The sequence below is a fragment of the Chelonobacter oris genome, assembly GCF_000772535.1.
In the GTDB taxonomy this organism is placed as follows: domain Bacteria; phylum Pseudomonadota; class Gammaproteobacteria; order Enterobacterales; family Pasteurellaceae; genus Chelonobacter; species Chelonobacter oris.
In genome coordinates this window covers 114,300-171,008 of the sequence record NZ_JSUM01000010.1, presented here as the reverse complement: position 1 = coordinate 171,008, position 56,709 = coordinate 114,300, and the positions used below count along the sequence as shown (strand labels likewise).

Here is a 56,709-nt window from a genome sequence, read left to right as displayed (position 1 = left end):
AATTTTTAAAGCCACATTTAGTTGATATCGAGCAATTAAGCCCGACTCACGCTAAAGTGACATTAGAACCGTTAGAACGTGGTTTCGGCCACACATTAGGTAATGCGTTACGTCGTATTCTATTATCTTCCATGCCGGGTTGCGGTGTGACTGAAGTGGAAATTGACGGCGTGTTACATGAGTACAGCAGTAAAGAAGGCGTTCAAGAAGATATTCTGGAAGTTCTCCTTAACTTAAAAGGTCTAGCGGTTAAAGTGCAGAATAAGGATGATGTATTCCTGACTCTGAGCAAATCTGGAATCGGACCTGTTGTTGCTGGCGATATTACCCATGACGGGGATGTAGAGATTGTTAATCCTGAGCATGTTATTTGCCATTTGACGGATGCGAACGCATCTATTAATATGCGAATTCGCGTACAGAGAGGTCGTGGCTATGTTCCGGCTTCCGCACGTATGCATGCTCAAGACGAAGATCGCCCGATTGGTCGTTTATTGGTTGATGCGTGTTACAGCCCGGTAGATCGTATTGCTTACAATGTTGAAGCTGCCCGTGTTGAACAACGTACCGATTTAGATAAATTAGTTATCGAAATGGAAACCAATGGTACTATTGATCCTGAAGAAGCGATTCGTCGTGCAGCGACAATTCTAGCAGAGCAACTTGATGCATTCGTTGATTTGCGTGATATTCGTCAACCTGAAATTAAAGAAGAAAAACCGGAATTTGATCCGATTCTTTTGCGTCCGGTGGACGATTTAGAGTTGACAGTTCGTTCTGCTAACTGTTTGAAAGCAGAAACAATTCACTATATCGGTGATTTAGTTCAACGTACTGAAGTCGAGTTATTGAAAACCCCGAATCTTGGTAAGAAATCACTTACTGAAATTAAGGATGTACTGGCTTCGCGTGGACTGTCACTGGGTATGCGCCTTGAAAATTGGCCTCCGGCAAGTATTGCTGAAGACTAATTTCGGTATGGATTAAGATTTTTCTGAGAAGGATAAGCTCATGCGCCATCGTAAGAGTGGTCGTCAACTAAACCGTAATAGCAGTCATCGCCAAGCGATGTTCCGTAATATGGCAGGTTCTTTAGTTCGTCATGAAATCATCAAGACGACTTTGCCTAAAGCGAAAGAATTACGTCGTGTAGTTGAGCCGTTAATTACTTTAGCGAAAGCCGACAGCGTTGCAAACCGCCGTTTAGCTTTTGCACGTACCCGCGACAACGAAATCGTTGCGAAATTGTTTAATGAATTAGGTCCGCGTTTTGCTCAACGTGCAGGTGGTTACACTCGCATTTTGAAATGTGGATTCCGTACCGGTGATAATGCACCTATGGCTTATATTGAGCTGGTTGATCGTCCGGAAGTTTCGGCTGAAGAAGCTGCTGCGGAATAATAATTCTGAACGCAAAATATAAAAAAAGCTCGCCAATTGGTGAGCTTTTTTTATATCTGAATTTTGCTTTATCAGTTAGCGATCATCAATATTCTGTAACAAATATTTGCCGTTGATTGTGGCTAGGCTGCGGAATCCGATATTGAAAATTTCGAGTGCAGAGTGGTTAAGTGCGGTATAGTCAAAATTTTCATGATGATGACCATGAAAAATCTTTTTGACCCCCATTTTTTCAGCCAGCTGATTAATCACCTTAAATCCCGACGGATGCGGTTTGGGCGCCTCATGACAGATGAGAATATCGGCCTGTTGTTGTTCCAATTGTTCAAAATCGGAAAGAAAAATCGAAGTGCGGTGTCGCAACGGCAAACCGCCTTGCCAAATTTTATCCTGAGGGCAATATTGGCAGAAATGAATCGGATCGAAAAAGAGCGGTTTGTTTGGCGGCATCCAGATTTGTCCGCGAAAAACGCCGCCTAAGCCGGCGATTCTTACGCCTTGAATTTCAACAACACGGCCATGTAGATTACGGTGTTTCCATTCGCTTCCCCACAATGCCTGAAAAGCACCTACGGTCTTACTGTCGTGATTGCCGTGAATAAACCATAATTCACAATACTGCGCCAATTTATTCAGAATATCACAGTCCGTTAATTGTAAGTCCCCCAAAATAATCAGGGCGATTTCTTCATTTTGTTGTTGTAGAAGCGGTAAAAGATGGTCAAAACTACCGTGAGGATCGCCGGCGAATAGCAACATGGGTTAAGTCTCCCTGCTGTTATTGTCGGATTGCAGTTCCGGCAGATCTTCATCATTCAACACTTTTTCGACAATCTCTTTTGCCATATTATAACGTTCCAAATAGCTCGGCGATTCAATTTCAATATAGGGAACTTTATATTTTTCCAGTAATCTTTTCAGTAAATCTTGGAATTTCTGTCGGGATTTATGATCGCCTAAACTGCGTAAACCGTCGTCAACCCATTTCGTATTATTGGAGAGCAAGATGGTGATATCAAACGGATATTCCTTAATCATGGAATCTAAAAAAGGGTGTGCTTTACCTTCATATTGGATACAAAACGCTTGGGTAGTAATAAAATCGGTGTCGATAACGGCGACTTTATGTGCGTGGCGTACGGCATAATCCAAGTAGCGTAAGTGACCGATTGCCATCAGCGGATAATCGGAAAACTGCATAGCCTGCTCGTCACCTCCGAGCTGTTCAAATACATATTCCCGCCCGTACTCCCAAGCAGAAGTCGTGTTGAAAACCGTTGCCAGTTTGTTAACCAACACGCTTTTTCCACTGCTTTCTCCACCGAGAATTGCAATCGTTTTGGCAAAGAAAGGCCGTACCTCTTTCGGAATAAATTTCCAGTAATGAAAAGGGTGATTACGAATTTTGGTTGCGGAAACATTGAAAAATTTGCGTTCAGGATCAACCAGATTGACTTGCAGACCCAAATATTTTTCATAAGGTTCTTGGTCTTGCGGCTCACTGCTGAAGACAATGGTCGGGCTGACATTTTTTTCCTCGAATAGCTTCCGCACCCGCGCCGCCCACGCTTCCCAACCGTTAGGATAACTCGGCAATCCGTCTTCAATCAAATGGTGGATAAAAATGTGTTTTTGCTGATACTTGAAAATTTGTTGCATCCAACGTAGCCGATCTTGCGGCGTCGGCATTTTTTTCATTTTGCTGTCGTAAAACAATTTTAAATCCCGCTCGCTTTCCGTACAAACGACCACATGAATTTCATCGACCTTACTGAACGCTTCGTAAATCATATTGATATGCCCGGTGTGTACCGGATAGAACTTGCCGAAAATAACACCGATTTTTTTATTATCGGCTTCGGTGATATGCAAAACCTTATGTAACGCTTGTAATTTGATTGCGCTGGGGTTCTTGATTTTCCCGCTGACCAATTGATTAAAATAAGCGCGTGTGACACCGGCCTGTTCGCAAATTTCCGCCACTTTCAGGTTGAGTTGTTTTCGCTTTTGTTGCAAATAGGCAAATGACATCGGTTTTGCTCCATAGATAAGATTATTCGGCGCGTTCAGCGGTTTCAATCGTACTTGTCGTATTGGTAAGTACTAATTTACTTTCTAGCGCTTCAATGCGTTGTTCAAGTGCGGTCAGTTTTTCGCGGGTACGGAGCAGAACCTGTGTCTGCACCTCAAAATCTTCATGGGTAACAACATCCAATTTTGCCAATTGCGCTTGAATGATTTGTTTTACTTTGGCTTCCATATCTTCACCAAAATTCTTAACTCCTTGGGGTAAAGCATCATGAATTTGTTGGGCGAATTGTTCGAGTTTTTTAGGGTTCAGCATAGCGCATGTTCCAAGATAATGAATGTAGCTGCTATTGTACGAAATGGACTGATTAAAGGAAACTTTTTTGTGCAAACTACTGGGCAGATCAGTTTTTTCAGTTATAATGTGCAGGCAATTCTCAGGGCGGGGCGAAATTCCCCACCGGTGGTAAGGGTGCAAAGCGCACTTAAGCCCACGAGCGCCCGCATTTATGTGCGGGGTCTAGCAGATTCGGTGTAAATCCGAAGCCGACAGTGATAGTCTGGATGGTAGAGAATGAGGGCTTTTCTTGAACGGAAAGTTTACTTTTGCTATGTGAAACCGCACTTTTATGTTTTTTAACAAAGTGTGGTTTGACGGCTCTCCGCTTGCCCTGATTCTGGTATCTATATTTAATGTTGAGGAATTTACCATGAGTCAGTCATTACTCACCCAATTTGGCGATAGCCAACAACGCGTTGTTGCTGCAATCGAAGCGTTTAAACAAGGTAACGGCGTTTTAGTATTGGACGATGAAGATCGTGAAAACGAAGGCGATCTAATTTTTCCGGCAGAAACGATTACCACCGAACAAATGGCAAAATTAATCCGCTACGGTAGCGGCATTGTGTGCCTTTGCATCACGGATGAATTATGCCGACAACTGGATTTACCGCCGATGGTCGGCATTAATACCAGTGTCAACAAGACTGCATTTACCGTTACCATTGAAGCCGCAAAAGGTGTCTCGACCGGCGTTTCCGCCGCAGATCGGGTGACCACCGTGAAAGCCGCCGTTGCCGATAATGCCAAACCGAGTGATTTACACCGACCGGGGCATGTTTTTCCGTTAAGAGCGGCTAATAACGGGGTTTTAGAACGAAACGGGCATACCGAAGCAGCGATAGATTTGGCACGTCTTGCCGGATTCAAATCAGCCGGCGTTATTTGTGAGATTACTAATGAGGACGGCAGCATGTCCAGAACGCCGGAATTGGTGGAATTTGCATTAGCAAATGGTTATGCCGTCGTAACAATTGAGGACATGATTGAATATCGGTTGAAGTTTAACCTTTAAAATAACTCACTTTATCGAGAAAGCGGCAAATTTGCCGCTTTTTTGCATTTAGCCTGCCTGAATTCGCTCAATCTATAAATCGCAATAAAAATTTTGTGACTTACTTCTTATTTTAAGACAGATCTACTATTCCTTAGTTGATCGATTAGCTATAGTATTCTTGAATTTATAATCCATTGTGAATAAATATTCAAGGGAGCTTGATATGACACTGAAATTTTTAACTTCATCACTTTTAGCCGCAACCCTTGCTTTTTCTTCAACAATAGCAAATGCAAATAATGAGTTAATCGCTATTATTACACCATCCCATGATAATCCGTTTTTTAAAGCGGAGGCGGAAGGTGCGAAGCAGAAAGCCGAAGAATTGGGGTATACAACGCTTGTGGCCTCTCATGACGATGATGCCAATAAGCAAGATCAGTTAATTGCAACGGCAGTGGCTCGTAAAGCAAAGGCAATTATTTTGGATAATGCCGGTTCAGATGTAACCGTCGGGGCATTAGAAAAAGCAAAAGCCGCAGGCGTCCCTGCCTTTTTAATTGATCGTGAAATTAATAAAACAGGCATCGCAGTTTCTCAGATTGTTTCCAATAATTATCAAGGTGCTCAGTTGGGCGCTGAGAAATTTGTCGAATTGATGGGGGAGCAAGGTTTATATGTTGAATTACTGGGGCGTGAATCAGATACCAATGCTTCAGTTCGTTCCCAAGGATTTCACGACATTATCGACGATTATCCTGAAATGAAAATGGTTGCACAACAAACTGCAAACTGGAGTCAGACAGAAGGATTTACCCGTATGGAATCTATCTTGCAGGCTCATCCAAATATTAAAGGCGTTATTTCAGGAAATGACACGATGGCGCTAGGGGCGGAGGCCGCATTAAAAGCCGCCGGTAGAACCGATGTTATTGTTGTTGGTTTTGATGGTAGTGATTATGTGCGAGATTCCATTTTGGCCAATGGTAATATTAAAGCGACAGTGTTACAACCAGGTTGGGATCAGGCTCAGGAAGCGGTGATGCAAGCCGACGCCTTTATTAAAACGGGCAGTACAGGCAAAGATGAGAAACAATTAATGGATTGTATTTTGATTGATGCCGATAATGCAAAAAAATTAAATAGCTTTGCGATGAGTAAATAAACTGAAATACCATGGGATATATGTAGCAATATATCCCATATAAGGAGTGTAAAATGCAAAGATATAAAAGTTTAAAAGCAAACTTATTTTTAATATGTATGAGTTTATTCCTTGTTAGTTGTGAAGTTGTCGATTTAGATTCAGCCGGAAAGCCAATTATTCCAATGTCAGCAGAAGAATCCTCTGCATTAAATAATATGGATCCTAAAGATATTGCCGATAAAATTTGGAATGACGTATTACAAGAGGCAAGACAATCTGATATAAGTCTGAAGCAAATATTGTCAAATACAGCGAATGAGAAAAGTTATTTTACTATGCTGAATGGGGTTTTAGAAAATATTGATGAACGGCAAAATTTAATGGTTAGATCCGATGATCAAATAATAACTGTTCAATTCGGAAAAATTATTCGAGGAAACGCGATTCGTGATGCTTCGTCTGTCATCAGTTTTGATCAATTCAAGAACCAGATTCAATTTGCCAAATTATCAAAAGAGTTAAATAAAAAGGCAATGGTGAGTATAACGAAGCTTGACCGCACTTTGCTTGGTAAAGACATCAACCTCTTGATTGCATTGACGATTAAAAATAAACAAATTCAAGATGTGGTGCCGCTTGAAATTTATGCGGAGTAAATTCTATGGTTATGGAAAATCCTGAAATTGTCATGCGGGCAGAAAATATTTCAATGATATTCCCGGGGACAAAAGCTTTGGATAGCGTCAGTTATAATGTTTATCGCGGAGCCGTTAATGTCATCATCGGTGAAAATGGTGCCGGAAAATCCACGTTAATGAAAATTTTGGCCGGTGTACAGCAACCAACAGAAGGTGAACTTTATATTAATGATAAAAAAGTAATGATCAGCAGTACGCGTAGTGCCGCTGAATATGGTATCGGCATGGTTCATCAAGAGTTAAACTTATCTGAAAACCTAAGTGTAATGGAGAATATTTTTCTTGGTCGAGAAATACAATCGGGTCTTTTTCCAATCAATACTAAAGCACAATATGATATTACAGATAAATTATTGAAACGATTAAAACAGAATATTAATCCTGTAGAGATTGTATCGGATTTGAAGGTGGGACAAAAACAATTAATTGAAATTGCCAAGGCGTTAGTCGGTGAAATAGATATTTTAATATTAGACGAGCCGACGTCGGCATTAAGTAAAACAGAAGTGCAGATCTTATTCGATGTTATTCGAGAATTAACTTCACAAGGGGTGTCAATCATTTATATTTCTCATCGACTTGAAGAACTTATGGAAATAGGCACGTATATTACTATTTTACGTGATGGTAAATTTCAGTCGGAAGCTGCTGTAAAAGATATTGATGTGCCTTGGATTATCAGAGAAATGTTGGGCAGTGATCCGGTAACAAATTTCTTGCCTGAGAATAGAGAATTTGGTGTGAAAATTCTCGAAGCAGAAAATATTACATTGATTAATGAAGCGGAACAGAAGGTTGTAAATGATGTATCTTTTGATTTACGTGCGGGAGAGATTGTCGGTATTTATGGTCTGATGGGCGCCGGGAGAACGGAACTATTTGAGTGTTTACTGGGTAAGGCTGAATATCAGGGGCGTTTTTCTTTAAACGGTATCATTATTAATCCGAAAACGTCGACGACCAATCGAATTAAGATGGGAATTGGTTTGGTACCGGAAGATCGAAAACGCACCGGTATTTTTCCGATCAGCTCCGTTGCTAATAATTTAACGATTTCCAGTTTATGGAAAAGATTGCAAGGTGGGGGTATTTCCATTTCGACAGCCGATGAAAAAAGAGCGGTTGATTCGACTATCGGAGAACTTTCAATAAAAGTTTCCTCTCCTGATGTTGAAATTCAGGCACTGAGCGGCGGGAACCAGCAAAAAGTGGTTATTGGACGTTCATTATTAACCGAACCGAAAGTACTTTTACTTGATGAACCGACCCGGGGAATTGATATTGGTGCAAAAGCGGATGTGTTTGAAATGATGGTTAAATTATCACAACAGGGAATTGGTATTTTATTTTCTACTTCTGATTTAAAAGAGATTATGGCGGTTTCTGACCGGATACTGGTGATGTCTAATGGCAAATTAACTGAGAATATTGCCAGAAAATATGCAACGGAATCAGGATTGGTGACGGCCAGCGCCAAAGGATTCTAAATTTAAGAGGAATTATATATGTTTAAATCTTCATTGTCCGGCAGCAATATTTTTTTATTGATGTTGAAATTAAGAACATTTATTGCGTTATTTATTATTCTGGGTTTCTTTTCTATTATGATTGATGGTTTTTTAAATCCTTCAAGCCTTATTATTATGATGAAACATATTTCGATTAATGCACTGTTAGCGTTAGGAATAACGTTTGTGATCATTACGGCAGGGATTGATTTATCGATCGGAGCGATTTTAGGTTTTTGTGGAATGATAGCAGGTTATATGATTTCAAAAGGCATTATTTTGCCGATGTTTGGTATTGCTATCTTCCCGAGTATCTGGCTCATTATTCCTGCGGTTTTATTAATCGGGGCTTTAATCGGTGCATTGAACGGCTGGATCATTACCCGTTATAACGTCGCTCCTTTTATTTGTACGCTCGGAACCATGTATATTATTCGAGGTGCAGCGATGTTGACCTCTGGCGGGGAGACCTTTCCGGGGTTGTCCGGCAATCCGCAGCTGGGTAATACCGGTTTTGAGCAGATTGGGGCGGGAAGCTTGTTAGGTATTCCATACGCAATTTGGTTGATGTTTATTGTAGCGGGTATTATCGCCTATATTGCCAAACGGTTACCTTTTGGGCGGCATGTGTATGCGATTGGTGATAATGAAAAAGCCGCCGAGCTGTCGGGTATTAAAGTGACGAATACCAAAATTTGGGTTTATACCATTTCCGGTTTGTGTGCAGCATTAGCCGGCATCGTTGTGACTTCACAATTAGTTGCAAGCCATCCGGCAACCGGGACTGCTTTCGAAATGAATGCTATCGCAGCCGTTGTGCTCGGTGGTACTTCACTTGCCGGCGGACGCGGGACAATCGGGGGCACACTGGTCGGGGCATTTGTTATCGGTATTCTGGCGGACGGGCTGGTTATGATGGGAGTTAGTGAATTTTGGCAAATGGTTATTAAAGGTATCGTTATTATTGTTGCGGTTGTGGTGGATCAAATGCAAAGCCGCTTACAGTACAAAGCCGCAATCAGCTCGCAAAAAGTCGAGACAGATTAATACGCAGTTACCACAAAATTTTTTGAACAGATTGAATATATATTCACAATTGAATAAGGAGTTGAAGATGAATCCGTATAAATTATCCTATAAGGCGTTAGAACAGAAGGCGAGGGCAATTCGTCGCAAAATTGTGGTATTGAACGCCAATAGCCCGGCAGGCGGACATACCGGAGCCGATTTATCTCAAGTGGAAATTGTGGCGTCATTGTATTTTCGGGTATTAAATTGTGCGCCTGATCGTTTGGCTGATCCGGAAAGAGATATCTATATTCAATCTAAAGGTCATGCCGCAGGGGGATATTATTGTTGTTTGGCGGAAGCGGGATATTTTCCGGAAGCGTGGCTGGCAACCTACCAACATGCGGACTCTAAATTACCGGGACATCCGGTTAAGCAAAAAACACCCGGTGTTGAACTTAATACCGGTGCGCTTGGACATGGGCTACCTGTTGCCGTCGGTTTGGCATTAGCGGCAAAAAAGAGCGGTAGCCAACGTAAAATTTATGTTGTGACAGGAGATGGTGAGCTTGGAGAAGGAAGCAATTGGGAAGCGGCTATGGTTGCCGCTCAGTATAAATTAGATAATTTGATTATTATTAATGATAAAAATAAGCTCCAGTTGGCCGGTTATACGAAAGATATATTGAACACCGATCCACTGGATAAAAAGTGGGACGCATTCGGTATGGACGTTTCTGAATGCGAAGGAAATAGTGTGCAGTCAATAGTTGAAACCCTGGAAGGATTGAAACCCAGTGGCAAGCCTCATGTTGTGATCGCGAATACTATCAAAGGCGCCGGTATTTCTTTTATCCAAGGAAAACCGGAATGGCATCACAAAGTGCCAAACGGGGAAGAGCTAAATTTAGCATTAGAGGAGTTGAAAGATGAATAACGCAGAACATTTAGCCAATATTATGGTAGAAAAATTTATTGATGCGGTAAATCACGGAATAGATTTAGTACCGGTTGTTGCCGATTCGACCTCAACTGCCAAAATTGCACCGTTTATCAAAGCATTTCCGAATCGTCTGGTAAATGTCGGTATTGCCGAGCAGACATTGGTCGGCTGTGCGGCGGGATTGGCTTTGGGAGGTAAAGTTGCGGTAACCTGTAACGCCGCGCCTTTTCTTGTTTCTAGAGCTAATGAACAAGTTAAAGTTGATGTTTGCTACAACAATACCAATGTCAAATTATTCGGGTTGAATTCCGGTGCCAGTTATGGGCCGTTAGCCAGTACGCATCACAGCTTGGATGATATTAGTGTGATGCGTGGGTTCGGCAATATTCAAATCTACGCCCCGTCTAGTCCAATGGAATGCAGGCAGATTATTGACTATGCGATTAATACTGTCGGACCGGTCTATATTCGTTTGGACGGAAAAGATCTGCCGGAGTTGCATTCTGAAGACTATAGCTTTATTCCCGGAAAGATTGATGTGCTTCAATCGGGTTCTGATGTTGCCCTGATTGCAATGGGATCAACCGTCCATGAAATTGTTTCCGCCGCTGAAAAGCTCAACGCAAAAGGGATTATGCCGGTCGTTGTGAACGTACCCTCTATCCGCCCTTGTGATACACACTCTCTATTTAACGCCATTAAACATGTGAAATTGGCGGTAACGGTTGAAGAACATAATATTAATGGCGGGTTAGGCAGCTTGGTTGCCGAAGTGTTAGCCGAGCATGGGGCGGGTATTCGCTTAAAACGTCTCGGTATTGCCGACGGAGAATACGCCCTGGCGGCGGATCGCAAAACAATGCGTGCGTACCATGGCATTGATGCCGAGCGTGTTGCTGACTCAGTGTCGGCGCTGCTGAAATAGGAGAATGCTATGGCTCAACCCTTTATTTTATCAATTGATGAAGGTACGACGAATACAAAAGCGGTTGCCATTAACAAAGACGGAAAAGTTGTGGCAAAAGGGAGCAGGCCGGTTGCCTTATATCACCCATATCCGGGATGGGCAGAACAGAGCCCGTTAGAGATCTGGCATGAAACCGAAGATGCGATTGCACAGTGTTTAAGCCGACTGGATATTGCCGATTTAAGTGGAATTTCAATCAGCAATCAACGTGAGTCGGTATTGGCATGGGAACGTAGCGGCGGTAAGCCGCTTTCTCCACTGATTAGTTGGCAATGCCGGCGAACGGAAGATTTCTGTCGACAAATTGCAGTCATGCCAAAGGCGGAAAGCCTCAAATATTTGACCGGTTCCGTGCTTGATCCGCTATTTCCGGCATCGAAAATTCATTGGTTATTGGACAATATCGATAATGGCTTTGCAAGAGCGGTCAATGGTGAAATCTGCGTAGGCACTGTTGATGTGTGGTTGGTTTGGCAGCTAACAAACGGCAAGTCTTTTGTTACCGATTACTCCAATGCCTCACGTTATCAACTTTTCAATTTGCATACGGCACAATGGGATAAAGAATTATTAACGTTATTCGGCATTCCCGTGCAATGTTTGCCGGAAATCATCTCTTCAAGCGGCTACCGTGGAGAAACATTACATTGCAGCGTATTACCCGACGGTATCCCAATTTTCGCTCAGATAGGGGATTCACATGCGGCACTATACGGACAAGGCGGGTTTCATGATGGGATTGTCAAAGCGACTTACGGTACAGGCAGCTCCTTAATGACGAAAAGTAGAGGTTTGTCAGTAAATGATCTCACAGTCAGTACGACGGTTGCTTGGCATGACGCTAAATTAAGTTTTGCTTTGGAAGGTAATATTACGCATACCGGTGCCGCCTTAGGCTTTATAGCCAAACTTTTAAGTGTTCGAAATGTTGAGAGGCTCAGTGAAATGGCTCAATCGGTCGAAAGTAATCAAGGCGTTTATTTTGTTCCGGCACTTGCCGGATTGGGTGCGCCTTACTGGGATAGTAAGGTTCGAGGAATGATTTGTGGGTTAACAGATTCCTCAACACCGGAAGTGATTGCAAGAGCTGCATTTGAATCTATCGCTTATCAAGTCGCCGATCTCTTTTTTAATATGGAGAAATCGCTTGGGGAAAAATTGGGAACACTTTCTGTAGATGGCGGACCGACCAAGAATGAATGGTTAATGCAATTTCAGGCTGATTTATTACAACGAGAAATCATTTGTAGTGATATTGCGGAAGTATCCGCATTAGGCGCTGCTTTTCTGGCGGGCAGGGCGATCGGATGGTGGCAAGGTTATCAGGCGTTATCAAATCTTCCCCGTGCAGTGACAATCATTGCGCCTAACCGCCGATCTGAAATGATGGTCGATAATTATATGTTGTGGCAACAAGCCGTACAGCGGGCAAGATTTTAAGTAAATAATAGGAGTGATTAAAATGAAAAAAGCATTGGAAAAAATGACCGTGGCAGTCCTTATCGCAAATCGAGGTTTTTTCCCCAGTTATTTAGTGGGGGACGCAAGACGTGAAGCCATCGGTATTTTTGACGAACTGAATATTAAGACGGTTATGCTTACAGCGGAGCAAACCAACTATGGCGGCATAGAATCACATCAAGACGCCAAAATTGCCGCAGAGTTATTAAAAAAACATCGAGATGAAATTAATGGTATCGTAGTGCTCTTGCCTAACTTTGGTGATGAAAAAGCCATTTCGGAAACTATTCGTTATTCAGGTCTAAATGTACCGGTTCTCATTCAGGCTGAAGAAGACGAATTAAATAAAATGGGATTGGCAACACGTCGTGATAGTTTTTGTGGAAAAATTTCGTTATGTAATAATTTACGTCAGTACGGAATTCCTTTCACGTTAACCACTCAACATGTTTGTCGCTTAACCGGTGCGATCTTTAAACGAGATTTACAAGAGTTCATTGCGTTATGCCGGATAGTTAAGGCAATGAAAGGTTGTCGGGTAGGGGCTATCGGCGCACGTCCAACGAGTTTTAATACTGTTCGTTATAGTGAAAAATTATTGGAGCGGTTGGGGGTGACGGTTGAGACTATCGATTTATCGGAAATTTTCAGCCGTGTACATAATTTAAGGGATAATGATTTAAGGATTCCGGATAAATTGGCATTGTTAAAGAATAATGCGGATACATCGACTATTCCGGAAGAAAAGTTATTAATTATGGCAAAACTTTTTGTGGTGATCAGCCATTGGATTGTTGAAAATGATATCGATACAACGGCAATTCAGTGTTGGACATCTTTGCAAAATACACTGGGAATAAATGTCTGTTCTATTATGAGTGTGATGTCGGGGCAGCTTATTCCCAGTGCGTGTGAAGTGGATGTCATGGGGGCGCTTTCAATGTATGCCTTATCTGTTGCATCAGTAAAACCGGCCTCTATTGCTGATTGGAACAATAATTTTGGCGATGACAGGGATAAATGCGTCATGTTCCATTGCGGAAATTTTGCAACCGATGAGTTGCATGAGCCGTTCATGAGCACTGCGGACATTATCGGTACAACGGTAGGGGGTGAAAATACCTGTGGAGCAATCAATGGCCGAATGAAGGCGGGGCCGCTAACGTATTTCAGACTTTCAACGGACGATTTCAGCGGAAAAGTGAAAGCTTATGTCGGTGAGGGTAAGTTTGTCGATGATGATTTGGATACCGTCGGTTGTCGAGCCGTAATTCAAGTCAGAGGATTGGAGCAATTATTGGCTTATATTTGTAACAATGGTTTTGAGCATCATGTCGCATTTAACCATTCTTCATCGGCTAAAGTGCTATACGAAGCATTTTCAAAATATTTAGGGTTAGAGTGCTATTACCACCGATAAGGTTTCTAAGGTGTCAGAAAAGGATTATTATTTTTATAATCCTTTTTTATTTTATGAATAAGTTTGAAGATGATAATATGCAGATGTTGAAAATATCGCTATTAGGATGAGGGTGGGTTACTTAGTATGTCTATTCGGGATGAGTTACGGCTTCTTGTTAAAATCGCCAATTTGTATTATATCGATAAAATGAAACAATCGGATATTGCAAGAAAACTCAATCTTTCTCAGTCATTCGTTTCTCGCGCATTGGCTCGCAGTTTAAGCGAAGGAATCGTCAAAATCAATATTGTTCAACCGGCAGAAGTTTTCCTGAATCTTGAAAACCGATTGCAAGAGAAATTTAGTTTGGATCAGGTTGTTATCGTTGATATAGATGAAACGAACGATAGTGCAACAATCAAAAAAGCGATTGGGTCGGCGGCGGCGTATTATTTACAAACAACTATTCGTGATAATGAATTGATAGGATTATCTGCTTGGAGCGATACCATTAAAGCCATGACGGAGCAACTTCCAAAGCAGGCGATAAAAGCCAAAGGCGTGGTACAGCTCTTGGGCGGAGTCGGAATTAATGGCAGTGTTCAGGCTAATTTTATGACACATGAATTGGCTGACAAACTAAACTGTCAGCCTTTTTTATTACCGGCGCAAAGTTTAACCGGAACAATGAATTATAAAAATGAGCTGTTCAGCAGTAATGAAATTGCTTCGGTTGTCAGTCAATTCAAGGATATTGATGTTGCCTTAATTGGAATAGGTATGTTGGAACCTTCTCTATTGCTAAAGAATTCGGGACTTTACTACAAAGAAGAAATGCTGGGTTTTCTGGCGTCGAAAGGTGCGGTCGGCGATATTTGCCTACATTATTATGATCAAAACGGGGTTCCAATCTTGAGTGAAAATGAGGATCCTATCATCGGTATGCCGCTTAATCTTGTGAAAGAATGTCCCCGAGTCGTTGCGTTGGCCGGTGGGAAAGAGAAAGTCGGTGCAATATTGGGTGCATTGAAAGGCGGCTATATTGACGTATTGATTACCGATAAATTTGTCGCGGCCAAATTATTGAATGAAGATTAAGGTTTTCTATACATTTACTGTTATATTTGACTATAATATCTCCCTTTCAAACAGACTATTATAGAAACGTTGAGTAGCAATTAATAAGGAATCAAGCTATGAAAAAACTTTCGGCTCTTTTCACCGCCGCGGCGATGTTGTTTGCTGTCAGCCATTCGGCAAATGCAGATGACGATACGGTTTATCTTTACACTTGGACGGAATATGTGCCGAGCGGATTGCTGGACAATTTTACCAAAGAAACCGGAATTAAAGTGATCGTCTCCAGTTTGGAATCGAATGAAACCATGTATGCCCGATTGAAAACATTGGGCAAAAACGGCGGCTATGATGTGATTGCTCCGTCAAATTATTTCGTGTCCAAAATGCGCAAGGAAGGCATGTTGATGCCGTTGGATCACAGCAAATTGCCGGTGATTAAAGAGCTGGATCCGAACTTACTGAATAAACCGTATGATCCGAATAATACGTATTCACTGCCGCAAATTTTGGGCGCACCGGGTATTGCGTATAACCGTGATGTGGTGGATTCAAGTAAAATCGGCTCTTGGGGCGATTTGTGGAATGCGGAATATCAAGATCGGCTGCAATTATTAGATGATGCGCGTGAGATTTTCAATATCGCATTATTAAAATTGGGACAGGATCCGAACACCACTGATCCGGAGGTGATCAAACAGGCTTATGAAGAGCTGTTGAAACTGCGTCCGAATGTGTTGGCGTTCAGCTCCGACAATCCGGCGAATGCGTTTGTGGCGGGCGAAGTCGATTTGGGAATGTTATGGAACGGTTCGGCTTATATTGCCCGTAAAGACGGTGCGCCTATCGATCTGTTGTGGCCGAAAGAAGGGCCGGTGTTATGGGTTGACACCTTAGCGATTCCGACTACCGCACAAAATCCGGATGGTGCGCACAAGCTGATTAATTACCTGTTAAGTGCCGAAGTGGCGAAACAACTGGCATTAGAAATCGGTTATCCGACGCCGAATCTGGCGGCGCAAAAATTGTTGCCGCCGGAAATGGTCAACGACAGCTCGCTCTATCCACCGGCGGAAATCCTGCAAAAAAGTTACTGGCAAGATGATGTCGGCGATGCGGCGATTATCTATGAAAACTACTATCAGCAGTTAAAAGTTGCGAAGTAATTCGCAGTGGGTATACAAAGTGCGGTCTGTTGTCAAAATAGACCGCACTTTTTGTTTACGAGGCGATTCAAATGCCAAAAAGCGAACGTTTGTTTACGTTACTCCAAATACCCGACAACTTATCGCAGCAATTGGAAAGCAGTGCGCTGTTTATTGACGCCGGCAGCAATCCGCCGCCATTTTTGGACGATGTGTTCATTAAATTACGCCATGCGCTTCGCCAACAACTGAAAGTCAAACTCACTTACCGCAATCAGCAACAACAATGTTCGCAACGGATTATTTATCCGTTTGCCATCGGTTTTTTCGAACAGACACAGCTGGCGGCGGCATGGTGCGAACTACGACAAACATTCCGATATTTCAGACCGGATCAGATTATCGCCATTGAATTGTGTGATGAACATTATCAGCCTGACCGCACTTTGCTGTTTGCAGCGTTGGTGAGCCGAAAACGGGGTTTGTCAGCACCGTTAAACACTGCTGACAGAAATCGTCATGATTTGCGGTTATAGTAAAACCTCAATTAACCAAGGAGGCCACAATGCGACCGCTCACTTTTTATATCCATGCTGCTAAGGTGATTGAGCCGAACCCGACTTTTAGCGCTTATATTCAGCGCCATCAGGCAAGGGAAAGCTATGCCAAGGCAACGAAAATAGATGACGGGCTACTTGCAAAAATGGCGACTAACGGCTAAATTCAAGGGATTACGGTTTGAAAGTGCGGTTAAAACCGCACTTTTATCATTTGAGGAGCAAGTATGATTATCGCACGCTGGACAAACTCGCTGCAGGATCCGGTTTATCTGGACGGATTGCAAATCCGCAAAACGGTTTTTGTTGAAGAGCAAGGGTTTTCAATGGAAATTGAAATAGATGAATTTGAAGACAAATGCGAATATCTTACGCTGTACTCGGCGCAGAATCAGCCGTTGGCAACCGCACGGATTTATCCCTATGCCGGCGGCGTGTATAAATTGCAACGCATTGCGGTGCTGAAATCACAACGCGGTAAAAAACTGGGCGAACGGTTGATGACGGAAATGGAACGGCGTGCCGCCGCATACGGCGCAACGGATCTGATTCTCGGCGCACAGGATTCAGCGATTCCGTTCTATCAAAAGTGCGGTTATCGGGTATATGGCGAGGGTTACGACGAAGAAGGCGTGTCGCACCATAATATGCAGAAAACGCTGGTTTTAACATGAAATAGGGGACATGGCGAGTAGGATATGAATTTGAAGAATAAATGGTTTACGTTATTACTGTGGTTGAAAAAGCCGAGTAATACACTGTGGTTGACACCGGTCGGCGGGGCACTGTTTGCCACGCTTTTCGTCTTTCTGGCGGCATCAACCCATGACTTTTTGCCGGACAAATTTATCGTATCGGTTAGCGCGGAAACGCTTGATGCCTTGTTGAGTATTATTGCTTCCAGTATGTTGGCGGTCAGTACTTTTTCATTGTCAATCATGGTTTCCGCATTCGCTTCCGCCTCGAATAATGCCACGCCGCGTGCGACCGAACTGGTGATGGGGGACGACAACACCCGTGTGGCAATCGCCAGTTTTATATCCGCTTTTGTTTACGCCGTGATTGCCAAGGTTGCATTGGGCGTCGGTTATTATCAAGCGTCGGGGCGTTTCATTCTGTTTCTCGGTACATTGTGTGTTTTGGTCTATTTAATTTATATTTTGATTCGCTGGGTGAAAACGTTATCGCAGTTGGGACGGCTGAATAATACCTTGAGCAAAATTGAACAAGCGACGGCAAAAACATTAATCGCCTACCGCACTTCGCCGTTTATGGGGGCGGGCGCGATTGAAAAAGCGAGATTTGAATATGCGATACGGGCGACAAGCAGCGGTTATTTGACACATATCAATATGCCGCAATTACAAGAGACCGCACTTGCGCAAGCGTGTTATTTAGAAATCGTCGTCAGACCCGGTGATTTAATCTACAGCGGCATGACGCTGGCTTACAGTGATAAAGCGCCGGCATCATCAGACAGTATTGATTGTGCTTTTGTGCTGGAAGACAGCCGCAGTTATGCGCAAGATCCCAAATTCGGCATGGTAGTTTTGAGTGAAGTGGCGCAACGGGCTTTATCGCCGGCCGTCAATGACCCAGGCACGGCGATTAAAGTATTAACTATTTTGATGCGCCTGCTGTTGGACGCCAAAGCCGATAAAAATGCATCGCAGCAGATAAAATATGACCGCCTTTCGATTGTCAATCTAAATGAACGGGATTTGGTTGATCATGCATTTGCACCGATTGCGAGAGACGGTGCCGCCGCCTTGGAAATTCAAATTCATTTGCAGAAAATTTTACACATCATCTCGAAACAAGCACCGGAAGCGGCAATAAAACAGGCGGCTTGCCGGCAGGCGGAGTCGGGCTTGCAGTATGCCGAGCAGGGGCTGGTACTGGAACAGGCGCGAACGCAATTACAAAAGCTTCATCGGAGATTATTTGAGCGCTGATGATTTGCCTTTTTTCACCCAATAACGATACGGGGCTTCATTCGCTTCACTATGTAGCAGGGTGTGATCCATAAATTGGCAAAAACTCGGAATATCGCGCGTGGTGGCGGGGTCATCAGCGAGCACTAACACCACTTCGCCGTCTTGCATACGGCGAATGGCTTTACGCACCAGCATCACAGGCTCGGGGCAGCGCAGCCCCAGTGTGTCCAATGTTTGGGTAACGGTTTGATTAATGTCTGTTTCGATCATAAATAGTTGCTTATTTCTCTTGGTTAAACGCTATAATAGCGCAGATTAGGGTATTTTAGGAGTGTTTGATGTCGAATTCGGAACAGCGGCTTTTTCAACAACATTTAAACGGTTTGCAGCAACTGGTGCAGGATATTTTGCAAACCAACGGTTTGGACGGTATTTGGATTCATGCCGGAGAAGTGCAATACCATTTCCTTGACGATCAGCCGAAATCATTTAAAATCAATCCGTTATTCAACTATTTTGTCCCACATACCCAAGCCTGCGGCAGTTGGCTGTATCTTGACGGTGTGAACAAACCGCACTTGTATTTTTATCAGCCCAATGATTACTGGTATCTGCACGAACCTGTGCCGCAATCCTTCTGGACAGAGGCATTCCAGTGGACGATTTTAAAACACGCCGATGAAATCAAATCGTCGCTTTACAAGCAGAGTGTCGATTTAAACCGCACTTTGTATTTGGGAGATGCGGTACAATTGGCGCAAAGTCTGGGATTTACGCATATTAACCTGCAAAAAGCCTTAAATTATCTGCATTATCAACGCAGTATTAAAACCGAATATGAAGTGCATTGCTTGCAACAAGCGCAATTTGCCGCATTATGCGGACATCGGGCGGCAAAAAATGCTTTTTTTGACGGCAAATCGGAATTTGAGATTAATCTGGCGTATTTGCAAGCCAGTGAACAATCGGATTTAAACGTGCCTTACGGCAATATTGTCGCAATCAATCAACACAGCGCCGTTTTGCACTATGCGCAATTACAGCGCAAATCTCCCGCAAAGCGTAACAGTTTTTTATTGGATGCCGGCGCAAGTTATTTGGGTTATGCCTCCGATATCACTCGCAGCTACAGCTTTGATCCGAATGATGAATTCGCCGAATTGGTTCAGCGCATGGAACGGCAGAAATTGGCGCTGATCGATCAAATGCAGCCGGGTTATCATTACTTGAGTTACCATACCATGATGCAGCAGTCTATTGCCGAGATGCTGCATGAGTTTGATTTGGTGCGTTTATCGGCGGAGCAGATTTTTGAAGAAGGCATCAACCGCACTTTCTTTCCGCACGGGCTGGGGCATTTGCTGGGATTACAAGTGCATGATGTCGCGGGTTTCCAGCAAAATCGTCGCGGCACACATAAAGCACCGCCGGAGGCTTACCCAAGTTTGCGTTGTACCCGAAATCTGGAACCGAATATGGTGTTGACGGTTGAACCGGGATTGTATTTTATTCCGCTATTGCTCAATCCGTGGCGGGATCATCCGCTTGGCGCCCGTTTTAATTGGCAAAAGATTGACTGTTTCACGGCTTATGGCGGCATTCGCAGCGAAGACAATATTGTGATTACCGCCGACGGGGCGGAAAATCTAACGCAGAAGGCGCAGACCGCACTTAACGGATAGTAAAATGCGTTATTTGATACCGGCGGAAGCCACAGAATTCAGCGAAGAGATTAAAAAAAGCCGTTTTATCACTTACTTGCAAGCTACACAAGGCATTGAGCAGGCGAGGGCTTTTTGGCAACAGGTGAAACGGCGGCACCCGACCGCACGCCATCACTGTTGGGCGGCTGTGGCGGGGCGGCCGAACGACTCGCAGCAATTGGGTTTCTCCGATGACGGTGAGCCGCCGGGTACGGCAGGCAAACCAATGCTGAACAGCCTGCTCGGCAGCGGTATCGGCGAGATAAGTGCGGTGGTCGTGCGTTATTACGGCGGCATTCAGCTCGGCACCGGCGGTTTGGTGCGGGCATACGGTAACGGCGTACAACAGGCGCTGAAGCAATTGGCGACAAAAGAAAAAATTGAACGGCAGGACTTCGCTTTGCACTGTAAGTATGAACAACTGAATCTGGTACAACAATTAATCAGACAGTACGATATTGAAATCCGATCGCAGCAGTTTGATCAGACGATCGTACTGCAACTGGGCATCAGTGAAGAGCAGCTGACGGCATTCCGTCGGTTACTGAACGATCGCAGCGGCGGCAGTTTACAATTAACGGAATTACGATAAGAGAAAAACGTGCATATAAAATCGATTATTCGCATTGTCGGCATTCTGGTGATGTGCTTCTCACTCACCATGTTGGCGCCGGCGCTGATTGCATTGCTTTACGGTGACGGCGGCGGGCGCGCCTTCATCGAGACTTTTTTGATGACATTACTGATCGGCGCCGCACTTTGGTGGGCGACCCACACGCACAAAAACGAATTGCGATCGCGTGAAGGATTTTTGATCGTCGTCTTGTTCTGGGTCGTATTGGGCAGTGTCGGGGCATTGCCGTTTTTACTGTTCGAACATCCGCAACTGAATGTTGCCAATGCCTTTTTCGAATCGTTTTCGGGATTGACCACCACCGGCGCAACGGTGATTGTCGGGCTCGACAGCTTGCCGAAAGCAATTTTGTTTTATCGGCAAATGCTGCAATGGCTTGGCGGCATGGGGATCATCGTATTGGCGATAGCGATTATTCCGCTGTTGGGAATCGGCGGTATGCAGCTTTACCGTGCCGAAATGCCCGGCCCGCTGAAGGAGCAGAAAATGCGCCCGCGCATTGCGGAAACAGCCAAAGCGTTATGGGTCATCTATTCTACGCTAACCCTGTTGTGTGCGTTTGCCTACTGGCTGGCGGGAATGGATCTGTTCGATGCGGTAAGCCACAGTTTTTCCACCATTTCTATCGGCGGATTTTCCACCCATGATGCCAGTATGGGCTATTTCGACAGTACCGCAATTAACCTTATTGCCGCCGTATTCCTGTTTATTTCCGGTTGTAACTTTGCCTTGCATTTTTCCGCCTATTTTGAATTGGGCAGAAGTAATATTTTCAAACTCTACTTCACCGATCCGGAATTCAAGGCCTTTTTGTTTATCCAAATTGCGCTAGTGGCGATTTGTACCGTCAGTTTAATCGGTTATAGCCATTTTGCCGACAGCAGCGAAGCGCTGGAACACGCCTTGTTCCAATCGGTATCCATTTCGACCACTGCCGGTTTTACCACGTCCTCATTCGATAGTTGGCCGTCTTTCCTGCCGATGCTGTTATTGATGACATCATTTATCGGCGGTTGTGCCGGATCGACCGGCGGCGGTTTGAAAGTGATTCGGGTGTTGCTGCTGCTGGTGCAGGGGAAACGGGAAATGAACAGACTGGTGCATCCGAATATCGTGCAGCCGATCAAACTGGGCGATCGGGTTTTATCGGAGCGGATTATTCAGGGAATCTGGGCGTTCTTTTCCGCTTATCTGTTGGTTTTTATCCTGTGTTTACTGGCGGTGATCGCTTGTGGTGTCGACAGTTTTGATGCGTTTAATGCCGTGGTTGCCTGTTTGAATAATCTGGGGCCGGGCTTAGGCAGTATCAGCAGTAACTTTGTTGCCATTCCCGACAGTGCCAAATGGATTCTTACCTTTGCAATGGTGTGCGGGCGTTTGGAAGTGTTCACGTTGCTGGTGTTGTTCACTCCGGCATTTTGGAAAAGTTAACATAATGAAAGATAAAGACAACAGAATGAAAACATTGATTATTTATTCAAGCACCGACGGTCAAACCCATAAAATTGCCGAGGCGATAGCGACGGCGATACAAACAAACATGCAAAGTGCGGTTGTGGCGCTGTTGCCGCTGGCTCAGGCAGAATCGCAGGATTTGGCGCAATACGACAAGATTATGATCGGCGCCTCAATCCGTTACGGGCATTTTAATAAAGCGCTTGAGCCGTATATTAACCGCCATGCTGATTTGTTGAACAGCAAAATGACAGCATTTTACGCAGTGAATCTAACGGCACGCAAAGCAGATAAAAATACACCGCAAACCAACGTTTATACCCGTAAGTTTTTGCAGCGGATCCAGTGGCGGCCGACCCAAAGTGCGGTTTTCGCCGGTGCGTTGCGTTATCCGCGTTACGGTTTTTTCGACCGCTTTATGATTCGGCTGATTATGAAAATCACCGATGGTGAAACCAATACTACCAAAGAGATTGAATACACCGATTGGCAAAAAGTTGCGGCATTTGCGCAGGCGTTTGTGGAGTCCTAGGCTATTACCAATAAAGCGGATAACGCTTGCCTTTTCCCCAATTATTATAGAATAAGGCGACTATCACGAGAATGGTCGCACCGATTAAGGTGGGCGTAAACAGGAAAGACCAATTTGCCGCGCCCAACATCACGATTAACGGATTAGAGCCGGCAGGCGGGTGGGGAACGCGCAATAACAGCATTAAGGCAATGGCTGTGCCGACGCCGAGCGCCATACTCCACCAATGTACCCCACACAATGTCATTATCGCTAATCCGGTCAATGAAGCGATAAAGTGCCCGCCGATAACGTTTCTTGGTTGGGAAAACGGGCTGCTTGGGTAAGCAAAAACCAACAGACAGCTTGCGCCGAATGAGCCGAGAACCAACGGCAGGCGGCTGATTTCACTGCCGGCGGCAAACGCAGCGGTAGCCAAGACCCCCCCCAACCATGCAGTAAGAATTATATGCAACGGCAGTCTAGCCGGTCGAGGTTCATTTGCCTGTAACCAATGTGTGAGTATTTTCATTTCATGTTTCCTCATAATTATTCATAAAATATACCGAACGGTATACTTATTGTTAGTGTATACTGTTCGGTATACTTAGGCAAATAAAAATGGTGGCGCGATGAGTAAACGGCAAAAATTAATTGAATCGGCTTGTCGGTTGTTTTATCAACAGGGGTTTCATGCCTGTGGCGTTGAGCAACTTGCACAGCAGGCAGGGATCACCAAACGTACTTTATACAGTTATTTCAGCAGCAAAGAAGATTTAATTGTGACTACACTAACTTATCGTCATCAGCAATTTATGACACAAATGCAAGCAGTATTGGCGGATTACAGCGTGCAAGAAACGATTGAGGGGTATTTATTTTTTCTACGGCAATGGATCTTGTCGGAAAATTTTTACGGCTGTATGTTTATTAACGCCTGTGCGGAATATGCGGCTGCACAGACTCCGGCACATCGGCAAGCGACGGAACATAAGCAAGCCGTGCAGGCGGTTTTATTGGCAAGATTACAGCAAGCCGGTTTTAAACAGGCGGAAAGTATTGCCGAGTTGTTGTTTATCAGTGGCGAGGGCGTAATTGTTTCCGCCCAAACGTTAGGAAAAGAGGCTGTTGAACAATGGCTCGAACGGCTTCAGCAAAATTTAAACTATTTGGCTAAGTGATTAATATTTTTTCTGTACTGATTTTTTCAGGTTTCCTGATGAACTGTCTGAACGGGTGTGACATTATAGTCGTTCATACCCTCAAACGATAAATCACCTGATTACTGGAACCTCGCCAAACCAATTTCGGATCGGCGAGCCGTTGTTCGAATTTGCCGTCGATTAACACGTCGATATAAGCTAAAAACGCTTGCTGTTCGGCATTCAGCTCTTGCAGGCGATAGCCCGTCCATAGCCAAATATCTTTGTCGGGGCATTCCCGTTTTATCCGTTGTACCAGTGGCAAAAGGGCGGTCAGATTTTTCGGGTGCAGCGGGTCGCCGCCGCTCAGGCTCAGGCCTTGTCGCTTGATCCGAGAGTCTTTTAAATCCGCTAAAATCCGCTCTTCCATCGCTTGATCAAACGGCACGCCGGAACAGAACGACCAGCTTTTCTGGTTATAGCAGCCCTTGCATTGGTGCTCGCAACCCGCCACGAATAGGGTGCAGCGCGTGCCTTCACCGTTGACGACATCGACCGGATAATATTGCAAATAATTCATAACCGCACTTTTATAAATGTTTCACCCGACGTTTCACTTCTTCCTGTTTGCCGCTATTGAACGGACGGGCATCGGGGCTGCCCAAATAGCCGCACACCCTGCGCGTTACCGATACCGAGCTGCTGTCGTGATTGCCGCATGACGGACAGGTGAAGCCTTTGCTGGTGCAGTCGAATTCGCCCTTATAGCCGCAGCCGTAACATTCGTCAATCGGCGTGTTGGTGCCGTAATACGGAACCCGTTCATAACTGTAATTCCATACGTCTTCTAATGCTTTTAGATTGTGCTGCAAGTTCGGATATTCACCGTAGCAGATAAAGCCGCCGTTGGCGATCGGCGGATAGGCCATTTCAAAATCCAGTTTGTCGTACGGATTGACTTTCTTTTCCACGTCCAGATGGAAACTGTTGGTGTAGTAACCTTTATCGGTAACACCGTCAATAATGCCGAACGTTTTGCTGTCGAGGCGGCAGAAACGGTCGCACAGGTTTTCGCTGGGGGTGGAATACAGGCTAAAGGCGTAACCGGTTTCCTGTTTCCAAGCTTCAACCGCACTTCGCAAATAATGAACGAGATCCAGCCCTTTTTGGCGCAAGGCTTGCTGATCGTAAATATGCGTGCCGAACAGGGCGTTGATGGTTTCATGAATACCGATATAGCCGAGTGAAATGGAGGCTCTGCCGTTTTTGAAAATATCGGCGACACAATCGTTTTCTTTTAAGCGTACGCCGCAAGCCCCTTCCATATACAGAATCGGTGCAACACGGGCTTTAGTCTGTTGCAGGCGGGCGATACGGGTCATCAGTGCTTTTTTGGCAATCGCCAAGCGCTGATCCAAAATTTGATAAAACCGCACTTCATCGCTTTTGGCTTCTAAAGCAATACGCGGCAGATTTAAACTGACCACCCCCAGATTATTGCGTCCTTCGTGAATTTCCTGTTGATTTTGTTCATATTTGCCCAAGAAGCTACGACAGCCCATCGGCGCTTTGAACGAGCCGGTCACTTTGACCACTTGCTCATAATTCAGAATATCCGGATACATACGCTGGGTTGCGCATTCCAACGCCAGTTGTTTGATGTCGTAATTGGGATCGGTTGCCTCTAGATTCAGCCCTTTTTTCAGGGTGAACACCAGCTTCGGAAAGATCGCCGTTTTATGATTTCTGCCCAAACCGCGAATCCGATTTTGTAGAATCGCTTGTTGAATCAGGCGCGCTTGCCAGTCGGTGCCGAGTCCGAAACCGAAGGTCACAAACGGGGTTTGTCCGTTGGCGGTATGTAGGGTGTTGACTTCGTATTCCAACGATTGAAAAGCATCGAAGCACTCTTTTTCCAACCGCTCTTTGGCGTAGTCCTGTACATCGGCAATCTGCCATTTTTCGGCGATTGCCAAATGTTTTTCGTAACTTTTCTGCACATAAGGCGCCAGGACTTCATCAATCCGGTTAATTGTGGTGCCGCCGTAAATATGGCTGGCAACCTGAGCGATAATTTGTGCGGTCACGGCGGTGGCGGTGGTGATCGATTTCGGCGTTTCGATTTCGGCATTGCCCATTTTAAAGCCTTGTTCCAACATGCCTTGCAGATCGACCAGCATACAGTTGAACATCGGGAAGAACGGGGCATAATCCAGATCGTGATAATGAATCTCGCCCTTTTCATGTGCCGCAACCACATCGACAGGCAATAAATAGCGCTTGGCGTAGTGTTTGGCGACAATGCCGGCGAGCAGATCGCGCTGGGTCGGAATCACTTTGGCGTCTTTGTTGGCGTTTTCATTCAGGATTTCCAGATTGCTCTGCTCAATCAAGCCTTCAATTTCTTGTGTAAGCTGGCTGCGTTTCTCACGCGCCAAATCACGGTCGTGGCGGTATTCGATATAGGCTCTGGCAATTTGTGGATATGGGCTTTTCATCAGCTGCTCTTCGACCATTGTTTGAATATGGGCAATATCGATTTGCTGCTGATGATGGGCGAAAATGTTACCGCAGACATCCGCCGCACACTGCATGAGAAATTGTTCGTTGTTAATCCCTGTTGCCGCCGCCGCTTTGCGAATGGCCTGTAAAATGCGTTCTGCAACAAACGGTACGCTGGCGCCGTCACGCTTGATCACCTGTAATCCTGACATACATATCCCTTATCTTGTGGTGTTTAAATTTGAAAGCACTATATATAGATATTTTTTAATTAAAAAGCACTATATCTTGAAAACTTGATCTGCGTCAAATAAAAATAATTCTCAAGAAATAAGCGCTTGATTTTGCTTGAAGATAAGATTAGCGGGCAAAGTGCGGTTAGGCTGTTTGATTACAGCAGGTTTTTTATCACCTCAGGAATCGTTTTCGGGGCGGGGATAAAGAGCTGTTTATGGCGGCTGAGTTCGCCTTTTTCCAGTACGATGCTGGTTTTAGCGACGTTGAACTGTTTGCCGAGAAATTTTAGTAGATGTGCGTTTGCCTGTCCGTCGATGGGCGGCGCAGTGACGGTAATTTTCAGTTCTTCACCGTGCAGGCCGACAATGCGGTCTTTGCCGGCTTTGGGTTGCAGCAGAATTTTCAGCCGCAACCCGTTTTCCGTCCGTTCAAGTGCGGTCATTATGCCAGCAGCCACAGTGCGCCGAACAGATTAGCAAGCAGGTTGTTGGCGAAGATTAAGATAAACGCCAACAGCATGACCGAAAAATCAATCATGCCGGTATTCGGCAAAATACGGCGAAGCGGCGCTAACAGCGGTTCGGTAATACGGTATAACTGATATTCCAATGGGTGGTTGCCTTGTGAAAACCAGCTCATCACCGCCCGAATCAGAATCGCCCAAAAAATGATTTCACCGAACGCTTTGACCACCGCCAATACGCCGATCAAGGCAAATTGCCCTAAGTTTTGTGTGGCGGAAAGGCTGCCTATCAGTAACGGATATTTCAGCATGTTGATTGCCGCCGCCAGAACCAGAGCGGCAAAGTCAATATTTTTTCGAGTCGGAATGATTTTGCGTAACGGCGCCAACACCGGTTGTGTCAGTTTGACGACCGCTTGTGATAACGGGTTATAAAAATCGACCCGACAATATTGGAACCAAGCGCGCAATACCAAAATAAACGTATAAAGCCCGACAGCGGTCTGTAGCAAAAATTGTAATGTACTCATGATGATCCTTGAAAGATTAAAAGTGCGGTATAAACCGCACTTTAATAAATATGGGCTGATTTGGCAAATTCAATCCGCACGTTAAATCAAGCGCGGTAGTCTGCCGGCGGCAAATCGAATCGGTGTAAAATATCAATCAACCCGTTTGACCAGGTTGAACGAATCGTTTGCAGATATTGGTTGTGTTCGTCCAATCGAATCCCTTTCGGCATCGCTAGTGAGTCCGTTTGGTAAACCAATAGATCAATCGGAAATCCGACGGAAAGATTCGAGCGTATGGTGGAGTCGAAAGAGACCAACGAGGCGCGGATAGCATCGTCGAGACTGCTGTCGTGTTTAATGGCGCGATCCAGAATCGGCTTACCGTATTTACTTTCACCGATTTGCAGGAACGGGGTGTCGGCGGTGGTGTGGATACAGTTGCCTTCATTGTAGATCATATAGACTTCGGGAGGTTGCTGCTGAATTTGCCCGCCGACCAGAAAGGTACTGCCGAATCCCGGCTGGTTCTGCTGCATTGCCGTAATCTGGCTTTGACGGGCGATACTGCTGGCATATTCGCCAAGATAATGGGCAATGTCGTACAGACTGCCGAGATTGTATAGATTTCTCTCCGCATCGTGCTGAATATCATATTCCAGCCGATTGATGACCGCTTGCGATGTCGCCAGATTGCCGGCGGTCATGATGCAGATAAACCGTTCCCCTTCAATGCCGTAGGAAAACATTTTCTTGAAAGTTGAAATATGATCCACACCGGCATTGGTGCGGGTGTCGCTGGTGAAAACGATGCCTTCTTGTAAGCAGATAGCGGCGCAGTATGTCATGGGCTTTTCCCGTTGATCAGCAAGTGCGGTTGTCGGTTTTGGCACGCTGTTGCTGTTGTTCATTCATGATACGAACGGCGTAATTCATTTTTTCCACACCGCCGCCAATGCGTACGCCCCGAATCGGTGCGGTGTCATTATAGTCTAAACCCACCGCAATTTGTACATGTTGTGATGGTGAAAACAGCAGATTGCTGACATCAAAAATATACCATTTTCCGTCTAGGCAGGCTTCTGCCCAAGCGTGGCTGGCGGAGTGTTCCGCACTGTCCGAATGCAGGTAGCCGGAGACATAGCGTGCGGCGATACCGAAATAGCGGGCGCAGGCCAGAAAAAGATGGGTATGATCCTGACAAACGCCGCTACCCAGTGAGAAGGCGTCTTGCGCCGAAGAGGCGACATGGGTGATGCCGGGAATATATTTTACCCGTTCAAGCAGTGCCTGACTGAAGTCAATCAAACGGTTACGCCGATTTAGCCCGTTTGCGCCGTCAAAAAACGGGGCGGCGAACTCAATCATTGGTTCGGAACATTCGGTCAGTGCCGTTTTGCGCAGAAATAAACCAAGCGGAAGTCGATCGTCCGAAATCGCTTTGATGGCGATATTGATCTCAACCTCACCTTCCGCCGTGATTTGTAGTTGTCGGTGCGGCGAATGCAGATTGACCAAGGTGCAGAAATTACCGAAACCGTCATAACTTTCGCTGCCGAAAGCGGGCAGTGTCAGTGTCCAGTTCAAGACTTGCTGGCGCTGCATGCTTAACGGCGTCATACGCAGCATCTGGATACTGCTGCGTGTCATGGCATCATAGTTGTAAACCGTTTTATGGTGAATAATCACTTTCATATTCCGACCTCAAAAATGTGATCCAGCTGTGCTACCCATTGTGGAAAAAGGGATTTGTCCATGGTAAACACCATCGCCTGCGCCGGTTGTTTCAAATTGTCCCATGCGGTACCGAGCGGAAGTGCGGTCGCCAACGAGGCGACATTGCTGAAGTGTCGGGCGCGGCAGTCACCGAAACGAATGTGTTCGTCCAGTTTTTCGACGGCCTCGCCCAGTTTCCAGAAAATTTTTACCCAGCCGTCCTGTGCGTTCATCGCCTGACGGCAGGCGTACAGCTCAAAACAGGCGGCGCGCAGGCTGCCGTTTTGTCGCAGGCGCGTGACGTCGGTAAACAGCTGATAGGCATCTTTATCGATTACGCCGCGGATAGTTTGTACATTGTTATTAATCATTTCAAAATAGTGCGGCAGCAGCAGCTCTAGTACGAATGCCTCCGGTTGATCGGGGTAATCGGTCGGCGGCGTGATTCCCAACAAAGCCAGATATTGGCGCACCTCGATATCTTTGTGAATAAACAGGCGTGCCTGAATTTTCATGGCGCGCTGCATATAACGGCCGAGCCAGAAAAGATCGTTGGCGGTGGATAGCAGTAATATGTTCATAAATCGTCCTAACGTTGTTGAGTAAAACCGGTTGCGTTATTCGGCGGAAACCGCACTTTGCATCACCCAAGTGTCTTTTACCCCGCCGCCTTGTGAGGAGTTGACCACCAGCGAGCCTTTACGCAGGGCAACACGGGTCAAGCCGCCGGCGGACAACCGCACTTTCTTCGGGGAGGAGAGTACGAACGGACGCAGATCGATATGCCGTGGTGCAATGCCTTCTTCAACACAAGTCGGGCAGGTGGAGAGTGCCAATGTCGGTTGGGCGATAAAACCGGTCGGATCGGCAATAATCCGTTTTTTGTATTCGCTGATTTCCGTTCGGCTCGCTTTGGGACCGATAAGCATACCGTAGCCGCCGGAACCCTGAGTTTCCTTGACGACCAACTGATCCAGATGCGACAGGACATAGGACAGATCCTCTTTTTCACGGCACATCCAAGTCGGCACATTGTGCAGAATCGGTTTTTCGCCGAGATAAAACTCAATCATCTTACCGACATAGGGATAAACGGATTTATCATCGCCGACCCCGGTGCCGGGCGCATTGGCAATCATCACATTGCCGCTGCGATAGGCCGACATCAAGCCGGCAACCCCTAAAACGGAGGACGGATTCATCACCAGCGGATCCAGAAAGTCATCATCAAGCCGACGATAAATCACATCAACCGGGCTGGTGCCCAACACCGTGCGCATAAAGACGTTATTGTTTTCGACATACAAATCATAACCGTGCACCAGCGGTACGCCCATTTCGTGCGCCAAAAAGGTGTGTTCGTAGTAAGCACTGTTGTAGCGCCCCGGCGTTAAGACGACAATTGACGGATTCTCTTTGCCGCTGGCTTCGATCAAACTCTGTTTCAACATTTGCGGATAGGTATTTACCGGCAGGATTCGGCTGTGTTCCAATTGCGGTTTCAGCAGCTGCTCGCTGATATGGCGGCTTTCAATCATATAGGAAACACCGGACGGGGTGCGCAAGTTGTCTTCCAGCACATAGTATTGCCCGTCCTGATTGCGCACCAGATCGATACCGCTGATATGGGCATAGATTTGGGTAGGTAAATCAATATTTAGCATCCATGGCTGGTAGCAAGCGTTTTGCAGAATTTGCTCTTCGGCAATAATGCCGGCGCGGAGAATGTCCTGCTGATGATAAATATCGTGTAAAAAAGCATTCAAGGCGCGAATGCGCTGTGAACAACCTTGTTCCAACAGCTGCCATTCTTGCTGTTGAATAATACGCGGAATGATATCAAACGGAATGACCCGTTCGGTATTGCTGGATTCGCTGTAAACCGTAAACGTCACGCCTTTACGGTAGAATATGTTCAGCGCCTGCTCGTTTAGGGCATGTAACTGATGCGGTGTTTGCCGCTCCAGCCATTGTCCGATAGCATGGTAAGTTTCACGGATCTGTTGATCGGCGCAATACATTTCGTCATAGAATGAAGGGATATCGTTCATTATTGTTATCACTCCTTATGGTCGAATTTCTTTCCATAATCGGTATTATGGAAGGAGATTTCAGAGAAACAACAATTAAGAGAGAATAAATTAATAAAACTGGAATTTAATTAAAATTTATTCAATAAATATTGAATTATATTAAATTTTTTCAAAAATTATTGGATTTTGGTTGATCGGCAACCAAACGGTTGCCGAGGGAGGTGCAGAAGAAATTAAACCGGATAGTCCCACCAGATATCGAATAGTTCGCTGGTTTCGATTTGTTGCAGTTTATTGTCGTTCAGCCAGTTTTGGACTAAAGTGCGGTGCGAGTCATCGCAGTTGCCGACTTTTTCCAAGCAAACCAAGCCTTCCCAATGCAGGTAGCCGCTGCCTTCGTAGGCTAATCCGTGCGGTTTGATCACTTCATCGATAAAACGATCCAGGGTTGCGTCGATTTCTTCGACCGAGGTGTTATCGGCGAATTGCCAACGGACAACAAAGCCCAGCTCTTGGAATTCGTTGAGGTGCATTTTTTTGCGCTGTCTGCGATTACGCTGAATAGCCATACTGTTTTCCTTTTTGGTTGTGTCACGATTGATAAATAAAGTATAAATCCCAAACGCCATGCCCGAGCCGCTGCCCGCGTTGTTCGAATTTGGTTGGCGGACGAAAATCCGGACGCGGGATATAATCGTTTGTCGGCGATTGGTTTTGTAAACGTCCGTTGTTTTGCAGGGTTTCCAACATATGTTCGGCGTAATTCTGCCAGTCGGTCGCCATATGGATAAAACCACCGCACTTCAGCTTTTGTTGAATCAGACGAATAAATTCGGGCTGTACGATACGGCGTTTGTGATGCTTGCTTTTTTGCCACGGATCGGGAAAGAACAATTGCAATCCGCCTAAGCTTTGTTTGGCAATGCTGTCGCGTAAAATTTCTATCGCATCATGGCAGATGACCCGTAGGTTGCTCACGTTTTCCTGCACCGCCAGCGCAACACAGGCGCCGACACCGGGCGTATGCACTTCAATCCCCAGATAATTGCGATCGGGATTGTTTTTCGCCATCTCGACCAGCGACGTTCCCATGCCGAAGCCGATTTCCAGAATAACGGGGTTTTCGTTGCCGTAAATCGCTGCAAAATCAAACGGCGTGTTTTGGTATTCCAACCCGTAATCCGCCCAATGGCGGTTCATGGCATTTTTCTGGTATTCGCTCAAACGGCCGGTACGCAGCACAAAGCTGCGGACTTTGCGCAGATAACGCCCGTCTTCGGTAAATTCTGCCGTTTCCACCGTTTTGCGTTTGCGGTCGGCAAAGGTCGCTTTCGGTTGTGTAAATTCTGACATGCTCACTGATGAAAAGTTCTGTTTTTGTTCAATAGGCGCATTATGCAAATATCCGCAGGGATTACAACTGTTTTTCGAATTTGTTTCGTTATGTGTTGTGATAGCGGTTGAATTTCTTACTCAAGGCGGACAAAAATTGACGGAGTGTTTGCTAAAATGCGCCAACTAAACGGCACAGGCGGGATTTACGGTGCCTGTTTAAGAAATTTTAACGTTTAAAACGCATTAAGGATATAACAAAATGAGAAATAACGGCTATACAAAAACCGCACTTGCTGTGTTGCTGTCCGCTTTTTTGGCGGCTTGTGGCGGTGGCAGCGGCGGCGGTTCGTCAAATTCCGATTCAAAACCGATTGCAAATAATCTGGTTGCTGTGCCGAATGGCGAAGTGTCAAATAGTAACAAAGTCGATGAAAGTGCGGTTGCTGCACTTAAGGAAAAAGAAGCGCGCCAAAAAGCGGAAGAAGAGAGAAAAACGAGATTGGCTGAAAAAGAAAAAGCCGATAAAGAAGACGCAAATAAAGAGCAAGCTCCGACTGGGGTACAACAAGATGATGCGGTTGCCGTTCCGCCTAAAGAAGAGAGCGCTGCGTCGGCAGAACCTGAAAATCCGCCGACGGCTGAAGCGGTGCGGGAAACGGTTTATGAAGGCAAATCAATTTCTCTCGACGGCTCAAAAGCAGATTGGAATGGAAAAGCCGTTAACTATACTGTTGTAAAGGAAGGCGATCAATTCAAGGCAATGCCGAATAAAGACAGCATTCGGATCGGCGATACCAAATTGGAATTGATTGATGCCAAACAGGCCGATTTAGGTTATTACGGTTATGTGTCCACATTTACGCCGGATAGCGGCATTGTGGGGGAAGGCAGCGGTCAAAAACGGACAGTTGATTTGCTCTATGCTTATGACGGCAATAAAAAAGAGAACGAAGCGCCGAAGTTGGACGGCTATAGCGGCACGGTGACCTATCAAGGGGATTTCTGGTATGTGACGAATGGTGCCGATAATGCAGATAAAGCGAATATTGAATTAAATTACAATCCGACGGCAAAAACATTGGGCGGCAATATCAGAGAAACCCAAAAAGGGATTGATTTTGATCTGAAACTGGCAGGGGAGTTGGGCGGAGACTTTATAATGGAAGTCAATCCGGCAAAAAGCAGCCATACATCCGATCGCGTGAGTGAGAAAGGCGCATTAAACGGTCAGTTTCTGGACGGCGGCAAATATATTGTCGGTGATGCGCAGTCCGGTGATGCAGGAAGGCAATGGAGCGCCGTTTTTGCCACACAAGAAACCAAGCGTGTGCCTAAGCAAGATTAATCCGTTTAGGCGTATATCGTCATAGCTTTCCGACCGCACTTGCTGTAAAGTGCGGTTTTTTGTTATTTACAATAGGAACAGCGCACGTTATATGTTAGCCCAATCTTCAATCGATGCCCCTTTTGCCCGCACGGTGCTTGAATGGTATCGGCAATACGGCCGCAAGGATTTGCCGTGGCAGCAAAATAAAACCCTGTATCGGGTTTGGCTGTCGGAGGTGATGCTGCAACAAACGCAGGTGGCAACGGTCATTCCCTATTTCAAGCGCTTTGTCGCAACGTTTCCCGATGTGGTCAGCCTGGCTGATGCGCCGATGGATGAAGTGCTGCACTTATGGACGGGCTTGGGGTATTATGCCCGTGCGCGAAATTTGCACAAGGCCGCACAAATCGTGCGGGACGATTATCACGGGGAGTTTCCGACCGATTTCGAACAGGTTTGGCGCTTGCCCGGTATCGGGCGCAGCACGGCAGGTGCGGTGTTGTCGTCCTGTCTGAATGCCCCTTATCCGATTTTGGACGGCAATGTGAAACGGGTGCTGGCGCGTTATTTTGCGCTGGACGGCTGGGCGGGCGACAAAAAAGTCAGCGATCAATTGTGGCAATACAGCGAACAGGTAACCCCGACGGCACAGGTTGCCGATTTTAATCAGGCAATGATGGATTTGGGCGCGATGGTCTGCACCCGTTCAAAACCGAAGTGCGGTTTGTGCCCGTTGCAAGCGGATTGTATTGCCGATCAACAGCAAAACTGGCAGGCTTATCCGGCTAAGAAACCGAAAAAAGCGCTGCCGGAAAAGCAGGCTTATTTTTTGATCTTGCGGCAGGGCAATACCGTTTTATTACAACGGCGTCCGGCACAGGGCTTGTGGGGCGGACTGTATTGTTTTCCGCAATTTGATACGAAAACCGCGCTTTTGGCCTATTTGCATCAGCAGAATATTCAGGCGTATCAGGAAGGGGTGATGTTTCGCCATACATTCAGCCATTTTCATTTGGATATTGTGCCGATTTATGCACAAAAAGCCGAAAATGGGCGGCAAAAGTGCGGTCAGAAGCACGATTTCAGCAGTAAAATCGCAGAAATTCAGCCGGAATATCGGGCGGAGATACCCGAAAGCGAGAATTATTGGTATAATTTTCAATCACCGCCAAAAATCGGTTTGGCGACACCGATGAAAAATTTATTATTACAATTACAGGCAATGCAACCAAAACAGGATTCGCCTGTCGAATAAATAATCTTATGTAAAAAGGACTAGCAAATGGCACGAACAGTTTATTGTGAATATTTGAAACAGGAAGCCGACGGGCTGGATTTTCAGCTGTATCCGGGGGAGCTGGGCAAACGGATTTTCGATTCGATCAGCAAGCAGGCCTGGGGTGAATGGATGAAAAAACAGACTATGCTGGTGAACGAGAAAAAACTGAATATGATGAATGGCGAGCACCGCAGCTTGTTGGAGCGGGAGATGGTGAATTTCCTGTTTGAAGGCAAGGACGTTCATATCGAAGGTTATGTCCCGCCGAGCCAATAGTGTTAAGCCAGTCATTAGGATTTATCATATGAAAAAGTACTTGCTCCTGTTGTTACTTCCCTTGTTGTATGCCTGCGGTTCATCGCAGAAAAGCGCCGGAATCGATTACGACGATGCCTTTGCCAAAGATTTGCGCGGGCTGGACATTCTGACCGGTCAGTTCTCGCATAATATCGATCGCAAGTGGGGCGTGAATGAATTATTGGTTGCCAGCCGTAAGGATTATGTCAAATATACCGATCAATACAACACACGCAGCCACATCAGCTTTGATGAAGGACGGATTACCATTGAAACTCAGGGCATGGATGCTTACCGGTTGAAAAAGTCGATTGTACACACCCTGATGATGGGGTCGGACGCCAACGGTATTGATTTATTTGCCGACGGCGATGCGCCGATCAGCTCTCGCCCGTTCTTGGCGGGGCAGGTGGTTGACCATAGGGGGGCAAGCATTAATAATCTGGACAGTGCCAATGCCTTTGCCAATCATTTATTACAAACCGGCTTGCAGACACGCCGTTTGAGCAACGGTCAGTTGGTCGAATATGTCACGATTCCGATGATAGCCAACCATATCAATGTACGGGCGCAGAAATATGTGCCGTTCGTGCGTCGTGCCGCCCGCCATTACAATATTGACGAAAGCCTGATTTTGGCGATTATGCAGACCGAATCCAGTTTTAACCCGTATGCCATCAGTTACGCCAACGCCATCGGTTTGATGCAGGTTGTGCCGCATACCGCCGGACGGGATATTTTCCAGATTATGAAAAAAGTGCCGGGACAACCGAGCAAAGAATATTTGTTTGATCCGCACAAAAATATTGATGCCGGTGTGGCTTATCTTTCTCTGCTGCAAAATAACTACTTGGCAGGGATTACCGATCCGTCTTCCAAGCGTTATGCCATGATTTCCGCCTACAACAGCGGTGCGGGCGCAGTGCTGCGTGTCTTTGATCAGGATAAAACCATGGCGGTAGAAAAAATTAACCGCTTGCTGCCTGAGCAGGTATACCGCACTTTGACGACCAGACACCCGTCCGCACAGGCGCGTAATTATCTGGTGAAAGTGGATTCGGCGCAAAAGAAATATCGGGTTCGAGCCAATTAATAAACAGATTGCGGATTAAAAATAAACGCTTTGCACATAAAGCACGCAAACAAGCGAAGTGGAGCAAGTTTTTTGAAAATAGGTGTTGACTTGAAAGCGAAAAAAACGTTTAATACGCACCACTGATGAGTTGCCTCGATAGCTCAGTCGGTAGAGCAGGGGATTGAAAATCCCCGTGTCGGTGGTTCGATTCCGCCTCGAGGCACCACTTTTCCTCCTTAGTTCAGTCGGTAGAACGGCGGACTGTTAATCCGTATGTCGCTGGTTCAAGTCCAGCAGGAGGAGCCATTATTCGTGACCCGTTGAAGGAAACTTCAGCGGGTTTTTTTATGCTTACCGTGTAGAATAAAGATAAAAAACCGCACTTGCTGTTTGAAATAGTATTCGGCAGATAAAAATCTGCACCTTAGTCGGTTGGGGATTTCGCCAACGTTTACGGTGCAGATCAACATCAAAAAGCGCTTCGGTACGGAACGGCAGCCTCGTTAATTGCTGAGCCCCAACAAAGCATTGCTGATTTCGTTGTCGTTGTAGAATTTGGTGACCACATCCTGAAACGATTTATCCAGAACTTTGCGGATACCGTCATTATCTACGCCAAATACGCCCTCTTGGGAATTGGTGGCGCCGAAGCTTTTCGAGAATGTTCCTTTTGCGCCTTGCACTTCAACCACCATGTTGACTTTACTGTCGATTTTATATTTCAGATTGCCTTCTGCAACTTGTGCACCGAAATCGGTGATTCGGACAACGACATTGCTGTTTGAATTTGCACCGCCGGCAATGCGGAAGCCTTTGCTGTTCAAGCCTTGCTGCACCACTTGTTGAAACAGTTGCGCAACTTCCGGGCTGGCGCTCAGGTGCTGCATACTGCCACGGGAGCTGTAGCTGGCGATGGTCGTGCTGCTGCGTTGATCTTGGGTTACGACGTTAACCGCAACGCGCTGGTTTGCGGTATTGAATTGTGCCGCAGGTGCCGGCGGGGTGAAAGTCAGCGTATTGTTTTGTGTTTGGCAGCCTGCCAGCAATACCGCACTTCCCAGTAATAAGGCGGAAGAAAGTGTTTTTAATGAATGTTGTTTCATTGTCTCTCCTTAACTATCCAGTTTAAAATGTCTGTCGTTGATTATTGTTGCAAACTAAAGCAATAAAGTATAGCGTTAGACCGCAAAATCGTTATTTTATTCAAATTCTACGTGTGGGAGTTTTATGGATCAACAGCAAATCAGTGCGCTTTTGCAACAAGCGTTGCAACCGAGTTATATTGAGGTTTTGAATGAGAGTCATATGCACAGCTCGGGCAAAGGGGCGAATTCGCATTTTAAAGTGATTATTGTGGCTGAAGCGTTTAATGCCTTGCGAGCCGTTGCCCGTCATCAAAAAGTCTATCAAATTCTGCAACAAGGGTTTGAACAAGGGATTCATGCATTGGCGATTCATGCTTATACCGAACAAGAATGGGCGAAAAAACAACGGCAGGTTATTACGTCACCAAATTGTATGGGACACGGTGATTAACTCTTTATAGGTAAAATTGTAACAATTTAGCTACAAACCATGATAAAAATGTGATCAGATCAAAAAAAGTCGTGGTTAAAGTGGAATTCCAGGCGCTTAATTGGTTACAATAAGCCGTTTTTATTATCAAAAAATTAACTATCAAAAATATTGTCCGGTGAGGAGGATTGTTCCGACGAACAGTGGGATTATTTTTGATATTTTACAGAATTTGAGTTTTAAATTTTATGTTTGAGTGGTCTGTGTTTAGTTGTTGTGGAATTTCCATCTTTAGACCTTTCCTCCATTCATTGCTCAAAACGAGGTTGCCGGTATAGCTCTGATGAGGGATTTATACGGGCGGCTGTGATGTAAACCTAACTAAAAAGTAGTGCTAACAATATGATTACAATTAAGAAAGGCTTGGATCTTCCAATTTCAGGGAAACCGGCACAGGTAATCCAGAATGGCCCTGCCATTACTGAAGTTGCGGTGCTTGGCGAAGATTATGTGGGTATGCGTCCGTCTATGAGTGTTCGCGAAGGTGATGTTGTCAAGAAAGGCCAGGTACTTTTCTCCGACAAGAAAAACCCCGGTGTGGTGTTTACTGCACCGGCAAGCGGTACTGTGACGGCGATTAATCGTGGCGCCAAGCGTGTATTACAATCGGTTGTGATTAAAGTTGAAGGTAGTGAACAAATTACATTTGGCAAATATGATCGTCAACAGCTGTCGGCCTTAACCGATGAACAGGTTCGGGAGAATTTGTTGCAGTCCGGGCTCTGGACTGCATTGCGTACTCGCCCGTTCAGCAAATCACCGGCGGTAGATGCCGTTCCGGCGGCAATTTTCGTCAATGCGATGGATACCAACCCGTTGGCGGCGGATCCGGCGGTTGTGATTGCTGACAATGAGCAGGCTTTTCAGGACGGTTTGGTGGTCATCAGTCGCTTAAACAGCGAAAAACTGTATGTCTGTAAAGCAGCCGGTTCTGCTATTGTTATTCCGCAACTTGCCAAATTACACGCTGAAGAATTCAGCGGTCCGCATCCGGCAGGATTGAGCGGTACGCATATCCATTTCTTGGAACCGGTCAGTGCCGCCAAAAGCGTGTGGACGATAAACTACCAGGACGTCATTGCCATCGGGCATTTGTTTACCAGCGGTGAATTGTATACAGACCGAGTGATTGCGTTGGGTGGTCCGCAAGTCAAGGAACCGCACTTGGTGCGTACCCGTGTGGGTGCTTCGTTGGCGCAACTGACAGCCGGACAGCTGAAAGACGGGGAAAACCGTGTGATTTCCGGTTCGGTATTAAGCGGTATCATTGCAGAGGGGCCACATGCCTATTTGGGCGCTTACCACCAGCAGGTTTCGGTGTTATTGGAAGGTCGTGACAAAGAGTTTTTCGGCTGGATTGTACCTTCTGCAAATAAATATACGGTTACACGCACAACGATCGGGCATTTTTTAAGTAAGAAATTGTTTGACTTCACCTCGGCCGTGAACGGTGGTGAGCGTGCGATGGTGCCAATCGGCAGCTATGAACGTGTAATGCCGCTCGATATTTTGCCGACCATGTTGCTGCGCGATATGATCGCAGGCGATACCGACGGCGCACAGGCGTTAGGCTGCTTGGAACTGGATGAAGAAGACCTGGCGTTATGTACGTTTGTTTGTCCGGGTAAATATGAATATGGTCCGATCTTGCGTGATGTTCTGACCAAGATTGAGAAGGATGGTTAAAGATGGGCTTAAAACATCTCTTTGAAAAAATGGAACCTGCATTTTTACCGGGTGGTAAATATCAGAAGTTCTTTGCGTTATATGAAATGGTTGCGACGATTTTGTATACGCCGGGTACGGTGACAAAATCCGGTTCCCATGTTCGTGATGCGCTGGATTTGAAACGCATGATGATTTTGGTATGGCTTGCGGTTTTTCCGGCTATGTTTTACGGTTTGTATAATGCCGGCGGACAAGCGATAGCGGCCTTGAATTATCTGCATCAAGGCGCTGCTTTGCAAACCGCGATTAGCGGTGATTGGCATTATTGGCTGACCGAAAGCCTGGGCGGCACACTGGGGGCCGATGCCGCTTGGGGTAGCAAAATGTTGCTGGGTGCAACCTATTTCCTGCCGATTTATCTGACGGTATTGTTGGTCGGCGGTATCTGGGAAGTGCTGTTTGCAGTGGTACGCGGTCATGAAATTAACGAAGGCTTCTTTGTTACTTCCATTCTGTTTGCGTTAATCGTGCCGCCGACATTGCCGTTGTGGCAGGCGGCGTTGGCAATCACTTTCGGGGTTGTTGTTGCAAAAGAAGTTTTCGGCGGGGTCGGCAAAAACTTCCTTAATCCGGCATTAGCTGCCCGTGCGTTTTTGTTCTTCGCCTATCCGGCGCAAATTTCCGGTGATGCGGTGTGGGTTGCCGCAGACGGTTTCACCGGCGCAACCGCACTTTCACAGTGGAATGTCGGCGGCGAAAGCGGATTGGTCAATAATATCACGCAACAACCGATTACTTGGCTTGATGCCTTTATCGGTAATATTCCGGGATCCATCGGTGAAGTCTCGACATTGATGCTGATTTTAGGCGGTGCATTTATTATTTTCACCCGCATTGCTTCTTGGCGTATTGTTGCCGGCGTCATGATCGGTATGATTGCGATGTCCGCACTGTTCAATGTAATCGGCTCGGCGACGAACCCGATGTTCTCCATGCCTTGGTATTGGCATTTGGTGCTGGGCGGTTTTGCGTTCGGTATGCTCTTTATGGCAACGGATCCGGTATCAGCGTCTTTTACCAACAAGGGCAGATGGTGGTATGGCATTTTGATCGGTGTAATGTGTGTCCTGATTCGTGTGGTTAATCCGGCATATCCTGAGGGCATGATGCTGGCGATTCTATTTGCCAACTTGTTCGCACCGTTATTTGACTATCTGGTTGTTCAGGCGAATATCAAACGTAGGAGAGCACGCAATGTTTAAGAAAGACAGTTTTGCAGGCACGATTCTTGTTATTTTTTTAGTCAGCTTGGTCTGTTCTATTATTGTTGCCGGTTCTGCGGTCAGTTTGAAGCCAAAACAGGAAGAGCAGAAGCTTCTGGATAAGCAAAAAAATATCCTGAGTGTTGCCGGCTTATTAAAACCCGGAATCAATATCAATGAAGTTTATGCGAAAAATATTGAGGCTCGTTTGGTAGATCTGAACAGTGGTGATTATGTTGCGCAGCAGGCAGGGTTTGATGCGGCGGAAGCGGCTAAAAATCCACAGACCAGCATCGCACTGTCAGCGAATGATGATTTGGCGAAAATTCGCCGTCGTGCCAATTTTGCAGAAGTTTATCTGGTAAAAAATGATCAAGGGCAAGTAGAGAAAATCGTGTTGCCGGTTTATGGTTCCGGCTTGTGGTCGGTGATGTACGGCTTTATGGCGGTACAGCCTGACGGTAATACAATTGACGGCATTACTTACTATCAGCACGGGGAAACCCCGGGTTTGGGCGGGGAGATTGAAAATCCTAATTGGCAGGCTCAATTTGTCGGCAAGAAAATTTATGACGCACAAGGTCAAGAAGCACTGACTGTGAAAAAAGGCGGTTCGGCTGATAAAGAACACGGAATTGATGCTCTATCCGGCGCTACCTTGACGGCGAATGGTGTTGATGCGAGTTTCAAATTCTGGTTTGGCAAAAACGGCTTTGGTCCGTTCCTGGAGAAACTGAGAGCAGGAGAATTAAACAATGGCTGAGTTAAAAGGCAGAAAGGGCTTGTTGTTATCGCCGATTCTGGATAACAACCCGATAGCCTTGCAAATTCTAGGGATTTGTTCGGCGCTGGCGGTAACCACTAAGTTGGAAACGGCGGTAGTGATGGGGATTGCGGTAATTTTCGTTACGGCATTTTCAAGTTTCTTCATTTCCACTATTCGTAATTTTATTCCGAATAGTGTGCGTATTATCGTTCAGATGGCGATTATTGCCTCACTGGTTATCGTGGTTGATCAGGTATTACGCGCTTATGCATATGATATTTCCAAACAATTGTCGGTATTCGTTGGATTGATTATCACCAACTGTATCGTAATGGGACGTGCGGAAGCATTTGCGATGAAAGAGCCGCCGTTAGACAGTTTCCTTGACGGAATCGGTAATGGTTTGGGATACAGTGCAATCTTGATTGTGGTTGCCTTCCTGCGCGAACTGATCGGCTCCGGCAAATTATTCGGTGTGACGGTGTTTGAAACGATCAACAACGGTGGCTGGTATCAACCTAACGGTTTATTCCTGTTGGCACCGAGTGCATTCTTTATTATCGGTTTTGTCATTTGGCTTCTGAGAACTTTCAAACCGGAACAAGTGGAGAATAAATAAGCATGGAACATTATATCAGTCTTTTTGTGCGTTCGGTTTTTATCGAAAACATGGCACTGGCGTTCTTCCTTGGAATGTGTACTTTTCTGGCGGTATCAAAAAAGGTTTCTACCTCGTTTGGTCTTGGGATTGCGGTTATTGTCGTTCTGGGAATTTCCGTACCGGTTAATAATCTGGTCTATAATCTGATTCTGAAAGATGGCGCATTGGTCGAAGGTGTCGATTTAAGTTTCCTTAACTTCATCACCTTTATCGGCGTTATTGCTGCGTTGGTGCAGATTCTGGAAATGATTCTGGATAAATATTTTCCGGCATTGTACAACGCACTGGGCATTTTCCTGCCGTTAATCACGGTAAACTGTGCAATTTTCGGTGGGGTTTCCTTTATGGTACAACGTGATTATAACTTTGCCGAATCAATTGTATACGGCGTTGGTGCGGGTACCGGCTGGATGTTGGCAATCGTTGCTTTGGCAGGCTTGACGGAAAAAATGAAATACTCGGATGTGCCGAAAGGTTTGAGAGGCTTGGGGATTACATTTATTACTGTTGGTTTGATGGCGCTTGGCTTTATGTCATTCTCCGGCATTCAGTTGTAAAGAGAGGAATAGCAGATGGAAATCATTTTAGGTATCGCAATGTTTACCGTGATTGTTTTGGTTTTGGTGGTTTTAATTTTGTTCGCCAAATCCAAACTGGTCAATTCCGGTGACATTACAATCGGCATCAATGAGGATCCGAGTAAAGCGATTAAGTTGCCTGCGGGCGGAAAACTGCTTGGTGCATTGGCAAGTGAAGGCATTTTTGTCTCTTCTGCTTGTGGCGGCGGCGGCTCTTGCGGCCAATGTAAAGTGAAAGTGTTGCATGGCGGCGGCGATATTCTGCCGACCGAACTTTCCCACATCAGCAAAAAAGAAGCCAAAGAGGGGTGGCGCCTGTCTTGTCAGGTGAATGTTAAAACCGATATGGAAGTAGAAGTCGAACCTGAAATTTTCGGGGTGAAAAAATGGGAGTGTACTGTTATTTCCAACGACAATAAAGCGACTTTTATCAAAGAGTTAAAATTAGCAATTCCGGAAGGTGAAGAAGTCCCGTTCCGTGCGGGCGGTTATATTCAAATCGAAGCCGAACCGCATACGGTGAAATACAGTGACTTTGATGTGCCTGAAGAATACCGTGAAGACTGGGATAAATTTGATCTGTTCCGCTATGTATCCAAAGTGGACGAGCCGATTATCCGGGCATATTCAATGGCTTCTTATCCGGAAGAAAAAGGGATCATCATGTTGAACGTGCGGATTGCAACGCCGCCGCCGAAGCAGCCTGATGCACCGCCGGGGCAAATGTCGTCTTATATCTGGTCGTTGAAAGCCGGCGACAAAGTGACGATTTCCGGGCCGTTCGGGGAATTTTTCGCTAAAGATACTGATGCTGAAATGGTATTTATCGGCGGTGGTGCCGGCATGGCGCCGATGCGCTCACATATCTTCGACCAGCTTAAACGACTGCACTCGAAACGTAAAATATCGTTTTGGTATGGTGCGCGTTCTAAACGTGAAATGTTCTATGTGGAAGATTTTGACGGCTTACAAGCGGAAAATGATAATTTCAAATGGCATGTCGCTTTGTCCGATCCGCTGCCGGAAGACAATTGGGACGGCTACACCGGCTTTATCCATAATGTGCTGTATGAAAACTACCTGAAAGATCATGAAGCGCCGGAAGATTGTGAATACTACATGTGCGGACCGCCGGTGATGAATGCTGCCGTTATCGGTATGTTGAAAAATCTGGGTGTTGAAGACGAAAATATCCTGTTAGACGACTTTGGTGGTTGATGAATCACTTTCTGAGATGAAAAATGTCAGTAAAACAAGTAATTAACCGGCTAGCCCTGATCGGGCTGGCCTTTTTTATCATCGGTTGCGGCGACAGAACGGCCGAAGTGGCTTTTTCGGGCAAGACAATGGGAACAAGCTACAGTGTCAAATATCTGACGGACAGCCGCCAAAACTTGCCCGATCAGCAACAGGTGCAACAGGCAATTGACCGCACTTTGCAAGAAGTCAATCGCCAAATGTCCACTTATCAAAAAGCGTCGGAAATTTCACAATTTAACCAAATGCAAACGGTGCAAAGTGCGGTTTCCGTTTCAGCGGAATTCGGCAAAGTCGTAGAGGAAGCCATTCGCTTGAACCGTTTGACGGAAGGTGCATTGGATATTACTGTCGGGCCGCTGGTCAATTTGTGGGGCTTCGGTCCCGAAAATCGTCCGGAAAAGGTGCCGAGTGATCAAGAAATTGAGGCTCGCCGTGCTTCCGTCGGTTTGGATAAGCTGTCGCTGACCAAACAGGGCGGACAATATCAGCTGGCGAAAGCCGTACCGAATTTGTATATCGACCTATCAGCAATCGCCAAAGGCTTCGGCGTTGATCAACTGGCTGAATATCTGGATTCGTTGGCAATTGATAACTATATGGTAGAAATCGGCGGCGAAATTCGGGCGAAAGGGGTTAATCATTCACAAAAGCCGTGGCAAATTGCGATTGAAAAACCGGAATTCGACGGTTCAAGAGCGGTACAGCTGGTGATCGGCTTGAAAGATATGGCGATGGCGACATCGGGTGATTACCGTAATTATTTCGAGCAGGACGGTGTGCGTTTTTCACATGAAATCGATCCGCATAGCGGCAAACCGATTCAGCATAATCTGGTGTCGGTAACGGTACTCGATCCGTCGACCATGACGGCGGACGGATTGGCGACGGGCTTGTTTGTCCTTGGGGCGGAGGGCGCATTGGATATTGCGGAAAAAAATAATCTGGCGGTTTATCTGATCATCAAGACAAATCACGGTTTTGAGACTAAAATGTCATCAGCATTTAAACAAATAGCACAACCTTAATAAACAAGGACTGACTCATGAATCTCTTTTTTATCACTTTCGGGTTTTTTGTACTGGTGATCTTGGCCATGTCAATCGGTTACTGGGTTAAACGCAAGTCCATTCACGGCAGCTGCGGCGGAATTGCTACATTGGGACTGGAAAAAGTCTGTGATTGCCCGGAACCTTGTGATAACCGTAAAGCAAAAATGGCTGCCGAAGCGGCCAGACAGCAAAAATTAGCGGAGCAGGAGCGTATTCTGTAGCGTTGGGTTATAGCCACCGCGCTTTAACTTCTGATTCGATGATGTTCGATTCAAGCAAGCTATCACACAGGATTATTTATTCACTATTGGAACACAAAATGACTTTATTTTCAGCGACCTATGAAAAAATCAACGCGCTTACAGCGACACAAAAAACGGCCAATTCCGGCAAAAAAGTGATTGTCGGCATGTCCGGCGGCGTAGATTCCTCCGTCTCGGCCTATATTTTGCAGCAGCAAGGCTATCAGGTGGAAGGGCTGTTTATGAAGAATTGGGAGGAAGATGACGATAGCGAATATTGTTCGGCGGCGACGGATTTGGCTGATGCGCAGGCAGTATGCGACAAGCTTGGGATGCATCTGCATAAAATCAATTTTGCGGCGGAATATTGGGATAATGTATTTGAACACTTTTTGACTGAATATAAGGCGGGACGTACGCCGAATCCGGATATTTTGTGTAATAAAGAGATCAAATTCAAAGCGTTTTTGGAATATGCCGCCGAGGATCTGGGGGCGGATTATATTGCGACCGGGCATTATGTGCGGCGTACCGCACTTGAGCAGCCCGGCAAGGTGCAATTATTGCGTGGTTTGGACAACAATAAAGACCAAAGCTATTTTCTTTATACCCTGAGCCATCGACAAGTGGCACAAAGCCTGTTTCCGGTCGGCGAGCTGGAAAAACCGATAGTGCGGCAAATTGCGGAAGAGCTCGATTTGATTACGGCTAAGAAAAAAGATTCGACCGGTATCTGTTTTATCGGAGAACGCAAATTCAAGGGTTTTCTCGCCCGTTATTTGCCGGCGCAGCCGGGTGATATTCGCACAGTGGACGGTGAGGTTATCGGCCGGCATGATGGGCTGATGTATCACACGCTCGGACAACGCAAAGGCTTGCGTATCGGCGGCTTGAAAAATGCCGGCGATGAAGCTTGGTATGTGGTGGAAAAAGATCTGGCTAACAACGAATTGATTGTGGCACAGGGGCACGATCACCCCCGTTTGTTTGCCAACGGGCTGATTGCGCAGCAACTGCATTGGGTGAATCGGGAAATCATGAGCGTACCATTGCGCTGTACTGTGAAAACCCGTTATCGTCAACAGGATGTGGTTTGTGAAATCATACCGCTAAATGATGAAACCATCGAAGTGCGGTTTGATGAACCGCAAGCGGCAGTTACGCCGGGACAATCTGCCGTTTTTTATGTTAATGATGTCTGCTTAGGCGGCGGCATTATTGAACGGCAGATTAAGTAAGCGGATGCTAATGAGATGAGTACCGCACTTGAAATCCGTTTGATGCAGCCGAATGATTACCCACACGTTGCTGATTTATGGCGAAATACGCCCGGTATGGGCATGAGTGAAATAGATGACAGCGAACAAGGCATTTATGCTTTTTTGGCATTTAATCCGGATTTGAACTTTGTCGCCTTGCAAGGACGTAATCTGCTCGGGGTGATTATGTGTGGTTACGACGGTCGTCGCGCCACCATTTACCATATGGCAGTGGCGCAGAATCAACAGGGAAACGGTATTGGTACCGCACTTTTGCAGCGATTGGAACAGCAGTTACAGGCGAAAAATATCACTCGCGGAAGGTTATTGGTGTTTACTGACAATCAAAGCGGCAACGCATTTTGGACACAGCGGGGCTGGACGTTGCAAACCGCATTGAATTACTATTCGAAAGAGATTGGGGTGTAACGCGTACCGTGCTGTTGTAAACTTTTAAAAGAAGCCGAATAATGCTATAGTTTTGGTTAATTTGATAGATGCTTACGAGTCAATAAAAGGATTATTTTAACCATTATGGCGGATTACCACGATCTCACTTTGGCTTTAGCCGGCGTTTGTCAGTCAGCGAAGCTGGTACAGCAATTTTCTGAGCAGGGCGGCGCCGATCAGGCGGCATTTTCCGTTTCTCTCAATTCATTAATCAATACCTCTCCCAAATCGACGCTTGATGTTTACGGCAATGATGTCGCCAATTTGAAATTAGGGATTACCACGTTGCTGGAACAGGTTTCCGGTGCTAAAGGCGAGCTGGATATGAATGTCGGGCGGTACTGGATGAGCCTGATTGCGCTGGAAGCGAAACTCGATAAAAATCTGCAAGCCAAACAACTGTTGGGAAACCGAATTCAGGGGCTGGATCGCCAGTTACACCATTTTGAATTGTTGGACGAGCAGATGATTGCCAATATTGCGGCGATTTATGTCGATGTGATCAGCCCGTTGGGGGCAAAAATTCAAGTGAAAGGTTCCCCTTTGTATTTGCAACAAAGCGGCATTCAGAATCGGGTGCGTGCAACGTTATTATGCGGTATCCGTTCGGTAGTGCTATGGCGGCAATTGGGCGGTTCCCGTTTGAAATTACTGTTCAGCCGCAATAGATATCATCAAGCGGCACAACAAATTTACTCTTCATTTTAACTATTTATTACACGGAGTTTTCCTCATGGAACTTAATGCTTTAACCGCACTTTCGCCGATTGACGGCCGCTATCAAGACAAAGTCGCCAGTTTACGTTCTATTTTCAGTGAGTTTGGTCTGTTGAAATTCCGTGTAACAGTGGAAGTGCGTTGGCTGCAAAAATTGGCGGCGACGGCGGAAATTGCTGAAGTTACGGCGCTTTCGGCACAAGCTAACGATTATTTGAATCACATTGTTGAGCATTTTTCGCTTGAAGATGCGCAGCGGATTAAATGCATCGAACGCACCACCAATCATGATGTGAAAGCGGTAGAATATTTTCTGAAAGAAAAATCCGAAGCATTGCCCGAACTGGCGGCGATCAGCGAATTTATCCATTTTGCCTGCACCTCGGAAGACATCAATAATCTCTCCCATGCACTGATGCTGAAAACCGCTAAAGACGAGGTGTTGTTGCCGGCATGGGAAAAATTGATCGCTGAGATCAACGGCTTGGCACAACAGTTTAAAACCATTCCGCTGTTGTCGCGCACCCACGGTCAACCGGCTTCGCCGTCGACGGTCGGTAAAGAGATGGCGAATGTGGTTTATCGCTTGCAACGCCAGTTCAAACAGCTGCAACAGGTGGAAATTCTGGGTAAAATCAATGGTGCGGTCGGTAACTACAATGCGCATCTGTCGGCGTATCCTGAAATTGATTGGCACAAATTCAGTCAAGAATTTGTTGAGAACTTGGGGATCGTTTGGAATCCGTACACCACCCAAATCGAGCCGCACGATTATATTGCCGAACTGTTTGACAACGTGGCGCGTTTTAACACTATTATGATTGATTTCGACCGTGATATGTGGGGCTATATTGCCTTGAACCACTTCAAACAACGCACCATTGCCGGAGAAATCGGCTCTTCGACCATGCCGCACAAAGTCAATCCGATTGATTTTGAAAATTCCGAAGGCAATTTGGGGCTGGCGAATGCTGTGATGGCGCACTTGGGGGCGAAACTGCCGATTTCCCGTTGGCAGCGTGATCTGACCGATTCCACCGTATTGCGCAATCTCGGCGTAGGATTGGGTTATACCCTGATTGCCTATGCCGCAACCTGTAAAGGCATCAGCAAACTGGAAGTGAACGAAGCGCATTTACGTGCCGAACTGAATCAAAACTGGGAAGTGTTGGCAGAGCCGATTCAAACCGTGATGCGCCGCTACGGTATTGAAAAGCCGTATGAAAAATTAAAAGAACTGACCCGCGGTAAACGGGTTGATGCGGCGGCAATGCAGGCGTTTATTGACGGTTTAACGATTCCTGAAAATGAGAAAGTGCGGTTAAAACAACTGACACCGGCAAATTATATCGGAGCGGCAGTGGCGTTGGTGGAAAAACTGTAACGGCGGAAGTGCGGTTCGAATAGACCGCACTTTGCGATTTGCTCGACAAAACGAAAAGATTAACGCTATAATTCATAGCGTTTATATTCATTACTTAAAGAAGGAATACAAAATGGGTTTAGAAAAGGTCCCTGCCGGTAAAGCATTGCCGGACGATATTTATGTTGTGATTGAAATTCCGGCCAATGCCGATCCGATTAAATATGAAGTAGATAAAGAATCCGGTGCGGTATTTGTCGACCGTTTTATGGCGACAGCCATGTTCTATCCGGCGAATTACGGCTATATCAATAATACGTTGTCGTTAGACGGGGATCCGGTTGATGTGTTGGTGCCGACACCGTATCCGCTGATTCCCGGCTCAGTGATTCGCTGTCGTCCGGTCGGTGTGCTGAAAATGACCGACGAAGCCGGTTCGGATGCTAAATTGATTGCCGTGCCGCACAGCAAACTGAGCAAAGAATACGATCACATCAAAGACATTAATGATGTACCGGCTTTGTTAAAAGCACAGATTCAACATTTCTTCGAAAACTACAAAGCGCTGGAAGCCGGAAAATGGGTGAAAGTGGACGGCTGGGAAGGTGTTGAAGCCGCACGTGAAGAAATTAAAACCTCTTTTGAGCGTGCTCAGAAATAACGTCGTTTCTTTCCCCGTTTTCGGAAAGTTGGTTTATTGATTGATACCGCTCTTTGCAAAAAGTGCGGTATTTTTTTAATTGTGAGGAAATGATGATGAGAAAGCAAATCAAAACATGGGCGTTGGCGGTGGCATTGTCGTCGGGCTTGGCGGCTTGTGCCGATACGCAAACCGTTAATCAACAGGCGGCAAGCAGTTATACGCAAACCGTCAATGAAATGAAACAAAAAGGCGTGATTGACGCCTCCTCAACCACGGCGAGACGGATTAACACCGTATTTCAGCGGATTAAACCGTATGCCGAAAAAGCCAATGATACCGGTGTGCCGTTCCAGTGGCAGTTGACGGTGATGAAGAGCAATGAATTGAATGCCTGGGCGATGCCGGGCGGAAAAATGATGTTTTATACCGGACTAGTGGATAAACTGAAGTTAACCGATGATGAAATTGCGGTGGTGATGGGACATGAAATGGCTCACGCCTTGAAAGAGCACGGCAAACAAAAAGTGAATTTCAGTATGGCAACCGGCTTGCTCGGCAGTGTCGGCAATGCGGTATTGGCTGCAACCACCGGTTATGATTTTAGCCCGGTTGTCAGTTTGACCCAAGAATACGGACTGAACAAACCGTTTTCGCGCAGTAACGAAACCGAAGCCGATGAAGTGGGGCTATTGCTGATGGCGGAAGCCGGCTATAATCCGGAGTCTTCAATCAGACTGTGGCAAAAAATGAGCGAGGCAACCGGTGGTTCAGGCGGGGCGCTGGAAGGTTTGGTATCGACCCACCCGACCAATGCGGATCGTGAAAACAACCTCCGCCGTTTGATGCCGGAAGCGCTGGCGGTGTATAACAAGTCAAGAAAAGCAGGCTGATTGTTGAAACAAATCTCTTTTTTGTGTCTCTTGGCGCTCAGTACGGTATTGAGCGCCTGTGTCGACAGCCACGATTTGAATCAAAAATCGGCTAAAAATTATCAGCGGATTGTCGAGCAAATGGAGATGTTCGGCATTGTCGATCATGATTCCGCCACAGCGACAAGGGTGCAGACCGTGTTTGCCCGTTTGCAGCAAACAGCGAATAAATACAATGACAGCGGACAGGCGCTTGATTGGCGGATTACCGTTTTTCGTAGCCCTGAAGTCAGCGCTTGGACTATGCCGGGCGGAAAAATGATCGTGTATTCTTCCTTAGTGGAGAAGTTGCGCTTAAATGATGATGAACTGTCGATTATTTTGGCGCATGAAATGGCACACGTTATTAAGGAACACGGCAAAGCGCAACTGAATGTCAATCGTGCCACGAGGCTGTTAAGTGTTTTTGGCGGTGCGGCGATATCAAGTGCGGTCAACTATGCCGGATCTGCTTTAGCACTTGCGCCGGAATACGCCATTACTCGGCCGTTTTCACGTGCGAAAGAGCTGGAAGCGGACAGAATCGGTTTATTATTGATGGCGGAAAGCGGCTATAATCCGCAAGCTGCAATGCGATTATGGCGCAAGTTGTATGAATTTGCCGGTGACGGTGATACGCAAGGTTTCTTGCAGCGGATTCGTGACACTCACCCCGGCTATGCCGAACGTGAAGCCAATATTCAAACCGTCTTTCCGCAGGCATTGGCGTTGTATCAACAAAACCGTTTGAATAAACCGTAATGGCAAAAATAGAAATAGTTTAATGTCTATTTTTACAGAAAACGTGATTTGATATTTTCAGGAACTAATTTCCAGCTTAATATAAATTTTCTCTTTTACTGCAATGATAATATTATCTATCAGCGTAGCGAAATAACAGTATATATTCAATACGAGAATATTAGCGATTTAGCATTAATATATTATAATAGACAGCCGAATGGTTGTTTATAACAAGTTGATATTATTGTGATTTTTATTATTTCAATCGATTATTTATCTCATTAAATAAAAATTGAGTCAAATGTAAAATCTATTTATTGGATAAAAGAAATCTTTTTGAGTTTAATTTTACGAACTCAAAGTGCGGTTGAATAAAAAAGCGGAACTGAGTTCCGCTTTTATTTGGGATTTAAACGATTATGACAGTTTTTCGACCAGCATGGCTTCCAGTTTTTCTTGGTCAGCGGCAAATTTACGAATACCGTCGCTTAGTTTTTCTACTGCCATCGGATCGCTGTTGTGCTGCCAATAGAATTCCGCTTCGGTTAGCGGTTCAGGGCGTGTTTCCACGTTGCCTTTGAATTCCAGTTTACGCACTAACGGCTCGTTGCTTTCCTGTAATTCTTTCAATAAGCCCGGAGCGATAGTCAGACGATCACAACCGGCAAGTTCGGTGATTTCGCCGATATTGCGGAAGCTGGCGCCCATGACCACGGTTTTGTAATCGTATTTTTTATAGTAGTCGTAAATTTCGGTAACCGAAACCACGCCCGGATCCTCATGCGGTGTATACGCTTTTTTGTCGGTATTGGCTTTGTACCAGTCCAGAATACGTCCGACGAACGGAGAAATCAGATAAACTCCGGCTTCGGCACAGGCACGGGCCTGTGCTTGTGAGAATAACAGTGTCAGGTTACAATTAATCCCTTCTTTTTCCAGTACTTCGGCGGCACGAATGCCTTGCCAGGTTGAGGCGATTTTGATCAGGATACGATCGTTGCCGATGCCGGCCTGATTATACAAGTTGATCAGTTTGCGGGCTTTTTCGATAGTCGCCTGCGTGTCGTAAGAAAGGCGGGCATCGACTTCGGTAGAAATGCGGCCGGGTACGATTTTCAGGATTTCCAGTCCGATATTGACCGCCAGTTTGTCTTCGGCGTCAATCAATTGTTGTTTTTTATCATCACTTTGTTGCTTGGCATAGGCCACCGCATCATCGATTAACGGAACATATTGCGGTAAAGAAGAGGCGCTCAGAATCAGGGACGGGTTGGTCGTGGCATCTTGCGGCTGATAGGTTTTAATGGCTTCGATATCACCGGTGTCGGCTACAACCACCGTGATCTTGCGTAATTCTTGTAATTGCGACATAGTTTTTCCTTATGATAGGCTTAAATGAAATTTTCGGTTTTATTCTAACCCTATTAAGCCCGAATATACCAATGATTTCTCCGATAGATGAAAATTTTTCCCTCGGAACTCAAGCGGCAAAATATTCGCATGATCAATAGCCTGATTTCGAGTACAATCAGGGCAATATCTCTGTTTTTATCACCATGGGTTACGGAATGAAGAAAAATAGCTATAGCCTGTTGACGATTTTGGTTGTCGGGGCGCTCTACGGCAATGCGGCACAGGCCGATCTGAGACAGCAATGTCTGCTGGGCGTACCGCACTTTCAAGGCGAACCGGTGCGCGGCAATCCGAATGAACTGCCGGTGTACATTGAAGCGGATCGCGGCGAGATGCAGCATGCGACCGAAGCCACCTATCAGGGAGATGTGGATATCAGGCAGGGCAATCGCCATTTACGTTCGCAACACGCCAAAATTACTACACAGAGCAGTGGCGAACAGCTTGAGCGCTTGGCGTATATGGATGGTGAGCTGGCTTATCGTGACGAACAGATCGATTTAAGCGGCAGCAATGCCAAAATTAATTTGAACAGCAAAGACAGCGATATCGAAACGGTGGATTACCGGTTTGTCGGGCGACAGGGGCGCGGTACGGCAGAGCAGGCGGAAATGCGTGAGCGCTACCGCACTTTGCGCAATGCGTCCTTTACCTCTTGCTTGCCGGATGACAATGCTTGGTCGATTGAAGCGGACGAAATCCGTCAGGATATACAAGAAGAAGTGGCGGAAATGTGGGGGGCACGTTTTAAAGTGCTTGGCGTACCGATTCTGTATTCGCCTTATTGGCAGTTGCCGTTGGGCGATCGCCGCCGCAGCGGTTTATTGATGCCGCAGTTCAGTTCTTCCAGTCGTGACGGCTTCAGCTATGCGCAGCCGGTATACTGGAATATCGCCCCGAATTATGATGCCACCATCACGCCGAATTTGATGACGGATCGCGGTTTGCAGTTGCAAACCGAATTTCGTTATCTGACCGACTTCGGTTTAGGGACTATCGCAACGGAATATTTGCATAAAGATCGTTTGAAAGAATATCTCGGCGAAAATAAATCCCGTCACCTGTTCTTTTGGCGGCATTCAGCCGGTTTCGGCGACAGTTGGCGCGCAAATCTGGATTATACCCGGGTCAGCGACAACCGTTATTTCAATGATTTCAGCTCGGAGTACGGTAACAGCACCGACGGTTACGCTACACAGCGTTTTAGTGTCGGCTATTATCAACCGAATTATAATCTGACGGTTTCAGGCAGACAGTTCCAAATTTTTGACGAAACGGATATCGGCCCTTACCGTGCTTTGCCGCAAATCGATTTTAATTATTACCGCAACGGCATGGCGAACGGTTGGCTGGATTTTGCGCTTTACTCGCAAGCCGTACGTTTTGATAACGACAGTGCGCAGATGCCGAAAGCTTGGCGTTTTCACTTGCAGCCGGAAGTGAATTTGCCGTTGAGTAATGACTACGGCAGCCTGAATTTACAAGCCAAGCTTTATGCTACCCATTATCAGCAGAGCAAAGGCAAGGGTGTCGATGCCGAAGAAGTTGAAGCGCGGGTAAATCGTGTGTTGCCGCAGTTCAAGGCGGATTTACAAACGGTTTTGTTCAATGAGAAAACGTTCCTTGACGGCTACAGCCAAACCATTGAACCGCATGTCCAGTATTTATATCGGCCGTATAAAAACCAGAGCAATATCGGTGCCGCGGGCGTGAATTCCGACTATCTCGGTTTGGGTTACGACAGCGCATTATTACAGCAAGACTATTTTTCACTGTTTCGTGATCGCCGCTACAGCGGGCTGGATCGTATTGCGTCCGCCAATCAGGTGACGGTCGGCGGCACGACTCGTTTTTTTGATGAAAAGGCGGACGAACGTTTTAATTTCTCATTGGGGCAGATTTATTATCTGACCTCTTCCCGGATTGACGATTCCACCGACAACAGCACCAGCGGGCGCTCTTCTTCCTGGGTGATGGAGTCCGACTGGAAAATCAATCAGGCTTGGCAATGGCGCGGCGGTTATCAATATGATACGGTGCTGAATAAAACGGCATTGGTCAATATGGTGCTGGAATATAATCCGAGCGGAAATAATCTGGTGCAGTTGAATTATCGTTATGCCAGCCAAAATTATATTGATCAGAATTTGCAGAACGGCGCCAACCGCTATAATCAGGATATCAAGCAAATCGGCGCGACAGTGGCTTGGGATATCAATGACAACTGGGCGGTGATCGGGCGTTATTACCACGACATGGCGTTAAATAAGCCGGTCGAGCAGTACGGCGGGGTGCAATACAACACCTGCTGCTGGAGTGTCGGTGTCGGCGCACGCCGTTATTTGACCTCGCCGAGCGCCAACAGCGATTACAGCAGCAATAACGTATTTTATGATAACTCGTTCTCAATCAATTTTGAGATTCGGGGATTGGGCAGCAACTATTCCAGCGGGTTGCGCAGTATGTTACAAAAAGGTATGTTGCCTTATGTTAAACCGTTCAGCTTGGAATAAATTAAAATAACAAGGAAATTCATGAAAAAATCCATTTTATTGTTCAGCGCCGTGTTCAGCACTGCCGCCTTGGCATCGAATGCCGTGATCAACCAGAATTTAGCGGCGTTGGGTATGACTAATGTTCAGGTGCAGGCTTCACCATTGAAAGGGATCCAATCGGTTGTCGCCGATCAGGGCGTTTTTTATGTCTCTGATGACGGCAATTATATTTTGCGCGGCGATCTGTTCGAGTTGAAAAACGGCGATTTGGTCAATCTCAGCGAGCGGATGCTGTTTGATAAACTGAATGCCTTTGCCGATCAAATGATTGTTTATCCGGCAAAAAATGAAAAATATGTCGTGACCGTATTTATGGATATTACTTGCCATTACTGCCATTTGCTCTACAGCAAAAAGCAGGAATATAACGATTTAGGTATCACCTTGCGCTTCCTGGCATTTCCGCGCGGCGGACTGGAAACGCAGACCGCCCGGCAAATGGAAGCGATCTGGCAGGCGAAAGATCGTAATGAAGCGCTGGATAAAGCCGAAAACGGCGAGTTGCCGAAAGCACTGAAAACCCCGGATATTGTCGCCCGGCACTATGCGTTGGGGCGTCAATACGGCGTACGCGGTACACCGAGCATTATTACCGACAGCGGCGAAATGCTTGGCGGTTATTTGCCGCCGAAAGAGTTATTGGACGTGTTGCAGGATTCCCAATAACCTGACCAAGCGGGGCGTAAGCCCCGTGATATGACCGCACTTATCCGTTTTATCAACAAGGCGTAACCGATTCCGTGAATAAAATTATTTGCCGCC

The 56,709-nt window shown here is 46.0% G+C and carries 62 protein-coding genes, 2 tRNA genes and 1 riboswitch (2 of these 65 running past the window's edge); of the genes, 47 read left to right on the top strand and 17 right to left on the bottom strand.

All coding sequences use genetic code 11. The features are described from left to right. A protein-coding gene (locus tag OA57_RS06445; protein ID WP_034615103.1) for a DNA-directed RNA polymerase subunit alpha crosses the window boundary here: on the top strand, window positions 1-971 show its 3' portion. It extends 19 nt beyond the left edge of the window; 971 of the gene's 990 nt are visible here — the last part of the coding sequence; its start codon lies off the left edge, out of view; its stop codon occupies window positions 969-971. Window positions 972-1,011: 40 nt separating this feature from the next. Beyond that, on the top strand, window positions 1,012-1,401 hold the full coding sequence (gene rplQ, locus OA57_RS06440) for a 50S ribosomal protein L17 (protein WP_034615100.1): 390 nt from the start codon (window positions 1,012-1,014) through the stop codon (window positions 1,399-1,401). A 75-nt stretch (window positions 1,402-1,476) separates the two neighbouring features. Here rplQ and OA57_RS06435 read toward each other — a convergent pair whose 3' ends face one another. The 3 genes from OA57_RS06435 to ubiK are packed head-to-tail and all read right to left on the bottom strand — an operon-like array spanning window position 1,477 to window position 3,745. Further along, window positions 1,477-2,160, bottom strand: coding sequence for a metallophosphoesterase family protein (locus OA57_RS06435; RefSeq protein ID WP_034615097.1), 684 nt, complete (start codon window positions 2,158-2,160; stop codon window positions 1,477-1,479). A gap of 3 nt (window positions 2,161-2,163) precedes the next feature. Next, entirely contained in the window at window positions 2,164-3,432 is a 1,269-nt protein-coding gene (nadR, locus tag OA57_RS06430; protein ID WP_034615094.1) for a multifunctional transcriptional regulator/nicotinamide-nucleotide adenylyltransferase/ribosylnicotinamide kinase NadR, read from the bottom strand. 22 nt (window positions 3,433-3,454) lie between these two features. Beyond that, window positions 3,455-3,745, bottom strand: coding sequence for a ubiquinone biosynthesis accessory factor UbiK (ubiK, locus tag OA57_RS06425; RefSeq protein WP_034615092.1), 291 nt, complete (start codon window positions 3,743-3,745; stop codon window positions 3,455-3,457). A 113-nt stretch (window positions 3,746-3,858) separates the two neighbouring features. Next, window positions 3,859-4,009: riboswitch (FMN riboswitch) on the top strand. 130 nt (window positions 4,010-4,139) lie between these two features. Between ubiK and ribB the strand changes: the two genes are divergently transcribed. From ribB to OA57_RS06355, 15 genes are all read left to right on the top strand, one after another. Beyond that, on the top strand, window positions 4,140-4,784 hold the full coding sequence (gene ribB, locus OA57_RS06420) for a 3,4-dihydroxy-2-butanone-4-phosphate synthase (protein ID WP_034615400.1): 645 nt from the start codon (window positions 4,140-4,142) through the stop codon (window positions 4,782-4,784). Between the two features lie 205 nt (window positions 4,785-4,989). After that, window positions 4,990-5,931 carry a D-ribose ABC transporter substrate-binding protein gene (locus tag OA57_RS06415; protein WP_034615090.1) on the top strand — a complete coding sequence of 314 codons (942 nt, stop codon included), beginning with the start codon at window positions 4,990-4,992 and terminating at the stop codon, window positions 5,929-5,931. A gap of 53 nt (window positions 5,932-5,984) precedes the next feature. Beyond that, window positions 5,985-6,569, top strand: coding sequence for a DUF2291 family protein (locus tag OA57_RS06410; protein WP_034615087.1), 585 nt, complete (start codon window positions 5,985-5,987; stop codon window positions 6,567-6,569). Window positions 6,570-6,574: 5 nt separating this feature from the next. Beyond that, complete coding sequence (locus OA57_RS06405) at window positions 6,575-8,098, top strand: sugar ABC transporter ATP-binding protein (protein WP_034615084.1); 1,524 nt, start codon at window positions 6,575-6,577, stop codon at window positions 8,096-8,098. Window positions 8,099-8,254: 156 nt separating this feature from the next. Continuing rightward, window positions 8,255-9,166, top strand: coding sequence for an ABC transporter permease (locus OA57_RS06400; protein WP_235424643.1), 912 nt, complete (start codon window positions 8,255-8,257; stop codon window positions 9,164-9,166). 67 nt (window positions 9,167-9,233) lie between these two features. Beyond that, window positions 9,234-10,064: a transketolase gene (locus OA57_RS06395; protein ID WP_034615079.1), complete on the top strand. Its 831-nt coding sequence runs from the start codon at window positions 9,234-9,236 to the stop codon at window positions 10,062-10,064. After that, window positions 10,057-10,995: a transketolase family protein gene (locus OA57_RS06390; RefSeq protein WP_034615077.1), complete on the top strand. Its 939-nt coding sequence runs from the start codon at window positions 10,057-10,059 to the stop codon at window positions 10,993-10,995. Before OA57_RS06395 ends, OA57_RS06390 begins: the two co-directional genes overlap by 8 nt. 9 nt (window positions 10,996-11,004) lie before the next feature. Further along, window positions 11,005-12,477 (top strand): FGGY family carbohydrate kinase, encoded by a 1,473-nt coding sequence (locus OA57_RS06385; protein WP_034615075.1) that lies wholly within the window; start codon window positions 11,005-11,007, stop codon window positions 12,475-12,477. Window positions 12,478-12,499: 22 nt separating this feature from the next. Further along, window positions 12,500-13,918, top strand: coding sequence for an L-fucose/L-arabinose isomerase family protein (locus OA57_RS06380; protein WP_034615071.1), 1,419 nt, complete (start codon window positions 12,500-12,502; stop codon window positions 13,916-13,918). Window positions 13,919-14,044: 126 nt separating this feature from the next. Next, window positions 14,045-14,998 carry a sugar-binding transcriptional regulator gene (locus OA57_RS06375; RefSeq protein WP_034615055.1) on the top strand — a complete coding sequence of 318 codons (954 nt, stop codon included), beginning with the start codon at window positions 14,045-14,047 and terminating at the stop codon, window positions 14,996-14,998. 98 nt (window positions 14,999-15,096) lie between these two features. After that, window positions 15,097-16,143 carry an extracellular solute-binding protein gene (locus OA57_RS06370; RefSeq protein WP_034615052.1) on the top strand — a complete coding sequence of 349 codons (1,047 nt, stop codon included), beginning with the start codon at window positions 15,097-15,099 and terminating at the stop codon, window positions 16,141-16,143. A 71-nt stretch (window positions 16,144-16,214) separates the two neighbouring features. Beyond that, window positions 16,215-16,658 carry a helix-turn-helix transcriptional regulator gene (locus tag OA57_RS12245; RefSeq protein ID WP_052122404.1) on the top strand — a complete coding sequence of 148 codons (444 nt, stop codon included), beginning with the start codon at window positions 16,215-16,217 and terminating at the stop codon, window positions 16,656-16,658. 29 nt (window positions 16,659-16,687) lie between these two features. Then, a complete protein-coding gene (locus OA57_RS12695; RefSeq protein WP_161788336.1) occupies window positions 16,688-16,843 on the top strand; it encodes a hypothetical protein in 156 nt (51 codons plus the stop codon). A 63-nt stretch (window positions 16,844-16,906) separates the two neighbouring features. After that, a complete protein-coding gene (locus OA57_RS06360) occupies window positions 16,907-17,353 on the top strand; it encodes a GNAT family N-acetyltransferase (protein WP_034615048.1) in 447 nt (148 codons plus the stop codon). A gap of 24 nt (window positions 17,354-17,377) precedes the next feature. After that, window positions 17,378-18,634 carry a DUF2254 domain-containing protein gene (locus tag OA57_RS06355; RefSeq protein WP_034615045.1) on the top strand — a complete coding sequence of 419 codons (1,257 nt, stop codon included), beginning with the start codon at window positions 17,378-17,380 and terminating at the stop codon, window positions 18,632-18,634. Here OA57_RS06355 and tusA read toward each other — a convergent pair. Then, on the bottom strand, window positions 18,620-18,886 hold the full coding sequence (tusA, locus tag OA57_RS06350; protein WP_034615043.1) for a sulfurtransferase TusA: 267 nt from the start codon (window positions 18,884-18,886) through the stop codon (window positions 18,620-18,622). The two genes, OA57_RS06355 and tusA, sit on opposite strands and share 15 nt — an antisense overlap. Window positions 18,887-18,954: 68 nt before the next feature. On the opposite strand from tusA, the gene pepQ reads away from it, so the two are divergent. Genes pepQ through hemG form a run of 4 tightly spaced genes read left to right on the top strand, consistent with a single transcriptional unit; the run spans window position 18,955 to window position 22,940 of the window. Further along, window positions 18,955-20,298, top strand: coding sequence for a Xaa-Pro dipeptidase (gene pepQ, locus OA57_RS06345; protein ID WP_034615041.1), 1,344 nt, complete (start codon window positions 18,955-18,957; stop codon window positions 20,296-20,298). 4 nt (window positions 20,299-20,302) lie between these two features. Beyond that, window positions 20,303-20,911, top strand: coding sequence for a YigZ family protein (locus OA57_RS06340; protein WP_034615038.1), 609 nt, complete (start codon window positions 20,303-20,305; stop codon window positions 20,909-20,911). 9 nt (window positions 20,912-20,920) lie between these two features. Then, window positions 20,921-22,384, top strand: a complete 1,464-nt coding sequence (locus tag OA57_RS06335; RefSeq protein WP_034615036.1) for a TrkH family potassium uptake protein — start codon at window positions 20,921-20,923, stop codon at window positions 22,382-22,384. Window positions 22,385-22,409: 25 nt separating this feature from the next. Continuing rightward, complete coding sequence (gene hemG / locus OA57_RS06330) at window positions 22,410-22,940, top strand: menaquinone-dependent protoporphyrinogen IX dehydrogenase (RefSeq protein ID WP_034615394.1); 531 nt, start codon at window positions 22,410-22,412, stop codon at window positions 22,938-22,940. A gap of 4 nt (window positions 22,941-22,944) precedes the next feature. Here hemG and OA57_RS06325 read toward each other — a convergent pair whose 3' ends face one another. Beyond that, window positions 22,945-23,451 carry an HPP family protein gene (locus OA57_RS06325; RefSeq protein WP_034615033.1) on the bottom strand — a complete coding sequence of 169 codons (507 nt, stop codon included), beginning with the start codon at window positions 23,449-23,451 and terminating at the stop codon, window positions 22,945-22,947. A 100-nt stretch (window positions 23,452-23,551) separates the two neighbouring features. Here OA57_RS06325 and OA57_RS06320 point away from each other — a divergent pair, with 100 nt between their 5' ends. Next, complete coding sequence (locus OA57_RS06320) at window positions 23,552-24,100, top strand: TetR/AcrR family transcriptional regulator (protein WP_034615030.1); 549 nt, start codon at window positions 23,552-23,554, stop codon at window positions 24,098-24,100. A 73-nt stretch (window positions 24,101-24,173) separates the two neighbouring features. On the opposite strand, the gene nrdG is transcribed toward OA57_RS06320, so the two are convergent. From nrdG to trmB, 10 genes are all read right to left on the bottom strand, one after another. Next, window positions 24,174-24,641: an anaerobic ribonucleoside-triphosphate reductase-activating protein gene (gene nrdG, locus OA57_RS06315; protein WP_034615027.1), complete on the bottom strand. Its 468-nt coding sequence runs from the start codon at window positions 24,639-24,641 to the stop codon at window positions 24,174-24,176. A gap of 10 nt (window positions 24,642-24,651) precedes the next feature. Next, window positions 24,652-26,775: an anaerobic ribonucleoside-triphosphate reductase gene (nrdD, locus tag OA57_RS06310; RefSeq protein WP_034615024.1), complete on the bottom strand. Its 2,124-nt coding sequence runs from the start codon at window positions 26,773-26,775 to the stop codon at window positions 24,652-24,654. Between the two features lie 179 nt (window positions 26,776-26,954). Then, window positions 26,955-27,242, bottom strand: coding sequence for a DUF167 family protein YggU (gene yggU / locus OA57_RS06305; protein WP_034615021.1), 288 nt, complete (start codon window positions 27,240-27,242; stop codon window positions 26,955-26,957). Then, window positions 27,242-27,793 carry a YggT family protein gene (locus tag OA57_RS06300; RefSeq protein ID WP_034615018.1) on the bottom strand — a complete coding sequence of 184 codons (552 nt, stop codon included), beginning with the start codon at window positions 27,791-27,793 and terminating at the stop codon, window positions 27,242-27,244. Before OA57_RS06300 ends, yggU begins: the two co-directional genes overlap by 1 nt. A gap of 86 nt (window positions 27,794-27,879) precedes the next feature. Continuing rightward, window positions 27,880-28,620: a peptidase gene (locus tag OA57_RS06295; RefSeq protein WP_034615014.1), complete on the bottom strand. Its 741-nt coding sequence runs from the start codon at window positions 28,618-28,620 to the stop codon at window positions 27,880-27,882. A gap of 16 nt (window positions 28,621-28,636) precedes the next feature. Beyond that, window positions 28,637-29,467, bottom strand: a complete 831-nt coding sequence (locus OA57_RS06290) for a transglutaminase family protein (protein WP_034615012.1) — start codon at window positions 29,465-29,467, stop codon at window positions 28,637-28,639. Continuing rightward, complete coding sequence (locus tag OA57_RS06285) at window positions 29,464-30,069, bottom strand: alpha-E domain-containing protein (protein ID WP_034615010.1); 606 nt, start codon at window positions 30,067-30,069, stop codon at window positions 29,464-29,466. Before OA57_RS06285 ends, OA57_RS06290 begins: the two co-directional genes overlap by 4 nt. Before the next feature lie 36 nt (window positions 30,070-30,105). After that, window positions 30,106-31,539: a circularly permuted type 2 ATP-grasp protein gene (locus OA57_RS06280; RefSeq protein ID WP_034615008.1), complete on the bottom strand. Its 1,434-nt coding sequence runs from the start codon at window positions 31,537-31,539 to the stop codon at window positions 30,106-30,108. Between the two features lie 215 nt (window positions 31,540-31,754). Further along, window positions 31,755-32,090 carry a YggL family protein gene (locus tag OA57_RS06275; RefSeq protein ID WP_034615006.1) on the bottom strand — a complete coding sequence of 112 codons (336 nt, stop codon included), beginning with the start codon at window positions 32,088-32,090 and terminating at the stop codon, window positions 31,755-31,757. A 22-nt stretch (window positions 32,091-32,112) separates the two neighbouring features. After that, window positions 32,113-32,874 (bottom strand): tRNA (guanosine(46)-N7)-methyltransferase TrmB, encoded by a 762-nt coding sequence (trmB, locus tag OA57_RS06270; protein ID WP_034615004.1) that lies wholly within the window; start codon window positions 32,872-32,874, stop codon window positions 32,113-32,115. Between the two features lie 241 nt (window positions 32,875-33,115). Here trmB and OA57_RS06265 point away from each other — a divergent pair, with 241 nt between their 5' ends. The 6 genes from OA57_RS06265 (at window position 33,116) to OA57_RS06240 (ending at window position 37,140) form a co-directional block, all read left to right on the top strand. Further along, window positions 33,116-34,201 carry a hypothetical protein gene (locus OA57_RS06265; protein ID WP_034615002.1) on the top strand — a complete coding sequence of 362 codons (1,086 nt, stop codon included), beginning with the start codon at window positions 33,116-33,118 and terminating at the stop codon, window positions 34,199-34,201. 91 nt (window positions 34,202-34,292) lie between these two features. Beyond that, window positions 34,293-35,438 (top strand): A/G-specific adenine glycosylase, encoded by a 1,146-nt coding sequence (gene mutY / locus OA57_RS06260; protein WP_052122403.1) that lies wholly within the window; start codon window positions 34,293-34,295, stop codon window positions 35,436-35,438. A gap of 27 nt (window positions 35,439-35,465) precedes the next feature. Then, entirely contained in the window at window positions 35,466-35,738 is a 273-nt protein-coding gene (locus OA57_RS06255) for an oxidative damage protection protein (RefSeq protein WP_034615000.1), read from the top strand. Between the two features lie 28 nt (window positions 35,739-35,766). Beyond that, entirely contained in the window at window positions 35,767-36,852 is a 1,086-nt protein-coding gene (gene mltC, locus OA57_RS06250) for a membrane-bound lytic murein transglycosylase MltC (RefSeq protein WP_034614999.1), read from the top strand. Window positions 36,853-36,984: 132 nt separating this feature from the next. Further along, window positions 36,985-37,060: transfer RNA gene (locus tag OA57_RS06245), tRNA-Phe, on the top strand. Window positions 37,061-37,064: 4 nt separating this feature from the next. Next, window positions 37,065-37,140 (top strand) — tRNA-Asn (locus tag OA57_RS06240). 197 nt (window positions 37,141-37,337) lie between these two features. Here the strand turns inward: OA57_RS06240 and OA57_RS06235 are convergent. Next, window positions 37,338-37,937, bottom strand: coding sequence for a YajG family lipoprotein (locus OA57_RS06235; protein WP_034614997.1), 600 nt, complete (start codon window positions 37,935-37,937; stop codon window positions 37,338-37,340). Window positions 37,938-38,061: 124 nt separating this feature from the next. Between OA57_RS06235 and OA57_RS06230 the strand changes: the two genes are divergently transcribed. The 16 genes from OA57_RS06230 to OA57_RS06155 all read left to right on the top strand — a co-directional run bounded on the left by OA57_RS06230 (window position 38,062) and on the right by OA57_RS06155 (window position 51,997). Beyond that, the gene (locus OA57_RS06230; protein ID WP_034614994.1) at window positions 38,062-38,370 is read left to right on the top strand and encodes a BolA family protein; all 309 of its coding nucleotides are present in this window, start codon (window positions 38,062-38,064) and stop codon (window positions 38,368-38,370) included. A 381-nt stretch (window positions 38,371-38,751) separates the two neighbouring features. Then, the gene (locus tag OA57_RS06225; protein WP_034614991.1) at window positions 38,752-40,095 is read left to right on the top strand and encodes a Na(+)-translocating NADH-quinone reductase subunit A; all 1,344 of its coding nucleotides are present in this window, start codon (window positions 38,752-38,754) and stop codon (window positions 40,093-40,095) included. A 2-nt stretch (window positions 40,096-40,097) separates the two neighbouring features. Then, window positions 40,098-41,339, top strand: coding sequence for an NADH:ubiquinone reductase (Na(+)-transporting) subunit B (locus OA57_RS06220; protein ID WP_034614987.1), 1,242 nt, complete (start codon window positions 40,098-40,100; stop codon window positions 41,337-41,339). Next, window positions 41,332-42,102 carry a Na(+)-translocating NADH-quinone reductase subunit C gene (locus tag OA57_RS06215; protein ID WP_034614984.1) on the top strand — a complete coding sequence of 257 codons (771 nt, stop codon included), beginning with the start codon at window positions 41,332-41,334 and terminating at the stop codon, window positions 42,100-42,102. The genes OA57_RS06220 and OA57_RS06215 overlap by 8 nt, the downstream gene beginning before the upstream one ends. Beyond that, window positions 42,095-42,724: an NADH:ubiquinone reductase (Na(+)-transporting) subunit D gene (locus OA57_RS06210; RefSeq protein ID WP_034614983.1), complete on the top strand. Its 630-nt coding sequence runs from the start codon at window positions 42,095-42,097 to the stop codon at window positions 42,722-42,724. The genes OA57_RS06215 and OA57_RS06210 overlap by 8 nt, the downstream gene beginning before the upstream one ends. 2 nt (window positions 42,725-42,726) lie before the next feature. After that, the gene (gene nqrE / locus OA57_RS06205) at window positions 42,727-43,323 is read left to right on the top strand and encodes an NADH:ubiquinone reductase (Na(+)-transporting) subunit E (protein WP_034614980.1); all 597 of its coding nucleotides are present in this window, start codon (window positions 42,727-42,729) and stop codon (window positions 43,321-43,323) included. Window positions 43,324-43,338: 15 nt separating this feature from the next. Further along, window positions 43,339-44,562: an NADH:ubiquinone reductase (Na(+)-transporting) subunit F gene (gene nqrF, locus OA57_RS06200; RefSeq protein ID WP_034614977.1), complete on the top strand. Its 1,224-nt coding sequence runs from the start codon at window positions 43,339-43,341 to the stop codon at window positions 44,560-44,562. Between the two features lie 23 nt (window positions 44,563-44,585). Further along, a complete protein-coding gene (locus tag OA57_RS06195; RefSeq protein ID WP_034614974.1) occupies window positions 44,586-45,629 on the top strand; it encodes an FAD:protein FMN transferase in 1,044 nt (347 codons plus the stop codon). Between the two features lie 17 nt (window positions 45,630-45,646). Then, complete coding sequence (gene nqrM / locus OA57_RS06190) at window positions 45,647-45,874, top strand: (Na+)-NQR maturation NqrM (RefSeq protein ID WP_034614971.1); 228 nt, start codon at window positions 45,647-45,649, stop codon at window positions 45,872-45,874. Between the two features lie 98 nt (window positions 45,875-45,972). Beyond that, window positions 45,973-47,133 (top strand): tRNA 2-thiouridine(34) synthase MnmA, encoded by a 1,161-nt coding sequence (gene mnmA / locus OA57_RS06185; RefSeq protein ID WP_034614968.1) that lies wholly within the window; start codon window positions 45,973-45,975, stop codon window positions 47,131-47,133. A gap of 15 nt (window positions 47,134-47,148) precedes the next feature. Further along, window positions 47,149-47,583, top strand: coding sequence for a GNAT family N-acetyltransferase (locus OA57_RS06180; RefSeq protein WP_034614966.1), 435 nt, complete (start codon window positions 47,149-47,151; stop codon window positions 47,581-47,583). Window positions 47,584-47,688: 105 nt separating this feature from the next. After that, window positions 47,689-48,312: a high frequency lysogenization protein HflD gene (gene hflD / locus OA57_RS06175; RefSeq protein WP_034614964.1), complete on the top strand. Its 624-nt coding sequence runs from the start codon at window positions 47,689-47,691 to the stop codon at window positions 48,310-48,312. A gap of 25 nt (window positions 48,313-48,337) precedes the next feature. Further along, a complete protein-coding gene (gene purB / locus OA57_RS06170) occupies window positions 48,338-49,705 on the top strand; it encodes an adenylosuccinate lyase (RefSeq protein WP_034614961.1) in 1,368 nt (455 codons plus the stop codon). A gap of 112 nt (window positions 49,706-49,817) precedes the next feature. Further along, complete coding sequence (ppa, locus tag OA57_RS06165; RefSeq protein WP_034614959.1) at window positions 49,818-50,345, top strand: inorganic diphosphatase; 528 nt, start codon at window positions 49,818-49,820, stop codon at window positions 50,343-50,345. 95 nt (window positions 50,346-50,440) lie between these two features. Next, on the top strand, window positions 50,441-51,217 hold the full coding sequence (locus tag OA57_RS06160) for a M48 family metallopeptidase (RefSeq protein ID WP_407637075.1): 777 nt from the start codon (window positions 50,441-50,443) through the stop codon (window positions 51,215-51,217). 3 nt (window positions 51,218-51,220) lie between these two features. Continuing rightward, entirely contained in the window at window positions 51,221-51,997 is a 777-nt protein-coding gene (locus tag OA57_RS06155; RefSeq protein ID WP_161788335.1) for a M48 family metallopeptidase, read from the top strand. A gap of 399 nt (window positions 51,998-52,396) precedes the next feature. Here the strand turns inward: OA57_RS06155 and tal are convergent, their stop codons facing one another. Beyond that, window positions 52,397-53,350, bottom strand: a complete 954-nt coding sequence (gene tal / locus OA57_RS06150; RefSeq protein WP_034614950.1) for a transaldolase — start codon at window positions 53,348-53,350, stop codon at window positions 52,397-52,399. Between the two features lie 197 nt (window positions 53,351-53,547). Between tal and lptD the strand changes: the two genes are divergently transcribed. The 3 genes from lptD to recJ form a co-directional block, all read left to right on the top strand. Continuing rightward, window positions 53,548-55,905: an LPS assembly protein LptD gene (gene lptD, locus OA57_RS06145; RefSeq protein ID WP_034614947.1), complete on the top strand. Its 2,358-nt coding sequence runs from the start codon at window positions 53,548-53,550 to the stop codon at window positions 55,903-55,905. A 21-nt stretch (window positions 55,906-55,926) separates the two neighbouring features. Beyond that, window positions 55,927-56,613 (top strand): bifunctional protein-disulfide isomerase/oxidoreductase DsbC, encoded by a 687-nt coding sequence (gene dsbC / locus OA57_RS06140; RefSeq protein ID WP_034614944.1) that lies wholly within the window; start codon window positions 55,927-55,929, stop codon window positions 56,611-56,613. 74 nt (window positions 56,614-56,687) lie between these two features. Next, window positions 56,688-56,709: the 5' portion of a single-stranded-DNA-specific exonuclease RecJ gene (gene recJ, locus OA57_RS06135; RefSeq protein WP_034614940.1), read on the top strand. 1,694 nt of this gene lie beyond the right edge of the window; only the first 22 of its 1,716 coding nucleotides appear in the window; it begins with the start codon at window positions 56,688-56,690; its stop codon lies beyond the right edge, outside the window.

Coding starts and splice junctions, on each gene's coding strand:
- rplQ (WP_034615100.1), top strand. CDS start 1,012: ATGCGCCATCGTAAGAGTGGTCGTCAACTAAACCGTAATAGCAGTCAT.
- OA57_RS06435 (WP_034615097.1), bottom strand. CDS start 2,160: ATGTTGCTATTCGCCGGCGATCCTCACGGTAGTTTTGACCATCTTTTA.
- nadR (WP_034615094.1), bottom strand. CDS start 3,432: ATGTCATTTGCCTATTTGCAACAAAAGCGAAAACAACTCAACCTGAAA.
- ubiK (WP_034615092.1), bottom strand. CDS start 3,745: ATGCTGAACCCTAAAAAACTCGAACAATTCGCCCAACAAATTCATGAT.
- ribB (WP_034615400.1), top strand. CDS start 4,140: ATGAGTCAGTCATTACTCACCCAATTTGGCGATAGCCAACAACGCGTT.
- OA57_RS06415 (WP_034615090.1), top strand. CDS start 4,990: ATGACACTGAAATTTTTAACTTCATCACTTTTAGCCGCAACCCTTGCT.
- OA57_RS06410 (WP_034615087.1), top strand. CDS start 5,985: ATGCAAAGATATAAAAGTTTAAAAGCAAACTTATTTTTAATATGTATG.
- OA57_RS06405 (WP_034615084.1), top strand. CDS start 6,575: ATGGTTATGGAAAATCCTGAAATTGTCATGCGGGCAGAAAATATTTCA.
- OA57_RS06400 (WP_235424643.1), top strand. CDS start 8,255: ATGATGAAACATATTTCGATTAATGCACTGTTAGCGTTAGGAATAACG.
- OA57_RS06395 (WP_034615079.1), top strand. CDS start 9,234: ATGAATCCGTATAAATTATCCTATAAGGCGTTAGAACAGAAGGCGAGG.
- OA57_RS06390 (WP_034615077.1), top strand. CDS start 10,057: ATGAATAACGCAGAACATTTAGCCAATATTATGGTAGAAAAATTTATT.
- OA57_RS06385 (WP_034615075.1), top strand. CDS start 11,005: ATGGCTCAACCCTTTATTTTATCAATTGATGAAGGTACGACGAATACA.
- OA57_RS06380 (WP_034615071.1), top strand. CDS start 12,500: ATGAAAAAAGCATTGGAAAAAATGACCGTGGCAGTCCTTATCGCAAAT.
- OA57_RS06375 (WP_034615055.1), top strand. CDS start 14,045: ATGTCTATTCGGGATGAGTTACGGCTTCTTGTTAAAATCGCCAATTTG.
- OA57_RS06370 (WP_034615052.1), top strand. CDS start 15,097: ATGAAAAAACTTTCGGCTCTTTTCACCGCCGCGGCGATGTTGTTTGCT.
- OA57_RS12245 (WP_052122404.1), top strand. CDS start 16,215: ATGCCAAAAAGCGAACGTTTGTTTACGTTACTCCAAATACCCGACAAC.
- OA57_RS12695 (WP_161788336.1), top strand. CDS start 16,688: ATGCGACCGCTCACTTTTTATATCCATGCTGCTAAGGTGATTGAGCCG.
- OA57_RS06360 (WP_034615048.1), top strand. CDS start 16,907: ATGATTATCGCACGCTGGACAAACTCGCTGCAGGATCCGGTTTATCTG.
- OA57_RS06355 (WP_034615045.1), top strand. CDS start 17,378: ATGAATTTGAAGAATAAATGGTTTACGTTATTACTGTGGTTGAAAAAG.
- tusA (WP_034615043.1), bottom strand. CDS start 18,886: ATGATCGAAACAGACATTAATCAAACCGTTACCCAAACATTGGACACA.
- pepQ (WP_034615041.1), top strand. CDS start 18,955: ATGTCGAATTCGGAACAGCGGCTTTTTCAACAACATTTAAACGGTTTG.
- OA57_RS06340 (WP_034615038.1), top strand. CDS start 20,303: ATGCGTTATTTGATACCGGCGGAAGCCACAGAATTCAGCGAAGAGATT.
- hemG (WP_034615394.1), top strand. CDS start 22,410: ATGAAAACATTGATTATTTATTCAAGCACCGACGGTCAAACCCATAAA.
- OA57_RS06325 (WP_034615033.1), bottom strand. CDS start 23,451: ATGAAAATACTCACACATTGGTTACAGGCAAATGAACCTCGACCGGCT.
- OA57_RS06320 (WP_034615030.1), top strand. CDS start 23,552: ATGAGTAAACGGCAAAAATTAATTGAATCGGCTTGTCGGTTGTTTTAT.
- nrdG (WP_034615027.1), bottom strand. CDS start 24,641: ATGAATTATTTGCAATATTATCCGGTCGATGTCGTCAACGGTGAAGGC.
- nrdD (WP_034615024.1), bottom strand. CDS start 26,775: ATGTCAGGATTACAGGTGATCAAGCGTGACGGCGCCAGCGTACCGTTT.
- yggU (WP_034615021.1), bottom strand. CDS start 27,242: ATGACCGCACTTGAACGGACGGAAAACGGGTTGCGGCTGAAAATTCTG.
- OA57_RS06300 (WP_034615018.1), bottom strand. CDS start 27,793: ATGAGTACATTACAATTTTTGCTACAGACCGCTGTCGGGCTTTATACG.
- OA57_RS06295 (WP_034615014.1), bottom strand. CDS start 28,620: ATGACATACTGCGCCGCTATCTGCTTACAAGAAGGCATCGTTTTCACC.
- OA57_RS06290 (WP_034615012.1), bottom strand. CDS start 29,467: ATGAAAGTGATTATTCACCATAAAACGGTTTACAACTATGATGCCATG.
- OA57_RS06285 (WP_034615010.1), bottom strand. CDS start 30,069: ATGAACATATTACTGCTATCCACCGCCAACGATCTTTTCTGGCTCGGC.
- OA57_RS06280 (WP_034615008.1), bottom strand. CDS start 31,539: ATGAACGATATCCCTTCATTCTATGACGAAATGTATTGCGCCGATCAA.
- OA57_RS06275 (WP_034615006.1), bottom strand. CDS start 32,090: ATGGCTATTCAGCGTAATCGCAGACAGCGCAAAAAAATGCACCTCAAC.
- trmB (WP_034615004.1), bottom strand. CDS start 32,874: ATGTCAGAATTTACACAACCGAAAGCGACCTTTGCCGACCGCAAACGC.
- OA57_RS06265 (WP_034615002.1), top strand. CDS start 33,116: ATGAGAAATAACGGCTATACAAAAACCGCACTTGCTGTGTTGCTGTCC.
- mutY (WP_052122403.1), top strand. CDS start 34,293: ATGTTAGCCCAATCTTCAATCGATGCCCCTTTTGCCCGCACGGTGCTT.
- OA57_RS06255 (WP_034615000.1), top strand. CDS start 35,466: ATGGCACGAACAGTTTATTGTGAATATTTGAAACAGGAAGCCGACGGG.
- mltC (WP_034614999.1), top strand. CDS start 35,767: ATGAAAAAGTACTTGCTCCTGTTGTTACTTCCCTTGTTGTATGCCTGC.
- OA57_RS06235 (WP_034614997.1), bottom strand. CDS start 37,937: ATGAAACAACATTCATTAAAAACACTTTCTTCCGCCTTATTACTGGGA.
- OA57_RS06230 (WP_034614994.1), top strand. CDS start 38,062: ATGGATCAACAGCAAATCAGTGCGCTTTTGCAACAAGCGTTGCAACCG.
- OA57_RS06225 (WP_034614991.1), top strand. CDS start 38,752: ATGATTACAATTAAGAAAGGCTTGGATCTTCCAATTTCAGGGAAACCG.
- OA57_RS06220 (WP_034614987.1), top strand. CDS start 40,098: ATGGGCTTAAAACATCTCTTTGAAAAAATGGAACCTGCATTTTTACCG.
- OA57_RS06215 (WP_034614984.1), top strand. CDS start 41,332: ATGTTTAAGAAAGACAGTTTTGCAGGCACGATTCTTGTTATTTTTTTA.
- OA57_RS06210 (WP_034614983.1), top strand. CDS start 42,095: ATGGCTGAGTTAAAAGGCAGAAAGGGCTTGTTGTTATCGCCGATTCTG.
- nqrE (WP_034614980.1), top strand. CDS start 42,727: ATGGAACATTATATCAGTCTTTTTGTGCGTTCGGTTTTTATCGAAAAC.
- nqrF (WP_034614977.1), top strand. CDS start 43,339: ATGGAAATCATTTTAGGTATCGCAATGTTTACCGTGATTGTTTTGGTT.
- OA57_RS06195 (WP_034614974.1), top strand. CDS start 44,586: ATGTCAGTAAAACAAGTAATTAACCGGCTAGCCCTGATCGGGCTGGCC.
- nqrM (WP_034614971.1), top strand. CDS start 45,647: ATGAATCTCTTTTTTATCACTTTCGGGTTTTTTGTACTGGTGATCTTG.
- mnmA (WP_034614968.1), top strand. CDS start 45,973: ATGACTTTATTTTCAGCGACCTATGAAAAAATCAACGCGCTTACAGCG.
- OA57_RS06180 (WP_034614966.1), top strand. CDS start 47,149: ATGAGTACCGCACTTGAAATCCGTTTGATGCAGCCGAATGATTACCCA.
- hflD (WP_034614964.1), top strand. CDS start 47,689: ATGGCGGATTACCACGATCTCACTTTGGCTTTAGCCGGCGTTTGTCAG.
- purB (WP_034614961.1), top strand. CDS start 48,338: ATGGAACTTAATGCTTTAACCGCACTTTCGCCGATTGACGGCCGCTAT.
- ppa (WP_034614959.1), top strand. CDS start 49,818: ATGGGTTTAGAAAAGGTCCCTGCCGGTAAAGCATTGCCGGACGATATT.
- OA57_RS06160 (WP_407637075.1), top strand. CDS start 50,441: ATGAGAAAGCAAATCAAAACATGGGCGTTGGCGGTGGCATTGTCGTCG.
- tal (WP_034614950.1), bottom strand. CDS start 53,350: ATGTCGCAATTACAAGAATTACGCAAGATCACGGTGGTTGTAGCCGAC.
- lptD (WP_034614947.1), top strand. CDS start 53,548: ATGAAGAAAAATAGCTATAGCCTGTTGACGATTTTGGTTGTCGGGGCG.
- dsbC (WP_034614944.1), top strand. CDS start 55,927: ATGAAAAAATCCATTTTATTGTTCAGCGCCGTGTTCAGCACTGCCGCC.